Consider the following 57,671-nt stretch of genomic DNA (forward strand, 5'->3'; position numbering starts at 1 on the left):
CCCCTTCCTCCGCCGGAAAGGCCGGACCCGCCAGCCTCCATGCGTGGTCGCCCACATCGGCGGGCCAGGCGCGGAGGATCGCCTGGAAGGTCTCCCGGCTCCCGGCGTACAGGGCGCGCAGCGCCTCCTCGAAGCCCGGTTCGTCACCCGCCATGGCGGTCATGAAGCGGTGGGCGGCCTCCTGGGCCTCCCGGCGGCGCTCCTTCCCGCCGCTGGCCTGGCGGGCCTCCTCCACCAGCCTGCGCAGGGCCACGGAGGCCCCCCCGGGCTGGGCGTTCAGCCAGTCCCAGTGCCGGGGCAGCAGGGTGACTTCGCGGGCCACCACGCCGAGCTTCGGCCGCCCCCGGCCGCGGGGAGGGAGCGCCGCGGCCTCCTCGCGGCCCGCCCCGGGGGGCGACAGCCGGGCCACCACCGCCTCGGCGGTGCCGCGCAGGTCCAGGTCGACCACCCGGCCGGTCGCATCCTCGAAGGTCAGGAGGGGGGCCGTGGCCCCCTGGTCCAGGGCCGCCTTCACGGCCAAGGCCACTTCGGGAAGGGGCCCCGAGGCGAGCCGTCGAGTCCCCTGGAAGGCGGTGCAGAGCTTGACTGGATTTTCGGGCATGGCGTAGATCTCCGTCCGGAGGGACGAAGATAATTTACCCGGATGAATTTAGTGGGTCAATAATATCCGGGTAAAAAAGTGAAATCCGCCTCCGGGCGGCGCTCAGCCAACCTGGTCCACGCACCACTTCACGCCACCCCGGGCGGCCATGAAGAGGAACAGGAAGCAGAAGACGACCGCCGGCTCACCCTGGTTCACCGCGGGCCAGAAGGCGGCGCCGAGCTGGAACTTCCAGTGGAACTGGGTGTAGGCCACGGCCATCATGCCGCTGAGGACGAAGGCCGCCAGGCGCGTCTGGAAGCCCACCAGGATGGCCAGGCCGCCCACCAGCTCGAGGACGCCGCCGATCCAGATCTGCGAGCCCACCGGGGGCCGGAAGCCGCCCGCCACGCCGAAGAGCTTCTGGAACCCGTGGAAGACGAACAGCAGGCCCGCCACGATCCGCAGCAGGGCGTAGGTGTGATCGGCGTACTTCTCGAGCCACTTCATGCGGACCTCCGGGCAGGTTGTGGTGACATTTTGCCCAGAACCGCGCCGGAGGGAAGCGTCCAGGCGGCGGGCCTACCCATGCACCGGCGTGGCCGCGCCCGCGCCCACCACGGTGATCCAGGGGCGGACGGTCCAGCGGTGTACCAGGCCGTGGAGGACATAGGGATCCGCCGCCGCGAACCGCTGGGCCGCCGCCGGGGAATCGCCCTGGAACAGGAGGATCGACATGTCCACCGGGTCCGCCACGGCGCCGCCGAGCACCAGCTCGCCTCGGTGGTGGGCCTCCCAGGCCAGCGCGAGGTGCTCCTTCCGGAACTCTCCCCGGCGCTCCACATATTCCGGACCGACCTCATAAATCAGGAGGAAATGCATGGATATACCTCTGCAATGGGAAGGCGGCCCACAAGGACCGGCCTCCATGAGAGTAAAGATGGGGCGAAGTGGTTGACGGCGCCCCCGTCTTTTTCCAGGAGGGATGGGGCGCGTGGCGGCCTTGCGGCATCCTGAGCCGCCGCAAGGCCTGGGCCGGACCTCCGTAAACGATCCGCGGCCGCGGGCGTAACTCAGCATCAGCCAGGGGCCTGCCATGCATTCCATCTTCTTCGACCAAGGCCGGCGCCTGCGCAACGGGTGGTGGGCGCTCCTCTACCTGGCCATCCTGGTGACCTGCGCCAGCGCCTTCCAGGGGCTGGTGGCCCCGCTGCTGAAGCGGGCTGGGATCCGCGGCGGCGATTGGGTGGTGGGCCTCCTGTTCCTGTTCAGCCTGCTGGCGGCCTGGCTCTGCACCCGGCTCCGGGGTGAGTCCCTGGCCAGCACCGGCTGGCAGCTGAACGGCCGCTGGGTCCGGGAAGCCGCCTGGGGCACGCTGCTCGGGATCGGCGTCATGCTGCTGGCGGCGGGGCTGCTCTGGGCGGTGGGCGGAGTCACCTGGGAACTGGATCCCGGGCGCAGCTTCAGGAGCCTCGGGCTTGGCTTCGGGATGTTCGCGCTGGTGGCCCTGTGGGAGGAGAACCTGTTCCGGGGCTTCGTCTTCCAGCGGCTGGTGGCGGGCCTGGGAGCCTGGCCCGCCCAGGTGATCCTCGCGCTCTTCTTCGCCGGGGCCCACTGGGGCAACCCCGGCATGCACGGCGCCACCAAGGTCTGGGCCACCCTCGACATCGCCCTGGCCGCGGTGTTCCTGGGGCTGGCCTACCTCCGCACCCGCAGCCTGGCCCTGCCCATCGGCATCCACCTGGGGTGGAACTGGGCCCAGGGCCATGTCCTGGGCTTCGGGGTCAGCGGCACCTCGGTCGCGCACGGCTGGGTCCGTCCCGTGTTCCAGGGGAAACCGGAGTGGGTGAGCGGGGGCGCCTTCGGGCTGGAGGCCAGCGTCTTCGGGGTGGCCGCCGTGCTGGTGGGCATCCTCCTGCTGGGGTGGTGGCGGGGCTCGGCGCCGGCTTCTGCCGTGGCACCGGCCTCCCCGGGCCTCGGTTCCCTCTGAGCCCGGGCCGCAACCGGGACCGCGGCCGCCGGTCTCAGCCCTTGGGCCCCGGGCCCTTCCGGGCGGGCTTGCGCCGGCGCTCCGGCTTCTTCGGCCTGGCCGGTGGCTGGGTGGCGCTGTCGTAGAGGGTCTCCAGGCGGATGGCCTTGGCCGAGGTGTCCGCCGCCTTGTGGATCTCCTTCAGCACCGAGGCCACCAGATCCAGGTCCGCCGCATCGCCCTTCAGCAGCTCCTGGAAGGCCCTGGACTTCAGCTCCTCCAGCCGCTTCGACTGCCGCTTCCCCGCCGCCCAGTTCAGCAGCTTGGAGAACAGCTCATAGCCGAGCTTGAGTTCAGGGGTGGGGAGGGACATGGGTGCGGATCAGGCCGTCAGGGACCTCCGCCGGGCCAGCAGTCCGCGCAGCGCCAGCGCCTGGACCACGGTGACGGCGTTCGAGGTGGCCCAGTAGAGGCCCAGGGCGGAGGGCAGGGCGGCGACGGCGATCACCGAGATCACCACGGGAATCCCGATCATGAGCAGCATGGAGGCGTTGCCGGTGGCGCCGGGCATAAGGGCCGTGCCCAAAAGCATGAGGGCGCCGACGAGGATGGTCAGTGCGAGGTTGGGCCGCGCGAGGTTGGGGATCCACAGGAACCGGGAGCTGAACACCATGCGCTTGAGGACCTGGAAGATGCCCAGGCCGAAGAGCCCCTGGGAGCCCATGTTCAGCACGGACACCTTGTCCAGGAAGGTGATGCCGTGCTGGCGGTACAGCGCCATGGTCTGGGTGGCCAGCTCGGTCGGGTTGTCCTTGAGTTTCTCGCGCAGCTTCTCCAGCTCGGGCTTGATTCGCTCCATGGCCTCCTTGTTCTTCTGGGCCTTGTAGGCGGCCGTCAGCGACACGGGCATCAGCGCCGTGCGGGCCATCAGCGTGAGGGCGATGATCGCCGCCGCCTCCGAAAGCCCCAGGTGCGCTCCGAGAAAGCCAAGGGCGGTCTCAAGGAGGTGGGTCCACATGGTCCACAGTGGCATCGGGGCTCCTGGGTCAGGGTGGAAGGATGGTGACAGATCTGCCTAAAAGGGGTGGCCTTTACGTCGGGAACCTTGTCGCGGCCCTAGTCTCCGAACAGGTTCTGCACCTTGTCGTCCCAGACGAAGGTCTGCAGCTCCCAGTGGTCCGTGGCCTTGTAGAACACCACCGAGTAGCGGATGGCGGTGTTCTGCAGCTTCTCAACGGCGAGGAACCTCAGGAAGGAGGTCCCGGCCTTCTGCTGGGCGATGAACTCGTACCCGATGCTGGCGCCGAACCGCTCCTTCACCGCCGTGCGGCTGGTGATGGTCTGCATGGTGAGCGTGTCGATCTCGTTCAGCGAGACCTTCCAGTGCGGCTTGAGCAGATCCAGCCCGGCCTTGTAGTCCCCCGCCACGAACTGCTTGAGGCAGCTTTCCACCAGGGCCCTGGCGTCGGCTTCGGTCTTCAGGGGCCGGACCTCGGTCTTGTCGGCGGCCACCAGGGCGGCAGGGAGGAGGAGGCAGAGGGCGAGTCTGGTGGGCATGGTCATGGTCGTTTCCATGGAAAATCGCCTTAACGAAGGAAGCCAACCGGCCATGCCGGGGCCGAGGCGCTGAGCGGAGCCGAGGAAGCGAGAAGTTGAGTGAGAGCGGAGGGCATAGCAGGCGGAGTCTAACTTGAACGGAGGGTTAGGCCGATGCTCGGTTCATAGATAATTTTCGATTTCAGTTTTTTTCTTCAGATTTAAGGATAGAGGTGCTTTTGTTGAGGCTCTCAATATTAGTTCTTTACTAACCAGTAAATCAAGAGATGAGTCAAAGGTAACTGCATCTTTACAATAATGATTGCGGAGTGTTTCTTCACGGATAGTATTTTTGCCCCAATATCTATGCCGATGAAGGCAAAGCAATATTTGGCGCGCATCGGTATCAATATCAGAACGTCTTGTAAATCCAATAACAGAGTCATCAAGTGTTTCTAAAATATTTTCATAACTATCAATGCCAAAATAGTGACTATGCGTTTGTCGAATAGTCGCAACGTCGGAGGAACCGATCATAACCACCTCAAACCCATCTCTTGCAGGGAATGACTTTTCATTTTCAACATATGCTTGAATTGCTTTTTCGCTGGCACGATCAACAATATCCCAACTTACGAATGCGCCCTTATTCCAATCAAATATGATAATCCAATTGTTAAAACCTGTTTTTCGGGCGGATTCGACTGAAACAAGTTTTTTAATTATACCCTCGTTTACATATCCTTCTAAAATTTTGTTTCTATCCGAGTTTTTGATGATTTCTTCTGCTGATCGACGATATTGATCAATATCAAGTTTTTGAATCGGAGATGGTTCTCTATAACATTCGATTTCATAAAAAATATCTGAAAGTTTTTTAAAATACGCGAGGACATCCGAATGACCTTCGCATTCCTTCAAGTGGTATCCATAAATAACAGAAGTTCTTTCAATGCTTTCAGCCCAATAGTGTTGAATTCTGCTTCTAATTTGTAATTCAATTTTGTGCCCATGACGCTCAAGAATTAAGTGAAGGGACCGGTAACCACTATCGTCACGCCCCTTTTCTCGATAATCGACCTCTCTAATTAGTTTTAAATCTTTCTGTTGTGCTACTTTGTCTTGAAGGTATCTCAATAAAGAATCAACCGTATTGTTACCTTGAACTATAATTCTACATCCACCAATATCTTGCAATTGAGTCAATCTAACACTAAATCTATTAAGTTTCCTTATGATTTGTGGCTTTCTTTTAAGTCTTTGAGCGATATAATAATTTTCGCCGAATTTTGACAACCAATCTTGTAACTCAAGGGTGATTTCAGTCAACGGCTGGAGATGGTTACCGCGGTATAAATCGAAAATCGATTCGGCATCAAAAAGCTCCTCCTCGGAGGTATAGGAATCCTTTGCTAATGCAATTCCAGCTTTATCAACTTTTGTATTTGACAACTTCATGGCAGCCTCTGAATGAACGGCCTAACTTTTAATTAAATGACCTTCCTGCTGGGTGGATCCTTGATTCGGTATGAATCAAAGCCATCGGCCCGTACTCAGGTCGATGGATCGAATAGTGGCTTGGGCTTTCCTTAGTTTTGAAAACGCGAGCCCAGCATACCTGCGTCCCGGGTCATCTACGCCCGGAAATCCCTGAACGGTGCCGATTCAGCCCCTGAACGGTGCGGGCGGGTTGGCTTCCCAGCTCCCGCCCATCAGCGTCGTCCGCACGGGGACGCCGGGGGTCTTCACGCCGCGGTGGGCCATGCAGGTGTGGACGGCGACGAGCTGGACGCCCCAGGCGGCTTGGCGGAGGCGGAACTGGAGGGCGTCGGCGGTGGGCTGGGCTGTCATTCGTGGGAATCCACCAGGTCCGTGGAGAAGAACGAGGGCTTCACCAGGATGTGCAGGTGGTTCCCGCCATCGAAGGAGGCCTTGTAGAGGGGGGAGTCGACGGAGGGAACCGGCACGAGGCTCTCGACCCAGCCCTGGGCAGGCTGGGTGAAAAGGAACAGCCCGTTCTTCTGGGCGAAGGCCACTGCGACCCTCGACCCGTCGGGGGACAGGGCGACCGAGGGCGAATCGGAGATGCCCGTGGATGGAAACGATGTCAGGAGAACCGGCTGTTGCCAGGCGCCATTCACCTTCTGCATGGCCCAGAGGGCGTCGTTCGCGAGGTTGTTCACATCGGGAATCTTGTAGAAGACCCAGGCGGTGTTCGCGTCCGCCCACACGCCATCCTCGAAGTGGACACTGACGAACGTGCTCATGGTGTTGGGCAGGATCTGGCGGGTCCAGGTGCCATCTGCATTCCGGCTGTATTCCCGGCTGTCGGCCAGGGTGGTGAGCAGCACGTGAGGGGTACCCGAAGGATCGAGGAACAGGTGCCAGGTCCCCGCGAGGGTATTCGAAGGGTCGATGTCCTCCTGGACCCAGGCTCCGGCCACCTTGCGGGTGTAGCGCAGGCCCGCGGCCGTGTACAGGAGCGCCTGGGGACTGCCGGTCTGGTCCAGCCAGTAGGGGCCGGCGAAGGAGAGGGTGTCCGTCAAAGGCGCTTGGGCGATCACTTCGGTGATCCAGGCGCTCCCGTCAAACCAGGCGTGGTTCAGGGCCGTCGCCGACGCGGTCTGGATCGCGTAGAGGGCATGAGGCCGGGATTGGGCGTCCAGCCGCAGGGGATCCTTTAGGCCGTAGTACACGCTGGCAGGTGGCGCCCAGGCAGGCCAGGTGCCCCAGGGGGCGGGAAGGACTGTGAAGGGGGAACTCGTGCCGAGAGCCCAGAGTCCGTCGGGGGAGAGGGCGAAGCAGCCCACGGACAGGTCGGCTGTCTGCACGGTCGCCGTCAGGCTTGGTGCATTGGCAGGATTGGCGGGGGCGGCGTAGAGGGTCGGGCCGGTGGTCGCTTGCTGGCCGTCGGAGACGCTGATGGTGTAGAGGTAGTAGCCGAGGGGCAGGCTGGTGTCCTGGAACGAGGTGCTCGTACCGGGGAGAGTCGCCACGAGGACCGTGGGCCCATAGCCGCCGGAAGCCACCCGGGTGATCTGGATCTGGGTCGCGGTCCTGCTCTGGTTCACCCAGGTGAGCCCCACCGCGCCGGGAAGGGCCTGGCCGGCGAAGGCGGTCGGCGCCAGGGGCGGGGGGGCGGCCCGCAGGCTCGGTCCCCTCGTCGTACTGGAGGTGGTTCCGGACCAGGCGGTGACACGGTAAAGGTAGCCCTGGGATTCGGCCACGGCCTTGTCCACGAAGCTGGTGGCGGCCGGGTTCGGCAGGGAAAGACTGGCCCAGGCTCCGGTGGGAGCGCCGGCGGTGTCGCAGGTGGCGCGTTCCAGGACGTAGCGGTCCGTGAGCAGGGAGAGCGTCTCCCACGTGATGAGGATCCCTCCGTCCGCCAGGGAATAAGTGGCAGTCAGATAGGTCGGGGGGAGCAAGGGGGTCTTGATCTCAGCGACATTGGAATACGGCCCATTCACGCCCCCCGCGACGGTGTAGATCCGGAAGTCGAAGGTTGTCAGTTCCGGGGGCGTCGCCTTGAAGGTCAGGATCACCGTGGTCGCGCTGCTGAAGATTGGGCTCGAGTTGATCAGGGTATAGGTCCCCGAGCCAACCCTGAACTCCAGGTTGTAGCCGTCGATGTTGCCCGAGGCCTGGGTCCAGGTGAGCGTGATCTGAGTCTGGGCCGGGTCGTAGGTGGCGCTGAGCTGGGGAGCGACCGGGGCGGCGGGACTGGAGGAGCCACCGCCCCCGCCACAGCCGATCAGGAACAGGCAGAACGCCAGAGCGAAGCCCCAGGCTCGTTTCATGGGAGGACCTCGAAGGGAGAGACAGCGGGGTAAGCATACTCACCTCCCCGGTCTTCAGGGCCGGCCTGACCCTGAACGGTCGGTTTTCAGGCCCTGAACGGTGCGGGCGGATTGGCTTCCCAGCTCCCGCCCATCAGCGTGGTCCGCACGGGGACGCCGGGGGTCTTCACGCCGCGGTGGGCCATGCAGGTGTGGACGGCGACGAGCTGGACGCCCCAGGCGGCGGGGCGGAGGTGGGCTTGGAGGGCGTCGGCGATCTGCTGGGCCATGCGCTCCTGCACCTGCAGGCGCCAGGCGTAGGCCTGCACCACGCGCACGAGCTTGCTGAGGCCCACGGTGCCGCCCGCCCCAGGGAGGTAGCCGACGGTGGCGTGGCCTTCGAAGGGGGCCAGGTGGTGCTCGCAGGTGCTCACGAAGGGGATGCGCTCGAGGATGACGGGCACGGGGGCCAGGTCGCCGGGCAGGGGCTTCAGCTCGGCCCCCAGGTCCACCCCGTAGCCCGCCAGCCGCTCGGCCCAGAAGTCCGCCACCCGCGAGGGCGTGTCCTTCAACTCCGGCGCGTCCGGATCCTGCCCCAGCCCCCGCAGCAGCGCACGGACGGCGGCCTCGGAGGCGGCGCGGTCGAAGGACGGGGCGGGGGAATCAGCCATGGTCCGGTCAGTCTACGCCCGGGCGGCCCGGGAAGGTTTGGCATCGGCCTGAAATGCGGCCTGTGGGATCATGGGGGATTCGGGAGTTGGCGATGAGCGAGAAGGTCAGTTACGCGTCCAGCGGGGTGGACATCAACCGCCAGGACGAGGCCCTGAAGCGCATCAAGCCCCTGGTGAAAGCCACCAAGACCCCCGGCGTCCGCAGCGACATCGGCCTCTTCGGCGGCCTGTACGACGCCCGGTTCCCCGAAGCCAAGCCCATCCTCGTCAGCAGCATGGATGGCGTGGGCACCAAGATGAAGGTGGCCCGGCGGGCCGGCATCTGGGACACGGTGGGCCAGGATCTGGTGAACCACTGCATCAACGACATCCTCGTGCAGGGCGCCCGGCCGCTGTTCTTCCTGGACTACATCGCCGCCCAGCAGCTGGAGCCTGAGGTCATCGAGCAGATCGTCAAGGGCATGGCCACCGCCTGCCAGAACTCGGGCTCGGCCCTCATCGGCGGCGAGCTGGCGGAAATGCCCGGCGTCTATGCCGAGGGCGAGGTGGATGTGGCCGGCACCATCGTGGGCGTGGTCGATGAGGCCGACCTGCTGCCGCGGCTCGACGCCATGGCCGAGGGCGATGTGCTGATCGGCCTGCCCAGCTCGGGCCTCCACACCAACGGCTACTCCCTGGCCCGCAAGGTCTGCTTCGAGCTGGAGAAGCTCGAGGTGAACGACACCGTGCCCGGCACGGACCGGACGGTGGTCGAGGCCCTGCTGGCCATCCACCGCAGCTACCTGGCGCCGGTCATGCCCCTGGTGAAGGCCCACCAGGTGGTGGCCATGGCCCACATCACCGGCGGCGGCCTGACCGACAACCTCCCCCGCGTGCTGCCCAAGACGCTGGACGCCGAGATCGACACCGCCAGCTGGCAGATCCCGGCCCTGTTCCGCTTCCTCATGGAGAAGGGCGGCCTGGGCCTCGACGACGCCCGGCAGGCCCTGAACCTGGGCGTGGGCATGGTGCTGGTGGTGAAGCCCGAGCTGGCCGCCGAGGTCCTGGCCCGCCTGCACGAGGCGGAGGAACCGGCCTGGGTGCTGGGCCGCCTGGTGACGGGCGCCGGAAGCGTTCGCTACCGATAGATCGTCAATTACTGGCTGAGCCGGACCGGGGAACGCATATTGGGGCGTTGTCCGGGTTCCCGGCCGCCGCCCTTGTCCGCTGGGCTTGACCTCCGATGGGGGAGGCGCGTGATCCGCATGGCTTTCGGCCGTGCGGAGCCGCGGCCCGGGGGAGGAGGTCTCATGGAACGCTTCGGTGTGGAATGCGAACCCAGCGGACGGAAGCGTCTGGCCGTGCCCTTCCGCGGCGTGCGGCTCCTGCGCAACCCCATGTACACCAAGGGCACGGCCTTCTCCCAGGAGGAGCGCCTGGCCCTGGGGCTGGAGGGGCTGCTGCCCCACTCGGTGACGAGCATGGAGCAGCAGGCCCGGCGGGTGCACGCCAGCATCCAGCGCAAGCAGGATCCCCTGGAGAAGTACATCGGGCTGGCGGCCCTCCAGGACCGCAATGAGCACCTGTTCTACCGGGTGCTCATCGACCACATCGAGGAGTACCTTCCCATCGTCTACACCCCCACCGTGGGGCGGGCCTGCCAGGAGTTCAGCCACATCTTCCGCCGTGCGCGCGGCATCTGGATCACGCCCGAGCACCGCGGCCACATCGCGCAGGTGCTGAAGAACGCGGCCTTCGATGACATCCGGCTCATCGTGGTGACGGACAACGAGCGCATCCTCGGGCTGGGCGACCAGGGCGTGGGGGGCATGGGCATCCCCATCGGCAAGCTGGCCCTCTACACCGCGGCCGCGGGCATCCCGCCCTGGCAGACCCTGCCCGTGAGCCTGGATGTGGGCACGGACAACCTGGACCTGCTGGATGACGAGTTCTACCTGGGCTGGCGCTCCCGCCGCCTGCGGGGCCCCGAGTACGACGCCCTGGTGGACGAGTTCGTGCATGCGGTGCGCCAGACCTTCCCCAAGGCCCTGCTGCAGTGGGAGGACTTCAAGAAGTTCAACGCGTTCCACCTGCTGGACCGCTACCGGAAGGTGCTCACCAGCTTCAACGATGACATCCAGGGCACGGCGGCGGTGGGCGTGGCGGCCCTGATCGCCGGGGCGCGGGCCACGGGCACGCCCCTCCGGCGGCAGCGGGTCCTCTTCCTGGGATCCGGCGCGGCGGGCATCGGCATCTCCCGCCTGGTGCGGTCGACGCTGCGGCGCGAAGGCCTCGAAGGGGAGGACCTCATCCTGGCCATGGCCAACCTCGATGTGCAGGGGCTCCTGGTGGAGGACGATCCCGGCCTGGATCCGCTGCAGCGGGAGTTCGCCTGGCCGGTGGCGCTGGCCGAGCGCATGGGCCTGGGCCGCGGCCAGAAGCGGGACCTCCTCTCCGTGGTGAAGGCCTTCAAGCCCACCATGCTCATCGGCACCTCCGGCACCGCCGGCGCCTTCACCGAGGAGGCCATCCGCGCGATGGCCGCCCAGGTGGAGCGCCCCGTGGTGCTGCCCATGTCCAACCCCACCAGCAAGGCGGAGGCCAAGCCACGGGATGTGCTGGCCTGGACGGAGGGCCGGGCCCTGGTGGCCACGGGCAGCCCCTTCGAACCGGTGTCGTACGAAGGCCGGGAGTACCGCATCGGCCAGAGCAACAACGTCTTCGTCTTCCCGGGCGTGGGCCTGGGCGTGCTGGTGGCCGAGGCCTGTGAAGTCACCGACGGGATGTTCGCCGCCGCCGCCCGGCAGCTGGCGGAAGAGGTCCGGCCCGAAGACCTGTCGGTGGGGAGCCTCTTCCCCTCCGCCAGCCGGATCCGGGAGGTCACGGCCCACGTGGCCGCGGCCGTGGTGCGGGAAGCCCGGGAAATGGGCGTGGCGGTCCGTCCCCTGGCGGACGAGGACATCCCCGGCGCCATCGCGGCGGCCATGTGGAACCCCTGCTACCTGCCGGCGGATCCTGCGCCGGAGCCCGCCAACGAGCGGCACCAGGAGGTGACGCTGGCCTGAGCGCCGCTGGGCCGGTCCATCGGAGGGTGGTCAAGGCGGGCCATCGGTGGTCCACTGGCTCATCACCCAGCGGAGGATCGTCCTGACCAGCCCACCCGTGGCAGCCCGTCTCACCCGCCTCGGCCTGCTGGACCCTCTGCGCGGCATCCTGGCGGTGTGCGTCGCGGTGTACCACTTGGGCGTGTGGTTCAACATCTCGCAGTCGGGCGGGGGCGCGAACATCGCCATGGCGCGCCTGGGGAACTACAGCGTATCGGCCTTCTTCGTGCTGAGCGGCTTCGTGCTGTTCCGCACCACGCCCTGGAGCCGCGTGCGGAAGGAGGGGCCGGGCCGGTTCTACCTCCGCCGCTTCCTGCGGCTGGCGCCGGTGTTCTACCTCGTCTGCGCCCTGAATGTGGCCTTCCGCCTGGGTATGGGCCCCGAGGTCTCGCTCCGGTTCATCCTCGAGAACCTGACGCTGACCTTCGGCGCCATCCATCCCAACCACGCCCTGGTGACCGGCGGCTGGTATGTGGGGCTGGTGGCCCTGCTGTACTTCGCCTATCCCGCCCTGGCCTGGCTGCGCGAGCAGGGCGGGCTCTGGTTTCTCGGCGCGCTGGCCCTGGGCCTCTGGGCCTGGAGCCTGCCTTCGACCCTGCACGGCGTGATGGAGCAGCCCCTCTGGAACCGGTTCCATACCTACGTTCTGGCGCCCAACCAGCTGTTCCTCCTAGCCTGGGGCGCCCTGCTGGCGGGCCTGCACGCCGCCACGGGGAAGCGGCTGGAACCCAAGCTCGCACTGCTGCTGGCGCTGCCGCTGGTCTGGTTCCTGATCAAGCCCACGCCCCAGTTCTTCGATCACCTGGCGGCCCTCACGGGCTGGCACCGCTACGGCTACCTGCTGGCGGTGACGGGGCTGGTGGCGCTGGCTGCCTTCACGCGGGATGGCGAGCCGGGCTGGTTCGGAAGGCAGCTCACCCGCCTGGGAGCCTGGAGCTACGGCATCTACCTGCTGCACCCCTTCACCATGAAGCTGGTGGCCCCGCGGGCCTCCGGCCTCCTGGGCTTCAGTCTGGCCCTGGGCCTGGCCCTCGTGGCGGCCCGGGCGGTCCACCGCTGGATCGAGGAGCCCCTGGGTAGGCTGGGGCGGGGCGCGAAGGGCTGATCAGCTCCCGCCGATCCGCGCGTAGAAGCTGGTGCGGCGGAGGTTCTCCTCGACCTTGAAGGCCTGCTGCATGGGGGGGAAGGCGCGCTGCTCACAGTCCGTGCGCTCGCAGAGGCGGCAGGTGACACCCACGGGAACCGGCGGCTGGTCCAGGCGCAGGCCGTCGGCGTAGATGAGCTCCTTGGCGTGGCCCATCTCGCAGCCCAGGCCCAGGGCCTGCATGGCGTGCTGGCCGCGGTAGCCGCCGGTGTCCTTCTGGATGGTGCGGGCGATGCAGAAGTACTTGCGGCCGTCCGGCATCTCGCTGAGCTGGGTGCGGATGAGGCCCGGTGTGAGGAAGGCCGCGTGGGCGTTCCAGCGCGGGCAGGCGCCCGAGAACCGGGCGAAGCGGATGCCCGAGGCGGAGAAGCTCTTGGAGATGTTCCCGGCGATGTCGATGCGCAGGAAGTGGAAGGGCACGCCTTCGGAGCCGGGCCGCCGCAGGGTCGTGAGGCGGTGGCAGACCTGCTCGAAGCTGGTCTGGAACCGGCGGGCCAGGATCTCGATGTCGTAGCGCTCGGCCCGGGCGGCCCGCAGGAAGCGGTCGTAGGGCATGAGCACGGCGCCGGCGAAGTAGTTGGCCAGGGCCACCCGGGCCAGGGCGCGCGAGGCGGGCGTGCGCAGGAGCGGGTGGTCGGCCAGGTGGTCCAGCAGGTCGCCGTGGTCCAGCAGGGCCAGCTGGTGGGCGAGCTGGAAGGTGCGGCTCCGCTGGGGCAGCAGCTCCGACAGGCTGAGGATCCGGCGGTCGGGGTCGTAGCGGCGCAGCAGGCCGGGGCCCTCGGAGACGCGGTGGATGCGGATCTGGACGTCCCGCGCCTCGAAGGCCGCGGCGAGGGCCGGGTAGGGCTGGTCCGCGTCCAGGCCGGCGCTGGTCCAGAGCTCCTCCGCCACCGTCTCCAGCTCCGGGAAGTGGTTCATGGCCTGCTGGATGAAGTCGCCCACCTCCTCCGAGGGCAGCCGGGTGGCCTCGGGGTCGAAGCCCTGCCCGTCGCTGAGCTTGTCGGCCAGCGTGTCCAGGCTGTCCTGGCTGTGCTGGTAGGCGCGGTACAACTCGAAGACGCCCCGGGCCAGGGTGGGGCTGTTCTGCACCAGCTCCCGCACATCCTGGGCCTGGAGTCCCAGGGCCTCGAACAGGGGATCGCCGAAGGCCTCCATGAGGTCGTCGGACAGGCGCTGGTCCTCTTCCGGGGCCAGGGCCCGCAGGTCCAGGTGGAACTGCTGGGCCAGCCGGATGAGCAGGGGCGCGGTGAGGGGGCGCTTGTTCCCCTCGATGAGGTTCAGGTAGCTGGGGCTGATGCCCAGGGATTCCGCCAGCTGGACCTGGCTCAGGCCCTCCTGGCGGCGGAGGAGGCGGATCTTGGCGCCGAGGCGGGCGGCGGGCTTGCTGGGGGCGGCGGAGGGCATGGGGACCTCGTTTACATCAATTTACAAAATCAATGGAGAGAATTGACAGATATTTTCAATTCAACCCCTATCAAATCAGCTGTTCATTGACTCACCACAGAATAGGTCAATCTTTGACATCACGCCACCCCCAACCCCCCACCTGAGGTGCCCCATGACCCCCAAGTTCCCCATCCCCCCCATCGAGGACGACCTCCAGGCGCACCGCTGGGAGGGCATCACCCGGCCCTATGGCCCGGAGACGGTCAAGAAGCTCCGCGGCAGCCTCCGCATCGAGCACACCCTGGCCAAGCTGGGGGCCCGCAAGCTCTGGAGGCTGCTCCAGAACGAGGAGCCCACCCGAGCCCTGGGCGCCCTCAGCGGCGGCCAGGCGGTCCAGATGGCCAAGGCCGGCCTCAAGGCCATCTACTGCTCCGGCTGGCAGGTGGCGGCGGACGCCAACCTCTCGGGCCAGACCTACCCGGACCAGAGCCTCTACCCCGCCAACTCCGTTCCGGCCCTGGTGAAGCGCCTCAACGGGGCCCTCCAGCGGGCCGATCAGGTCGAGCACGGTGAGGGCGGCGTGAGCCGCGACTGGTTCCTGCCCATCGTGGCGGACGCCGAGGCCGGCTTCGGCGGCCCCCTCAACGCCTACGAGCTGATGAAGGGCATGATCGAGGCGGGCGCCTCGGGCGTCCACTTCGAGGACCAGCTCTCCAGCGAGAAGAAGTGCGGCCACCTCGGCGGCAAGGTCCTCATCCCCACGGGCCACTTCATCCGCACCCTGGTGGCGGCCCGCCTGGCGGCGGACGTCATGGACACGCCCACCCTCATCATCGCCCGCACGGACGCCGACTCGGCCCGCCTCATCACCTCCGACATCGACGAGCGCGACCGGCCCTTCCTCACGGGGGAGCGCACGCCCGAGGGCTTCCACCGCATCACCGGCGGCGTCCAGATGGCCATCGCCCGCGCCAAGGCCTACGCGCCCTATGCCGACCTGATCTGGTGCGAGACCTCCACGCCCGACCTGAAGGAGGCCCGCGAGTTCGCCGAGGGCGTCCACGCCGAGTTCCCCGGCAAGCTGCTGGCCTACAACTGCTCGCCGTCCTTCAACTGGAAGAAGAAGCTCTCCGACGAGGAGATCGCCACCTTCCAGCGGGAGCTGAACGCCCTGGGCTACAAGTTCCAGTTCATCACCCTGGCGGGCTTCCACAGCCTGAACTTCGGAATGTTCGAGCTGGCCCATGCCTACCGTACGGAGCACATGACCGCCTACGCCCGGCTGCAGGAGGCCGAGTTCGCCGCCGAGGCCCAGGGCTACACGGCCACCAAGCACCAGCGGGAGGTCGGCACCGGCTACTTCGACGAAGTCGCCCAGGCCGTCAGCGGTGGCCTGGCTTCCACCCTGGCCCTGGTGGGTTCCACCGAGGCCCAGCAGTTCCGCTGAAGCGCAGAGCCAGGCCTGGTACGCTAGGGCTTTCCGGACACGGCCCGGAAGACGTCCAGCACCAGGCTCTGGCCCGGCACCGTGTTGGGGTAGCGCACGGCCAGGGAGAGCCGCAGGCCCGACTCACCCACCAGGTCGAAGCGGAAGGGCCGGTCCTGTTGGGCCCAGCGATCGGGGGCGACCGTCCAGCGGAGGGTCGCCCTCGGTTCGCCCGGGAGGATCTCCAGGTCCTGTCCCTCCGCGGTCTCCGCCCGCCAGTGGCCCACGGGCAGGAGCAGCTCCACCCGCCAGCGGCCGTCCTGCTTCCGCGCCAGGGCCGTGAGCTGCTCCACGCGTCGGCCCGCCAGGGTGGTCTCCAGCCGCCTCGGACCGCCGCAGGCCGCCAGCCCCGCCAGCAGGAGCAGCGCGGGGACCTGGGTCCAGGGAGCCGACATGGTACCTCCGGGTGGGAGGAGGGACTACTTGGGGGCGGGGCCGCCCGTGGGTTTCTTCTCGGCCGGGGCCGGTCCGCCGGTCATGCCTTCCGGCGAAGCGGGGGCGGGGGCGGCACCCTTGGCCCGGGCCTCGGCATAGCGCTTCCCGGTGTGGTGGTAGGTGAGGTACTCGCCGAAGTAGACGGCCATGAGGTCGGAGCAGTCCTTGAAGTAGGCGAACCCGTGGTCGCCCCCTTCTTTCAGGTCCACGGCCACGCCAGGCAGGTCCTTCAAGGCCTGGGCGTTCTCGGCAGCGTCCTTGTCGTCCATGGAGGCCAGCACCAGGACGGAGGGACGGCTGCGGAGCACGGCGCCCTTCAGGCGGTCCCGGGCGCTGTCCCCGAAGGCACCCGTGCCGGCGGGGCTGAGGCTGAGGATGGCCACGGGCTTCACTTCCGGGGCGGCCAGGAGCACCGCGAAGGCTCCGACACTGGAGCCCGCCAGGCCGAGGCGGCGCCCATCCACGCCCGGCTGCTTGCGGAGCCAGGTGGCGGCCTGGGCCAGGTCGGCGGGGATCTTGTCGAAGCCCACGGCCTTGGCGGAGGCCGGGAAGTCGGTGGTGACGCGGACCTCGGCGCCCGCCTTCAGGGCGCTGTCGCCGTGGCCGCGGAGATCCAGGGCCAGCACGCCGATGCCCCGCGCCAGGAGCTTCTCGGTGAGCGGGGCCCAGCCGGCGCGGTTCGAGCCGAACTGGTGGGCGAGGATCACCACCGGCGATTTGGCCTTGGGCTTGGCCGTGGCGGGCAGGGTCAGCGTGCCCTTGAGGGCGAAGCCATCGGCGCTGGTGAGGGCCATCTCGGTGGTGGCCGGTGCAGCGGCCAAGGTGGGAATCAGGGGAGCGGCCACGATCAGGGCCGCCAGAGGAGCCAGCAGACGGAGTGCGCGCATGGTGACCTCGCAGAAGTGCCCTACTGTAGCACCCGAGTTCCTGGGTCTCTAAGAGTACCTAACAAAACCCCGACGAGGCCGCGAGAAAGCCAGGCGGGATGCGCCGAAAGGAAGGGCCCGCAGGGCGATGTGGTTCATCGTTCAAGGGCGCTGACGACGCGGGGCGCCCGCCTGGCTTTCTCCCTCCGGGCGAGGGGCGGCGGGCTTCTCGATGCTGCGTCAAACTCCTCGGCGGTGGGGTCCACCATCGCCTTCGTCGCTTTCCTTGCCTCGCTCGCCCGGCGCCTCTCCCGCGGCCCCGTGGGGGTTCTGTTAGGCACTCTAGGGTATAAAAGAAAGCTTCCGCTCTTTCGAGGTGCCCATGTCCGCCCAGACCCCCGATGCCATCCTGCAGGAAACCAAGCGCCGCATGCATGCGTCCGTGGAGGCGCTCAAGAAGGAGATGGCCACCATCCGCACGGGCCGGGCCAATGCCAGCCTGCTGGACAACGTGCATGTGGAGTACTACGGCTCCATGGTGCCCCTGAACCAGATGGGCACGGTGTCCGTGCCCGAAGCCGGCATGCTCGTGGTGACCCCCTTCGACAAGAGCGCCATCAAGGCCGTGGAGACGGCCATCCTCAAGTCCGACCTGGGCATCAACCCCGGCAACGACGGCAACGTGATCCGCCTGCCCATCCCCATGCTCACGGAAGAGCGCCGCAAGGAGCTGGTGAAGGTGCTCCACCGCCTGGGCGAGGAGATCAAGACCGGCGTGCGCAACATCCGCCGCGACGCCAACGAGGAAGTGAAGAAGCTCGAAAAGGCCAAGGAGGGCCACATCTCCGAGGACGCCGCCAAGAAGGCCCTGGACGACATCCAGAAGCTCACCGACGTCCACACCAAGGAGATCGATGAGGCCCTGAAGCACAAGGAAGTGGAGATCTTGAAAGTCTGAGGTGGTGATCGGTCTTCCCACCCTCGCCCTCCTCATGCTCGCCGCGCTGCTGGCGGGGTTCATCGATGCGGTGGTGGGCGGGGGCGGCTTGATCACGGTGCCGGCCCTCCTGATCGGGCTGCCGGCGGGCACGCCGCTGCCCACCCTGCTGGGCACCAACAAGGTGGTGGCGGTCACGGGCACGACCATGGCGGCGGGGAAGTTCCTGCGGTCCGGGGCCCTGGCCTGGCGGGAGATGGTGGTGCCGGTACTCGCCTCCGCCCTGGGGGCCTCGGGGGGCGTCTGGCTCACCTACCGGGTCCATGCGGACTTCCTGAAGCCGGTCATGCTGGGCCTGCTGGTGGCCATGCTGGCCTTCACCCTCCTGAAGCCGGAGCTGGGCAACCTGCACGCGCCCCGGTACGGTCTCCACCACCAGCGGGGCCTGGCGGCGCTCATCGCCCTGGCGCTGGGTTTCTATGATGGGTTCTTCGGCCCCGGCACGGGCTCGGTGCTGATCTTCCTGTTCGTGGCGGTCCTGGGGTTCGACTTCCTGCGGTCGTCCGCCCTGGCCAAGAGCGTGAACTGGGCTTCCAACATCACCGCCATGGGGCTCTTCGTCTGGCAGGGCAGCTGGCTCCCCTCCGTGGCCGTGGGGATGGCCGCCGCGAACGGGGTGGGGGGCTACCTGGGCGCCCACGTGGCCCTCAACAAGGGCAGCGGCTGGGTCCGGGGCGTCTTCATCGGGGTGGTGGGGGCTCTGATCCTGCGCTTGGGCTGGCAGGTGCTCCACGGCTGAAACGGGCATTCCAATTCCCTCGGCGGCCGCCTAGGCTAGTGCGATGCCCTCCCGTCCCCGTCCCTTCGCCTGGGACGTCCTCATTCGAACCCTGCGCTTCTTCTACCTGCTGTGGGGGGGGATGCTGCTCTCCACCCTGGCCTTCTACGGCCGGCTGAAGCTGCCCCCGGCGTTCTGGCACTGGCCGGACCTCTGCCGGGCCCTCATGGGGCCCTGGGGTCGGGCCCTGGCCCTGGGCTTCGGGCTGGTGATGTGCCTGGCGGCCCTCCTGGAGGTCTGGGAGCTGGTGGACCGGCTGCTGGTGCGCTTCATGGGGGAGTCCGAGCACTAGCCGGAACACTCTGCTTGGTGAATCGAGCTCTTTTGGCGATCCTGGAGCCTTGGGCTTGAACCCTTTCCGGGTTCGGGCCATTCAAGAAGCGTGTCTCGGAGGCGGGTCGATATGGCGCAGGTCGTTCGTGGAGTGATCGGGGCTGGACTGGTGCTGGGCGCGGCGGCCCTGCCGTTGGCGGCCCAGAGCATGGCCCTTCCGGCCGTGGATCCCGTGGGCATCGCCCGCAGCGGGGTGCAGGTGGCCTACGGCTACAGCCTGGAGGCGGCCACCACCAACCCGGCCCTCCTGGCCTCGCTGCGGGAGAAGAGCAGCTTCTACCTCGCCGCCGGGATGGAGTTCTCGGGCATCCAGCAGAGCCTGGAAGCAAACCAGCGGACCGTCTTCAGCTTCGACCGCAACCGCGCCATCGGCGGTTTCGGCCTGGCCACGCGGCTCTCGCCCAAGCTGACCCTCGGCTTGAAGCTGGACGAGCCCTTCCTCCGTCACGCGCGGCTCCTGGACGACGCCCCCAGCCGGTACCTCGGCGACGGCATCGACCTGTCCGCCCGCCGCCTGGAAGGGCAGGCGGCCTGGACCCTCAACCCGAACATGTCCATCGGCCTGGGGCTCGGCGTGGCCCGCCTCGGCTTCGAGTCCAGCAGCGTCATGCGCCTCGGCGTGCCCCTCGTCCCCTCGGACCCCGTGTCGGCGACGAACCCGGTGCAGGGCCTGGTGGAGCAGCGGGTGGCCCAGAGCGGGAACAAGGTGGTTCCGAGCTATTCGCTGGGTTTCCGCTGGGCCCTCAACCCGCGCTGGACCCTGGCCGCCGCGCACCAGTCCGGCCTCAAGGGTGACCTCGACCTCCACGCGGGCTACCGGGACGCGAGCCTGGGCCTCTACGCCAACGACGGTCTCAGCGCGGCGCCCATCGGTGTGGCGCCCCGGGCCGTCGAGCTGCTGGCGGCTTCGACGCCCGTGAAGGGCAGCTCGGGCACGCTGGAACTGCCCTCCCAGACGACGCTGGGCATCCGGCACCGCGCCCACCCGATGGTGACCTGGGAAGCGGATCTCCGCTGGACTTCCGCGGGCCTGCGGATGCCCGCCTTCGCCCAGGTGGCCACCCCCTCGGGTCCGGTGACTGCCCCGGCGGAGCTGCCCCAGGGCAAGAGCCACCTTGGTTTCGGCGCCTCTGTGGAAGTGGAGCTCGGAAAGTTCTGGACCCTGCGGAGCGGGCTGTTCCTCGACCAGCGCTCGGTGGATGAATCCACGGCCGAACCGCTGCTGGGCGGAGCCCGGACCGCGGCCTTCTCCATCGGCGCCGGGTACAAGGTCTGGGGCGGGGAGTTGAGCATCGGCTACCAGTTCCGCCAGAGCGAGGACCAGGACACGCGGCGGTTGACGGGCGACTGGGCCGCCTCGGGGTTCGAGCCCACGCCCATCAACCGTGTGCGCATGGAGGGCATGGGGCACATCATGGCCCTGGGCTTCCGGAAGTCCTTCTAGCCGTGCGCTACCTCGGCCCCCATGCCTGCGAAGAGGCCCTGGCCCGGGGCGAACTCCACACGGTCTGGATCGCGCCCGCGGCCTTCGGCAGGCTGGCGAAGTTCATCGCCGAAGCCCGCAGTGCAGGCGTGGTCCTCCACCGCGAGCCCATGGAGGGCCTGGACCGCCGGGCCCAGGGACAGCGGCATCAGGGCGTGCTGGGGGAGGGCGGAGCCTTCGCCTATGCGGACTTCGAGGAAGTCGCCGCCCGCATCCGGAGCCGGGGTGATGCGGCCCTGGTGCTGGCGCTGGACGGCGTCACCGATCCCCACAACCTGGGGGCCATCCTGCGCTCCGCCGCCGGCGCTGGCGTGGACGGCGTCATCCTTCCGGAACGGCGCTCCGCGGCCGTGAACGAGACCGTGATCCGCGCCAGCGCGGGCACCGCGGGCCGCGTGCCGGTGTGCCGGGTGGTGAACCTGGGCCGGGCCCTGGATGATCTGAAGGCCGCCGGCGCCTGGATCTACGGGCTGGCCGCGGGCGAGGGTAGCCGCGACTACCTGGCGGAGCCCTTCGATCGCGCCACGGTCCTGGTGATGGGAGCCGAGGGCGAGGGTCTGCATCTCAAGATCCGGGAGCGCTGCGATGGCCTGCTGTTCATCCCCATGCCCGGCGGCATCGAGAGCCTGAACGTCTCAGCGGCCGCGGCGGTGACGCTCTTCCGCGTCCTGGCCCGGCGGCAGGCGTGAGCGAGTCCGGAAGTTTCCCCTTGAGGCTCCTCTGGGTGCGTGATATCTTTCGAGTTCCCTGTCAGGAAAGCCCTGCCTCGCAGCGCCCCTGACACGGAGCCCCGACAGGGGTTCCGAGGGGAGTTTCCCGGGTCCACCGGGAAGCATTGACAAGCCCCGGGAGGGGCGACGGACAAGCATGCCGAGATGGCCGAGTGGTTAATGGCAGCAGACTGTAAATCTGCCACGCATCGCGTTACGGAGGTTCGAATCCTTCTCTCGGCACCAGTCCTCCGGAATCCCAGCTCTCTGCGGGATTCGGGAGCGCTGGATCCCGTACTCGGGTTTCCACCGCGGGAATAGCTCAGTTGGTAGAGCGTCAGCCTTCCAAGCTGAATGTCGCGGGTTCGAACCCCGTTTCCCGCTCCACCCTCCCCGTCCGCCGGTTTCCGGCTGACGGCAAGGCCCCCGCCGCGTTCCGCACCGGCGGGAAGGTACCAAGCCCACATAGCTCAGCGGTAGAGCACTTCCTTGGTAAGGAAGAGGTCACCGGTTCAAGCCCGGTTGTGGGCTCCACCTTCGCACTGTTCACCCCCCATTACTTCTCTCCCACCCCTCAGGAGGTATCCGTGGCCAAAGAGAAATTTGACCGTTCCAAGCCCCACGTCAACATCGGCACCATCGGCCACGTGGACCACGGCAAAACGACGCTGACCGCAGCCATCACCTTCATCCTCGCGAAGAAGTTCGGCGGCGAGACCAAGTCGTACGACCAGATCGACTCCGCGCCCGAAGAGAAGGCCCGCGGGATCACGATTAACACCGCCCACGTCGAGTACCAGACCGAGAAGCGCCACTACGCGCACGTCGACTGCCCTGGTCACGCCGACTACGTGAAGAACATGATCACCGGCGCGGCCCAGATGGACGGCGCCATCCTCGTGGTCGCCGCCACCGACGGCCCCATGCCCCAGACCCGTGAGCACATCCTGCTCGCCCGTCAGGTCGGCGTGCCCTACATCGTGGTCTTCATGAACAAGATCGACATCGCCGACCCCGAGCTCGCCGAGCTGGTCGAGATGGAGATCCGCGACCTCCTGTCCTCCTACCAGTACCCCGGCGACGAGATCCCCATCATCAAGGGTTCCGCCCGTCTGGCCCTGGATCACGCCGACACCCCCGATCACGCCGACTGCAAGTGCATCCTTGAGCTCATGGATGCCGTCGACGCCTACATCCCCGATCCCGTCCGCGCCATCGACAAGCCCTTCATCATGCCCGTCGAGGACGTGTTCACGATCACCGGCCGCGGCACCGTGGTGACCGGCCGCATCGAGCAGGGCATCGTCAAGGTCGGCGAGGAGATCGAGATCATCGGCCTCAAGGACACCGTCAAGAAGGTCGTGACCGGCGTCGAGATGTTCCGCAAGTCCCTGGATCAGGGCCAGGCTGGTGACAACGCCGGCATCCTGCTCCGCGGCGTGGAGCGCAAGGACGTGGAGCGCGGCCAGGTGCTCGCCAAGCCCGGCAGCATCACCCCCCACACCAAGTTCAACGCCCAGGTGTACGTGCTGACCAAGGAAGAGGGCGGCCGCCACACCCCGTTCTTCAACAAGTACCGTCCCCAGTTCTACTTCCGCACCACCGACGTGACCGGCTCCATCGAGCTCGAGGCCGGCCGCGAAATGGTGATGCCCGGCGACAACGTCACCCTGACGGTCGAGCTGATCCAGCCCATCGCCATGGACAAGGGCCTGAAGTTCGCCATCCGTGAGGGTGGACGCACCGTGGGCGCCGGCAACGTGGGCGAGATCCTGGCCTAAAGCCGCTCCGCCCGACCTAGGAGGTTCCCATGCGCGACATCGTTCACCTGCAGTGCCAAGACTGCAAGCGCAAGAACTACAGCACCACCAAGAACAAGAAGACCACCACAGGCAAGCTTGAGTTCAACAAGTTCTGCCGTTTCTGTGGCGGTTACCGGGTCCACCGCGAGGCGAAGTAGCCTCCGGTCCCGAGGGTTTCCGCCCGGCTCCCACCAGAAGCCGGGCGGTCCCACAGGGGAGTAGCTCAGCTGGTAGAGCAGCGGACTCCAAATCCGCAGGTCGCGGGTTCGAACCCTGTCTCCCCTGCCACCTTCCCGGCCCCGGCGCTTTCGCTCGGGGCCAGGTTTTTCTCACCGAATCCTTTCCGCGGGGTCCATCGTGATTGGCGCCATCAAGCAGCAGGCCAGGGATCTGTTCGCAGAACTCGACCGAGTGGACTGGCCCAGCAAGGAGAAAGTGCTGACCTCTACCTGGACGGTGGTGATCGTCTCTGTGTTCGTCGGCGTCTACCTGTGGGCCGTGGATTGGGTCTTCACCAAGGGCTTCGCGGCCCTGTGGTTGAAGACGCGCTGAAGCGGAGGCAGCCATGACCGATCTCGTGAGCACCCCTCAGGACACGGTGGTTCCGGCCCAGCCTCAGGGTCGCGAGCTCAAGTGGTTCATCATCCACACCTACTCGGGCTATGAAGCCAAGGTGATGGAGCATCTCCGCCAGCGCATCAAGATGGAAGAGCGCGACGAGAACTTCGGGGACATCCAGATCCCCGAGGAGACCTACGAGGAGATGAAGGTCGACGCGAAGTCGGGCAAGAAGGAGCGCGTCGTCAAGAAGCGCAAGTCCTTCCCCGGCTACCTGCTGGTGCAGATCCAGGTGGAGCGCAAGCCCGGCGGCTCCGTGGAGATGGCGGACGCCGACTGGCACTTGGTGCGGAACACGCCCAAGGTCACCAGCTTCGTGGGGGCCAACAAGAAGCGGCCCACGCCCCTGACGGACGAGGAAGTCCGCCAGATCATGCACCACACGGAAGAGACCCAGGAGAAGCCCAAGCCGAAGTACCACTTCGAGAAGGGCGAGAAGGTCCGCATCATCGACGGCCCCTTCGCCAACTTCGAGGGCGACGTGGAAGAGATCCACGAGGAGCGCTCCACGATCAAGGTCATGGTCACGGTCTTCGGGCGATCCACCCCCGTTGAGCTGGACTTCATCCAGGTCGAGAAGAGGTAGGGGAACGGCTTTCCCTCAATCCCCTGAAGACTTTTCCCGGCCTTTCAGATAAACTGTCCCGTCCCGGTCCGTCTGGACCGGGACGTTTTCAACCCGGCTGGGCGATCCGATGGATCCCCACCCACCAAGGCGGCCGTTGCCGGCAGATGCCGGAATCCACCGCGGGAGCAATCACATGGCGAAGAAGATCACCGGCTATATCAAGCTGCAGCTGCCCGCGGGCGAGGCCACCCCGGCTCCTCCCGTCGGTCCCGCGCTGGGCCAGCACGGCGTCAACATCATGGAATTCGTGAAGCAGTTCAACGCGAAGTCCGTGGGCTCCGTGGAGAAGGGCACCACCCTCCCCGTGGTCATCACCGTCTACGCCGACCGCAGCTTCAGCTTCATCCTGAAGACCCCGCCCGCCGCCGTGCTGATCATGAAGAAGCTCGGCCTGCCCAAGGGCAGCGCCACGCCCAACAAGGAGAAGGTCGGCAAGATCACCAAGGCGCAGCTCGCCGAGATCGCCAAGGTGAAGATGCCCGACCTCACCGCCGGCAGCCTCGAAGCCGCCGTGCGCTCCATCGCCGGCTCCGCCCGCTCCATGGGCGTCGAAGTCATCGACTGACGTTTTCCGCACGGGCCCCGGGCCCGTGCGAGTCTCTTTTTCAGCAGTTCGCTTTTGTTGGAAAGCCGCGCCGTGCGGCGATCCCGGCCACCGCGACCGTCATCGCGGGAGATTGTTCGAATGGAGCCAATATGGCAAAACCTGGAAAGAAGTACCGGGCTGCCGCGGCCAAGATCGAAGATCGCCCCTATGAGCTGAAGGATGCGCTCACTGTCGTGAAGGACGCGGCCTACGCCAAGTTCGACGAGACGGTTGAAGTGCACATGCGGCTCGGTGTGGATCCCCGCCATGCGGACCAGATGGTCCGCGGCACGATCGTCCTGCCCCACGGAACGGGCAAGACCATGCGTGTGGCTGTGATCGCGGGTGGCGAGAAGATCAAGGAAGCGGAAGCGGCGGGCGCCGAGATCGTGGGCGGGGACGAGCTGGTCGAGAAGATCGCCGGCGGTTTCCTCGACTTCGATGCCCTGGTCGCGACCCCCGACATGATGAAGGGCGTCGGTCGACTGGGTAAGGTGCTGGGCCCCCGCGGCCTGATGCCCAACCCCAAGACCGGCACCGTGACCTTCGATGTGGTCAAGGCCATCAAGGAGATCAAGGCCGGCAAGGTGGAGTACCGGGTCGACAAGACCGGCATCATCCACGCGCCCGTGGGCAAGCTCTCCTTCGGCGTCGAGAAGCTGGAAGAGAACGCCAAGGCGCTCATCGATGCCGTCCACAAGGCCAAGCCCGCTACGGCGAAGGGCAAGTATGTGAAGACGATGTACATCGCCTCCACGATGGGCCCCTCGGTCACCCTCAACACCACAAGCGTTGAGAAGTAGGAGGCCGACCATGGAAAAGAATCAGAAGATCGCCGAAGTCGCCGTGCTCAAGGAGACCTTCTCGTCCGCCACCTCGGCGGTCGTGATCGAGTTCAAGGGTCTCGTGGTCGGGAAGGACACCGCCTTCCGCAAGAGCATCCGCGAGAGCAAGGCCCAGTACCGTGTCAGCAAGAACACCCTGCTCCGTCTGGCCGTGAAGGACACCTCCTTCGCCGCCCTGGGGGACCACTTCAAGGGCGCCAGCGCCGTCGCCACCACCAAGGACGACGTCGTCGCCCTGGCCAAGGCCGTCAATGGCTTCCTGAAGGACAACCCGGCCGCCACCTTCAAGGCTGGCATCATGGACGGCAAGCAGATCGACGCCAAGCAGCTCCAGGTTCTTGCCGAACTGCCGAGCCGCGACGTGCTGATCGCCAAGCTGCTCTACCTCATGACCTATCCGATCTCCGGTCTGGCGGTCGCCCTCGAGGGCATCCGCAAGCAGAAGGCCGGCGAGTAAGACGCACCCTCAACCCCGAATCCAAAACCATTCATTTGCATGTAGGAGACCCATCATGGCTCTCACCGCTGATCAGCTCATCGCTGAAATCGAAACCATGACCGTGCTGGACCTGGCCAACCTGGTCAAGGCCCTCGAGGACCGCTTCGGCGTGTCCGCCGCCGCCATGGCCGCTCCCGCCGCCGGCGGCGCCGCCCCGGCTGCCGCTGCCGAAGAGCAGACCGAGTTCAATGTCATCCTGACGGACGCCGGCGCCAACAAGCTGAACGTCATCAAGGCCGTCCGCGAGATCGTCGCTGGCCTGGGCCTCAAGGAAGCCAAGGACCTCGTTGACGGCGCCCCCAAGCCCGTCAAGGAAGGCGTGGCCAAGGACGAGGCTGCCAAGATCAAGGAAAAGCTCGAAGCCGCTGGCGCCAAGGTCGAGATCAAGTAGTCGCCTTTCCAGCACTAACGCAAAGCGTAGGGTGCCTCGTGCACCTTGCGCTTTGCGGTTTTGTCTGGACATGGTACGATTATTCCTTCCGCCCGGTCCCTCGGGCGGTCCCGCCACCTTCAAAGGCCCCTGGTTGCGAAACGCCTTCCGCCGCAGCGCCAATCATCTTGCTGGGCCGCTCCCTCCACCGATGGGTGGCGGGATGGCCTTCGCTGCATGCATCCGCGTGACCTCCGCCAGCCACCCCTGATCCCTTCCCCGGGGCCGTGGCTCCGGGGGCATCGCCGTCTTTGCTCAAGGCCCGCAGCATCGTCACCATCGCGCCGCGTGCCGTTCATCGAAGGTTCCGCCAACTTCATCTGGAGCGAACCATGAGTGTTCAGCAGAACATCTACCGCCAGCGCCACAACTTCTCGAAGATCCGGTCTCTGGTCCCCATTCCGAACCTGATCGACATCCAGAAGCGGAGCTACGACGAGTTCCTCCAGATGAACCTGCTCCACAGCGAGCGGGAAGCCCGCGGCCTCAAGGCCGTGTTCGAGTCGATGTTCCCCGTGCACAACGGCAAGAACCCCGATGGCACCGACGCCACCCTCGAAGTCGAGTTCCTCGACTACACCGTGGGCCACTGGGCCTGCAAGTGCGAAAAGTTCCTCGGCCTGGAGCACCTCCGCACCGAGTGCAAGCAGTGCGGCCACAGCATCGTGTCGGACCACCCGAAGGATCCCACGGTCGACTGCCCCAAGTGCGGCACGCGCAACAAGAACGCCGCCACCATCTGTGACGTGTGCCAAGAGCCCGTCTCGATGAAGCAGAAGATGGGCATGGACGAGTGCGTCGAGCGCGGCGCCACCATGGCCGCCCCCCTGAAGATCCGCGTGCGCCTGAACCAGTTCGACAAGGACGACAAGGGCAACCGCCGCTTCAAGCAGAGCCAGGACTCGGAAGTCTACTTCGGCGACCTGCCGATCATGACCGACCGCGGCACGTTCATCATCAACGGCACCGAGCGCGTGATCGTGAGCCAGCTGCACCGCAGCCCCGGCGTCTTCTTCAGCATCGCCTCCGACAAGAGCCTCTACAGCTCGCAGATCATCCCCTATCGCGGCTCCTGGATCGAGTTCGAGCTCGACTCCAAGGGCCTGCTCTACGCGCGCATCGACCGCAAGCGCAAGTTCCTCGGCGCCACCTTCATGCGCGCCCTGGGCCTGTTCAACGAGGACCTCGCCTCCAACGAGGCCATGCTCCGCCACTTCTACGCGCCGGCCACCTTCTTCCTCAAGAAGGGCAAGCTGAGCGTGGCCGTGAGCGACCTCCTGGTGGGCCGCAAGCTCGGCGAGGCCGTGAAGCACCCCAAGACCAAGGAAGAGATCCTCGCCAAGGACAAGAAGATCACCCGCCGCGTCCTCGAGCAGATGGAGAAGGCCGGCATCAAGGATGTGCCCGTGGAGCGCGAGATGCTCGACGGCGCCGTGCTGCTGCAGGACATCGTGAACATGGGCACTGGCGAAGTGCTCATGGAGGCCAACGAGCCCTTCCTCCAGACCCACCTCGAGATGTTCCTGGCCAACGACGTGCAGTCCTTCGACGTCTGCTTCCCCGAGGCCGATCTCACGGGCAAGGTCTTCTCCGAGACCCTCACGAAGGACCACACCGAGGACAGCGAAGAGGCCGCCAAGGAACTCTTCAAGAAGATCCGGCCCGGCGAGCCTGCCACGCTGGAATCCAGCAAGAAGCTGCTCTTCGGCATGTTCTTCGACCCCCAGAAGTACGACCTCAGCAAGGTGGGCCGCCACAAGATCAACGCCAAGCTGGGCCTGAACACCGACCTGGACTTCCGCACCCTGGGCACGGACGACTTCGTCAAGACCGTCCACTACCTGCTGCGCCTCAAGAAGTACGACACCACCCGCCAGGACATCGGCGAGATCGCCCCCGTCCGCGCGGACGACATCGACCACCTGGGCAACCGCCGCGTGCGGTCCGTGGGTGAGCTCCTGGAGAACGGCTTCCGCGTAGGCCTCGTGCGCGTGCAGCGGGCCATCAAGGAGAAGTTCAGCATCGCGCAGGACCCCAACAGCCCCCTGCAGGCCCACGACCTCATCAACAGCAAGCCGGTCATCGCGGCCATGAAGGAGTTTTTCGGCAGCAGCCAGCTCTCCCAGTTCATGGACCAGACCAACCCGCTGTCCGAGATCACCCACAAGCGCCGCCTGTCGGCCCTCGGACCGGGCGGCCTCAGCCGCGACCGCGCGGGCTTCGAAGTCCGCGACGTGCACACCTCGCACTACGGCCGCATCTGCCCCATCGAGACGCCGGAAGGTCCGAACATCGGCCTCATCAGCTCGCTCTCCTGCTACGCCCGCATCAATGAGTTCGGCTTCATCGAGAGCCCCTACCTCAAGGTGGAGAACGGGCGCATCGTCCACTTCGCCAAGGTCACCAGCGTGGGCGACTCCAAGTTCGGCTACATGGAAGTGGTCCGCCTGGACGACCTGGAAGCCGAGAACAAGAAGCTGACCAAGGCCGGCAAGCGCGCCGCCAAGTTCGAGATGCACGCCTTCTACCTCTCCGCCTGGGAAGAGGACGAGCACGTCATCGCACAGGCCAACGTCCCCGTGGACGCCGACGGCGCCATCCTCGACGAGGACGTGACGGTCCGCGTCGCCGGTGAGACGAAGATCCTCACCCGCGACAAGGTCACGCTCATGGACGTGAGCCCCAAGCAGGTGGTCTCCGTGGCCGCCTCGCTCATTCCCTTCCTCGAGAACGACGACGCCAACCGCGCCCTCATGGGCGCCAACATGCAGCGCCAGGCCGTGCCCCTCATCCGCACCGAGGCCCCTATCGTGGGCACCGGCATGGAGTATGTGGCCGCCAAGGATTCCGGCGCCTGCGTGGTCTGCCGCCGCTCGGGCATCGTCGAGACCGTGGACGCCAACCGCATCGTGGTGCGCGTCGAGGATGACCCCGAGACCGAGGGCATCGAGTCCGGCGTGGACATCTACACCCTGGTGAAGTTCGCCCGCAGCAACCAGAACACCTGCCTCAACCAGACCCCCCTCGTGAAGAAGGGCGAGTACGTCACCGAGGGCCAGATCCTCGCCGACGGCCCCTGCACCGATCACGGCGAGCTGGCCCTGGGCCGCAACCTGGTCGTGGCCTACATGCCCTGGCGCGGCTACAACTTCGAGGACGCGATCCTGATCTCCGAGCGCGTGGTGAAGGAAGACCTCTACACCACCATCCACATCGAGGAGTTCGAGGTCCACGCCCGCGACACCAAGCTGGGCCCCGAAGAGATCACCCGCGACATCCCCCAGGTCCGCGAAGAGGCCCTCAAGAACCTCGACGACAGCGGCATCATCCGCACTGGCGCCACGGTCCGCCACGGCGACATCCTGGTGGGCAAGGTCACGCCCAAGGGCGAGACCATCCTCAGCCCCGAGGAGAAGCTGCTCCGCGCCATCTTCGGCGAGAAGGCCAGCGACGTGAAGGATGCCAGCCTGACCGTGCCCCCCGGCATCGAGGGCACCGTGGTGGACATCAAGGTGTTCACCCGCAAGGGCCAGGAGAAGGACCTCCGCACCCAGCAGATCGAGCGCGACCAGATCGCCAAGTGGGAGAAGGATCTCTCCGACGAGGAACGCATCATCCGCGCCGAGGCCAAGAAGAAGATCGTCTTCCTGCTGAAGGGCAAGGAGCTCTCCGAGACCCTCACGGACGAGAAGGGCCAGAAGGAGCTGCTTCCCAAGGGCAAGAAGCTTACCCAGAACATGCTCGAAGCCGTGCCCTATCACCGCTTCCGGCAGATCTCCGTGGCCGCCGGCAAGAACCGCATCGAGACCGAGGTCCTGGACATCCTCGACAAGACCGAGAGCCAGCTCAAGGTCCTGCGCAACATCCTCGACGAGCGCATGGAGCGCCTGCTCAAGGGCGACGAGCTGATGCCCGGCGTCCTCAAGACCGTGAAGTGCTACGTGGCCGTGAAGCGCAAGCTGCAGGTCGGTGACAAGATGGCCGGCCGCCACGGCAACAAGGGCGTGGTCAGCCGCATCCTCCCCGTGGAGGACATGCCCTACCTGCCCGATGGCCGCCCGGTGGACATCGTGCTGAACCCCCTCGGCGTGCCTTCCCGTATGAACATCGGCCAGGTGCTCGAGTGCCACCTCGGCTGGGCCGGCAAGACCCTCGGCGTCCACTTCTCCACGCCCGTCTTCGACGGCGCCCGGGAAGCCGACATCAAGGGCTTCCTCGTCCAGGCCTGGGAGAAGAACCACAAGCTGGGCCCCGACGTCACCGGCAAGACCATGCTGTTCGACGGCATGACCGGTGAGGCCTTCGAGCAGCCCGTGAACGTGGGCTGCGTCTACATGCTCAAGCTGCACCACCTGGTCGACAACAAAATCCACGCCCGGAGCATTGGGCCCTACAGCCTCATCACCCAGCAGCCTCTCGGCGGCAAGGCCCAGTTCGGCGGCCAGCGCTTCGGCGAGATGGAAGTGTGGGCGCTGGAAGCCTACGGCGCGGCCCACGTGCTGCAGGAACTCCTCACCTACAAGTCCGACGACATGCACGGCCGCACCCAGATCTACCAGGCCATCATCAAGGGCGAGACCATCAAGGATCCCGGCCTCCCCGAGAGCTTCAACGTCGTGAAGAAGGAACTCAACGCGCTGTGCATCGATGTCGAGATGCTCACCCGCGAAGAGCTGGATCCAGGCCTGACGGAGGAAGAACCCGCGGTCTTCACCATCGAAGGCTGATCTCCTTCCGCTTCCGTTTCCGACGAATCCTGAGAGGTCCCTATGTATCCTGAGCAGCAGAACATCAACGCCTACGAGTGCATCCGGGTGTCCCTGGCCAGCCCGGACAAGATGCGCTCCTGGTCCAAGGGCGAAGTCACCAAGCCCGAGACCATCAACTACCGCAGCCTGAAGCCCGAGCGCGACGGCCTCTTCTGCGCCCGCATCTTCGGGCCCGTGAACGACTGGGAATGCCTCTGCGGCAAGTACAAGCGGCAGAAGTTCAAGGGCGTCACCTGCGACAAGTGCGGCGTCGAAGTCACCAAGAAGTCCGTGCGCCGCGAGCGCATGGGCCACATCGCGCTGGCCAGCCCGGTCAGCCACGTGTGGTTCTTCAAGGGCGTGCCCAGCCGCATCGGCTACCTGCTGGACATCCCCCTCAAGGACCTGGAGCGCGTGCTCTACTTCGAGGCCTATGCCGTCACCGAGTCCGGCGGCACGACCCTGAAGGAAGGCGAGATCCTCAACGAGGACAAGTTCCGCGAGGCGCGCAGCCTCCACGGCGAGGGCTTCAAGGCCCAGATGGGCGCCGAAGCCATCAAGGAGCTGCTCAAGCAGGTGGACATCGAGGCGCTCACCATCGAGCTCCGCGACCTGATGAAGAAGGAAACCTCCAGCCAGAAGCGCAGCAAGGTCGCCAAGCGCCTCAAGGTGGCCGAATCCTTCCACCGCTCCGGCAACAAGCCCGAGTGGATGATCCTCGACGTGGTGCCCGTGCTGCCCCCCGAGCTGCGCCCCCTGGTGCCCCTCGACGGTGGCCGCTTCGCCACCTCCGACCTGAACGACCTCTACCGCCGCGTCATCAACCGCAACAACCGCCTCAAGAAGCTCCTGGAGCTCAAGGCCCCCGACGTCATCGTGCGCAATGAGAAGCGCATGCTGCAGGAGGCCGTGGATGCCCTCTTCGAGAACGGCAAGCGCGGCCGCCTCCTGCGCGGCGTCAGCAACCGCCCCCTGAAGTCCCTCAGCGACGCCCTCAAGGGCAAGCAGGGCCGGTTCCGCCAGAACCTGCTCGGCAAGCGCGTGGACTACTCGGGCCGCTCAGTCATCGTGGTGGGTCCCGACCTCAAGCTGCACCAGTGCGGCCTGCCCAAGAAGATGGCGCTCGAGCTCTTCAAGCCATTCATCTTCAACCGGCTCGAGCACAAGGGCTTCGCCGCCACCATCCGCCAGGCCAAGGAGATGGTCGAGGAGGGCCGCCCCGAGGTCTGGGACGTGCTGGAAGAGGTCATCAAGGACCACCCGGTCCTGCTGAACCGCGCCCCGACCCTGCACCGCCTCGGCATCCAGGCCTTCCAGCCTGTGCTGGTCGAAGGCAAGGCCATCCGCCTGCATCCCCTGGTCTGCACCGCCTTCAACGCCGACTTCGACGGTGACCAGATGGCCGTGCACGTGCCCCTCAGCCCCATGGCCCAGATCGAGGCCAAGGTGCTGATGATGTCCACCCAGAACATCCTCAACCCCGCCAACGGCCGCCCGAACGTGGTGCCCTCGCAGGACATCGTGCTCGGTGGCTACTACCTCACCAAAAAGCGCCTCAACCGCAAGGGCGAGGGTATGGTCTTCGGCAACGTCAACGACGTGGTCGCGGCCCATCAGGCCGGCGTGGTCGATACCCACGCCATCATCCAGATCCGCTACACCGGCGAGTGGGTCGACACCGAGGCCTGGCACGCGAAGGATCCCAAGAAGAACTCCGAGCAGGAAGTCTTCGAGGCCCCTGCCGAGACCGTGAAGAACCAGATCAAGACCACCACCGTGGGCCGCGTGCTCTTCAACCGCGCCCTGCCCGCCGAGCTGCCGTTCATCAACGGCCTGCTCAAGAAGGAGGGCCTGCTCTCCCTCGTGAACCGCGCCTACAAGCTGAACGGCCCCGAAGTGACCATCCGCATGCTGGATGCCATGAAGGACACCGGCTTCATGTGGGCCATGAAGGCCGGCGTTTCCGTGGGCATCGACGACCTGGTGGTGCCCGACACCAAGGGCAAGCTGCTCAAGAAGGCCACCGAGGATGTCCGCGCCATCGAGAAGGAGGCCTACGAGGGCCGCCTCGACTCGTCCACGCGCTACAACCGCATCCTGGAAGTCTGGGGCAAGACCAGCGACCAGGTGGCCAGCGACATGATGAAGGAACTGGAGAAGCGGAACGAGAACGACACGTTCCTCAACTCCATCTACATCCTGGCCGACTCCGGCGCCCGTGGTTCCAAGACGCAGATCCGCCAGGTCGCCGGCATGCGCGGCCTCATGGCCAAGCCCAGCGGCGACATCATCGAGACGCCCATCACCGCGAACTTCAAGGAAGGCCTCTCCGTTCTGCAGTACTTCATCTCGACCCACGGCGCCCGCAAGGGCCTCGCGGATACCGCGCTGAAGACGGCCGACTCCGGCTACCTCACCCGCAAGCTGGTGGACGTGGCCCAGGACGTCATCGTCAACGAGGACGACTGCGAGACCATGGGCGGCATCGAGGTTGAGGCCATCGTCAACAGCGACGGCACCATCCGCTCCCGCCTGCGCGACCGCATCATGGGCCGCGTCTGCCTCGAGGACATCGTGGATCCCTACGATCCGTCCATCGTGCGGGCTCCCGCCGGCACCCTCATCTCCGAGGAACTGGCGTTCAAGATCGAGACCAGCGGCATCGCCAAGGTCAAGATCCGCTCCGCCCTCACCTGCGAAGCGCGCCGCGGCATCTGCGCCAAGTGCTATGGCCTGAACCTCAGCACCGGCCGCCTGGTGGATCTGGGCGAGGCCGTGGGCGTCATCGCCGCCCAGTCCATCGGCGAACCCGGCACCCAGCTCACCATGCGTACCTTCCATGTGGGCGGCGCCGCGAGCCGCACCTCCGAGAAGAGCACCCACGAGGCCCAGATCGCCGGCATCGTCCGGTATGAAGGCCTCGAGGGCCGCACTGTGGTCAACCGCAAGGACGAGACCGTGGCGCTCACCCGCAACGGCTACCTCCTGGTGACCGACGCGGACGGCAACGAGCGTGAGCGCTACAAGATCACCTCCGGCGCCATCCTGCGGGTCAAGGACAAGGAAGCGGTCGAGCCCCGCACGGTGCTCGCCGAGTGGGACCCGTACAACGACGTGCTGCTCACCGAAGTGGGTGGCATCGCGGACTTCAAGGAATTCGAAGTCAACGTGTCCTACCAGGAAGAGAAGGATCCGATCTCCGGCAACTTCCGCAAGAAGGTCATCGATCCCACCGACGACAAGATCCACCCCCACATCAACGTCAAGGGGGACAACCACAAGGTGCTCAAGCGCTACAACATCCCCACCGGCGCCTACATCGAAGTGGAAGAGGGCCAGGAGCTGCTGCCCGGTGACGTCATCGCCAAGACCAGCCGCCAGCAGGCCAAGACCAGCGACATCACGGGCGGCCTGCCGCGCGTCACCGAGCTGTTCGAAGGCCGCAAGCCCAAGGAACCCGCCATCATCAGCGAAGTCTCCGGCATCGCGAAGTACGGCAACCGCGTCCGCGGCAACCAGAAAGTCATCGTCGAAGCCGAGACCGGGGAGAAGGGCGAATACCTCATCCCCCGCGGCAAGCACATCCAGGTGCAGGACGGCGATGAGATCCGCGCCGGCGAGAAGCTGACCGAAGGGGCCGTCAGCCCCCACGACCTGCTGAAGGTCCAGGGCGACCGCGCCCTCCAGGCCTTCCTCGTCAACGAGGTCCAGGAGGTCTACCGGGCCCAGGGCGTGGTCATCAACGACAAGCACATCGAAGTGATCATCCGCCAGATGATGCGCTGGGTCCTCATCACCGACGTGGGCGACACCCCGCTCATCGTCGAGGAGAAGGTCGACAAGCACCGCTTCAAGGAGATCAACGAGCAGGCCATCAAGGATGGCGGCCAGCCCGCCACCTGCGAGCCCCTGCTGCTCGGCATCACCAAGGCCGCGCTGACCTCCGAGAGCTTCATCTCCGCCGCCAGCTTCCAGGAGACCACCCGCGTCCTCACCGAGGCCGCGCTGGAAGGCCGCGTGGACTACCTCCGCGGCCTCAAGGAGAACGTCATCCTGGGCCGGCTCATCCCCGCCGGCACCGGCATGGTCCACTACCGCAACCTGGAGATCGAGGAGGGCGAGTACCCCGAGCCCACCCCGAACGAGTTCCAGGGCGGCGAGGACTTCGACGACGAATACGCCCGCATGGCCCAGCACGTCGAAGAGCTCCAGGGCATGACCGAGATCGACGGCGAAGACCTGTAGCCGGCGACGCACTCCCAAACGGCCCGCTTCGGCGGGCCGTTTCTCATGTCGCTGGAAGCGCTGTCATAGCCGGTTCTGAATCTCGGCCATGGGAATGGCAGTCCGTGGGAGTGTCCACGGGGCCCAAGTTCATTTGGGCTTAGAGGCAGCTGGGAAGAACAGCCCCACATTCTGGACCGAGTGCGGAACCACCCTTGCTTGTTGTGTCTCCCAGGGGTCATTCCAGTCGGATCGGTTTCTTACCGTTATTAGGGAATCATTCCAGAATGAGTACCCCGGGGAAACTGGAGCCGTGAAGATCGGCCGAGAATGCCGGGGGGCAGCGGTAGTGGGTATTGCTGAGTCATCTAACGGAATACCCGATTCAGCGGCTTCAACACCTTGCCTGGGTAGAGCCAGTCACAGATAATCTTTCTTGAAGAGAATGTTTTTAAATTCATGGGGTTTACTAGAAAGCGATATCGATGAGGTGAAGGATGAGTGGCCGTTCGGTGCTCTTGTGGGTGCTGGTCCTGTTCTCATTGCCACTTGGGGGTACCCAGGTAGGTGTTCCAGCCCCTGGGGTTAGAAATGAAATGCTCATCTCTAGGGTAATCCAAGGGAAAGTAAGGGAAGCAAAGGCAGGATGGTGGGGCTTCAATCCAGTCGATTCCACAAAGACGCTGCAGGATGCCATAAATTCAGGGGCCTCCAAGGTGATCGTAGAAAATTTCGATGTGCCATGGAACATAGGGCCAATTAAACTCGCGAGCAACCAACAGATCGTTTTCGAAAAGGATGTCATCGTCCAGGCAAAAAGAGGGGCGTTCCAGGGCCCCAACGATTGTTTGTTTACCGCCTGGGAAAGGGAGAACGTGACCCTGACTGGCCCTGGCGCCACTTTGCGCATGTGGCGGCAGGACTACGCGAGTGGTCCCTACAAGAGGGGCGAGTGGCGCCATATTCTAAACATTATCAGTTGTAAAAATGTGAATATTGCAGGCTTAACCTTGTCGAGCAGTGGCGGAGATGGCATCTACCTCGGAGGGTCTGAAAGGGGCGGGCCGAATCAAAATATTCATATATATTTTATAAATTGCAATGATAATTATAGACAGGGTGTAAGCGTAATTAGTGCAATGAATCTATTAATAGAAAATTGTGTTTTTCTTAATACGAATGGTACCGATCCAATGGGCGGAATTGATTTCGAACCCAACACTCCTTCGCAAGTTCTGGTGAACTGCATCGTCCGGAACTGCAGAAGTCAGAATAATGGAGGGCCGGGGTTTCTCTTCACCCTCGGTAACCTGGGTCGGGCCTCCACTCCTGTTTCAATTTGGCTAGAAAATTGTCAAACCATTGGGAATAAAAGAGATCTTAGCTTTTGGATCAAACCCGAAGACTCGGTCAAGGCTGACCTTAAGCTGGTTAACTGTAAGCTAGAAAAGATTCCAATAGAAACCTCAATTCCCAAAGTAATCGACATCAGGTTTGAAAATTGTGAAATCACGGGTGGGAAATCTAATACACTCGGATCCAAACCTATCATTTTTAACGGGTATCCGCGCCGATGATTGGATCGTGGCTAGAGCGCGAGGGCAAGGGTCGGGCAAATAAATGGGCCGACCAGAGATTTATGTGGGGATAATTCTGGTATTCATTGACTCAAGGGGTTCACCGGATGCCTGCACAATGGATAGTTGGGGACAGTGGTATGGACAATCTTGAAATAAGGAGGCGTAAGACCATATGAGTGATAATAAACCATCGGGTTCCCCACCAGAATTGCCCTTCGGGTTCAAGAGGTCCCTAATCGTCGGATTTTGCGCCAGTGTTATAGTCGCCCTTTCGAGCCTATTGGTGGTGAACAGGTACACTTCGGAAGGTCGTGTTCTCCCGGATTTGAAGCATCTGAGCAATCTTGGCGGCCTTGCCGCCGCGGGGGAAGCATTGGGCCTTGGTGCCCAAATTGGAGGGGGCGGCCAAGATGCCCTGTATGTGGATATCCTGAAAAGCCGATGGTTGGGAGATCAAGTCCTAGACGAGACCTATACATACAAAGTTCGTTCTTGGATGTTTGGTGAGCCAGAGACCCGTGCCACGACCTTGTTGGGGTACTTTAAAGAGAAAAACAAGGACAAAGGATTTAAGGCCCTGATGTCCGTTATAAATATTAAGAGAGATGTCAAAACGAATCTAGTCACCATCACCGTAGAAACCAGATCCCCTGAGCTGTCTCAGGCTGTGGTCAAGAAGGCCCTCACGCTTCTCGATCAATATCTCATCGAAAAAGTGCAAACCCAAGGCAAAGCCAAAGCCATCTATTTGGAACAAAGATTGAAAGAGGCGGCGATTGAATTTCAGAAAGCGGAGGATGGCCTCGCGCGCTTCCAGGCCAACAATCGGACCTATTCTTCGAGCTCAGATCCAGCCGTTCGACTTCGAGGCCAGCACTTAGAGAACGATCTTGAGCTTCATAAGCAACTGTTTTCGCAATTGACCTATCAACTCGAGCAGGCCCGTCTCGATGAAAAGAAAGATGTGCCGACTCTCAGCATCCTTGATTCCGGAACCCTCCCCATTCAAAAATCGGGCCCCTCAAGGGGGTTCTGGACAATGGTGACGTTCTTTATTGTCGGGGGGGCGCATTTCTGTTGGGGAAACCGGGTGCGTTTATCAAAGTATCTCAGTTCCGAGGACCCACTCTGAAAAGGGGTTGGGCTCTCGCGCTCATGTCCAATTGTCGAGTCGCCCACGGCCGAAACGGGGCTTCAACCGTGGGTTTGAGTGAGAAGGTGCCAATTGACGCAGACTGAACGGATCGTATCGGGGCCTCCCAAGCCGCTGATCACCCTCTTCGTGATCTTGGTGGGTGTCTCCCTGTTCCTGAATCCATGGAACTCGGCGATGGTTCAGGGGATCGATACGAACTTCGTTCCCAGGTATATCTCCCTGGCAATTGGGTGTCCCTTGGCGGCGCTCAAATTGCTCCAGCAGAAAAGAGTTCACTTATACATTGTATTTGCTCTCCTATTTCTGTTGTGGATCTTGTTCCGAAGCGTCGATGCGCGTATCCCCGAGGAGGCGATTTCCGCCTCCCGTTACTATCTGATTGGGATCGTCACATTCGGGGTTTTGACCTTAATCCCGCTGACCGAAAGCCAGATTTACTTCATGATTGGGGCCCAAATTGCCGGATGCGCCATCGCTGCCCAGATGATGCTCCAAGGCGGGATCGACCTGGATCCGGGAAGCAAGTTCCGCCTGACGGCGGGAGATGTCAACGGGAACTACGTCGCCTACTGTTGCGTGCATGCGGCCTCGCTCCTGGCCCTGGCCTTTCAGATCAGGCGTGAGCAATCCAGGGGTGGTGCCAGATCCCTTCTGGTCATGACTCTCTGCATGACCATCTTGATGGTCGGGGTGGTACTTCCCTTGACCCGTGGGGCGTTCATTGGCTTTGCGATTGTTCTATTCATGGTGGTTCACGGCTATTTCAAGCTCAAAGCAAGGCGCAGGGTCTACCTGGGTTATGCCATCATTCTGCTGTGTATCGTCGGGATTCTGGCCATGAGCCCTGCGCTGTTGGCGCGTTTTTCCGAGGGCTCCGGCGGAGACTACGGTTCTGACCGCCTGCTGCTATGGGGTGTAGCCTTCGGACTTTTCCAGGGTGCTCCTATAACAGGCATTGGAACGGGGCAGTACGCTTCCGCGGCTTTCGGAATTCCCACTCATAACGTCTTTCTTGCCTTCCTTACTGAACAGGGAATCATTGGGTTCATGCTGTTTATGGGCTTCCTCTATACCATTTTTCGCCGTGTCCGATCACAGTGCGAAGGATTCGGGCCTTGGTTCTTTTTCCTCCCCTGGTTTGTCATCGCCATGACCGGGGCTTGGGAAAGAAGCTATGCGGCCTATGCGGGCTTCGGGATTCTTGTGGCCATGGGGAACACCCTCTGCGCCAAGGGGGGAAAGAATAATGCAAACAGATGACCCCAAGGCTTTCCCAAGGGTTCTTGTCCTATCGGGGTTGCCCTTTTCCCAGGACAATGCCACTGGCATTACCTTGTCGAACATATTTTCCGATTGGCCCAGTGAGAATATGGCCTTGGCCTTCATTTCAGGAGAACTGGAGCCAAATTTCGGCTCCAAGGCCATGAAGCTGGGTGAGTGGCGTTGGTTCCTCCCCGGCTATCTGGCGCGAGGGGTCCTTCCGGACCGTTTTCTGAGGCTTTCCAGGGAGGTTCCAGGTGGCGCCCCGGCGGTGGAGGTCGGTGGGGGGACCAAAGCGCTCGCCTGGGCCCATCGGTTCGTCCGAACCGGGAACGAATTCGTTCCGGTGTTACGGCTCGGACCGCTGAAGCAGTTTATTGAGGCGTTCAATCCGGATGTGATCTACTCCATGCTGGGCTCAATGAAGCTCATAAGGTTTGTGAATAATATTGCTGACCGTTATAACCTTCCTGTCGTTCCTCATTTCATGGATGACTGGCCGACCTTTTTTTATTCCGACGGATTCCTTTGCGGCCTGCCCAGGAGAGCGTTGGCGCACTCCCTCGAATCGTTGTTCAAGCATGTCCATTCGGGCTTGTGCATCGGGGAAGATATGGCGGATGAATACCAGCAAAGGTACAGACGCCCGTTTTTGCCTTTGATGAATAGCATTCCCAATGAAAGGTTTGCTAGCCCCCCGGTCTTCCATTCATCGGAAACAGTCATCTTCTCCTACATTGGAGGGCTTCATCTGAACCGGTGGCAGTCACTTCTGGAGATTGCCAGCGTCATGGGCGAAGGGACCGAATTGAGAATCTTCGCTCCTGAGAAGGACCTCGCTCAATTCTCGGATTTGTTTGCTGGATTCCCTTTCATCAAGTTGGGTTCCTTGCGCTCAAGCGAGGTGGACGAGGAAATGCGGAGGGCGGATGTTTTGTTGCATGTGGAATCCTTCGATCCCGACGCTGCCTCATACACGCGCCTCTCAGTCTCGACGAAAATTTCTCAGTACATGTGTGTTGGGAAGCCCATCCTGGCCTACGGCCCCGGTAGCCTTTCCTCGATCAAGGTCATCGGGCGGGCTGGGGCCGGCGCCATCGTCGGCAGACGGGACTTGGGGCCGTTGAGAACCGAGATCCGGAATCTCGCCAGGGATGGAATCCTGAGGAAGGACCTCGGAAGCCATGGCTTCGAATATGCCAGGGGCCGATTCTCCCAGTCTGCTGCGACCAAGACCCTTCGAATGGCCCTGAGCAAAGCGGCCGCTCTCGGCCCCCGGGGTGGTGTCATCGACTAGCTTGTTCTGGATTCGCAGAGGGGGGGCGGCAAATGGATACGGCCTTCCTCGCGACCCAGGGCAGAATTCCAAGCCCGTAGACCAAGGTCATGCCTAGCGCGACGCCTTCGCTTCCCATGTACTTCGCCAAAAGAATTTTCACTAAGAGAACGATGGGAGTGAACACCGCAAAGGCGCGAATTTGCGAGCGTATTTGCCCGGCGCCGTTCAGAACCATGAAGAAGGGGGAGGCTGTTGCCAGGAGGGCTTGGCTGATCCCGCACAGCCCAAGGAGGCTTCGGGTCACCTGCAATTCCTTCCCGAGCCAGTGGGAGAACGCCCAGGGGCCGAGAAAGATCATCCCAAGGGTCCCGGACACGGCGAGGATCAATGAAAGCCGCGCAATCTTAAAGCATTGCCGGTGTACCCAGGCATATTCCCCCCTGGCAAGAGCCTCGCCATTGGCGGACCACATGGGAACAGAGAGCATGACCAGGACGGCACCCATGACCGAGGCGATCCGGGAAGCCACGGAAAAGGCGGCGACCTCCTGGATCCCGCAGATCCTCGACACGATCAGGTTGTCCAGGCTGAGCCCGAGCGAGGTCAAGAGGGTAAGAAAACAGAAGGCCGCCCCCGTGTACATCAGGGATTTGCCCACCGTCCTATCGATTGCGGAAATTACTGGAATGTATTTTCTAAGCGTGAAAGCAAAGCAATATAACCAATTTAAAATCATGAATATCAATGGTATAGCCGTCGCAATCAAAATAAACCACAATGGGGAAGCATGCCAATGGGCTGCACCTACGATTGCAATAAGATTTATAAAAACACCGGTGGACTGCCAGATGCTTGTTTTATAGCCCTCCTGAAAGGCCAGCTGGACCCTCTGGATGACCGAAAAGGGAATCTGGATGATCTGAGTTGATACCACGAGCGCGACAATCCATGGGACCACCCGAACACCGCGTTCACTGGAAGCGTTTAATATCTTGCTCCAAGGGATCCAGGGGAAGATGGCCCCGATGGCCACTAGCAAGCAAACCGAGATCAGAACGAGAATATAAAAAGTCGTGGAAATAAGAGTACGACATTCTTCAAGGTTGTCCCGGCCATAAGCGTTACTTAAACGGGTAAGCAACCCGAAACCCAGCCCAAGGTCGGCAAATGTGAATAGAACAAAGAAGGAGATAACCGTCATCCAGAGGCCATATATTTCAATCCCCAGCGATCGAATAAAGATTCCAATCGTCACGATGGGAAAGATCAGAGACAGGCCTCGGGCCAGAGCATAAGTGGCGCTGGTCAAGCGGGCCCTTCGTTCCCTCTCACGGGTGCGAGTGCCGTCCACGGTTAAAGAGGTGGCATCGACGGGGCCAGAGGGTTCGCCAAAAATGGACATGTAAGCTCTTTCGGCATTTGCTGGAATGGGCCCCGGACCTGCTCTCCGAAACTGGAGAAAGAGGCTTCAACTCGATCCCAGGATCAGGTCGGACAAGGGGCGGGAGTAGATCCGGTAATCAAAAGTCGTTTCGGCCATCCGTCTGGCGTTCACTCGCATCTGGTCCAACCCGGACTGTGTCATGCCCAAGGCTCTCCGAAATGTAGACACCAGTGCCTCCACATCGAAACCCTCGCAGACGATACCCTGGACCCCGTCGTGGATCACTTCCCCCAGGTCGCTGGTGATATTGCAGATGGGAGGTACTCCAAGGGCCATGCTTTCTACGACCTTGGTCGGGTACCCCGCCTGGGCGTATCTCAAGGGGGGGCGGAGGAGGACTGTGAAATCGAGCACTCTGACAAGAGCAAGAGCGTCTTCATGAGAAACCCTTCCATGGGCCTCGATGTTCAGGGGCAAGGCCGCTATCTGGCGGGCTCTGAGGGAAGGGTAGGCGAGGACCTCGTGGGGAGCGAGGCCGATCACATCCAGATGGATTAGATCGCCGGCGGGATCAAGCCGGAGCACTGCCTCCAGGATGACATCCAGGAGGTCCTTGTTCCCAGGGGACCCGGCATACCCGATGCGAAGGGGCCCCGGCTTCCCCATAGGTTCTCTGGGCACAAATTTTGCGATGTCCACGGTAGGGGGAACCCGCACGGTCCTGCACCCGCGTTGGTGGAAATAGTCCTCCAGAAACCGACTGATGACAATGGTGTTTCCAGTCCGGGGCGCCAGCCAGTTCATCGCAAGGCTGATATTCAGTCTGTAAAAGGAATACCGGCCCCCTGGCATGTTGGCCGGATCGTACCACTCCACCGCATCGAAGATGAGTGGGATATTTCGAGACCGACACCATGGGGTCAGACGCAGGAGGAAGGGGGAATATCCACTGTAAAGAATGACCGCCCTCGGGGCCGGGGAAAGGCCTTGAAGCCAGGTGAGGGTTCGAACGCCCATCCCTATGTAGGAGAGATGCTTTAACCAGATCGGGAGGTGTTCGGAGGTTCGTTCTCCCAGGGAATGGACCTGGAAGTCCTGATGAAGAAACTTTTCCAGGGCACCTGGCCCCGGCAATTGCCCTGCGCCGATGAGAACCTCAAAACCAACCTCTCGCAGGGACAAGGCGATCCCCAAGATGCGCTGGGCGGCCGCCCCTCCCTCTGGAAAGGGGGCAGGTCCCACGATCGCCACCCGGGGGTGCAGGGGCTCAACGCTGGCCAACGGGCTCGCCTCCCTGACTGGGAGACCCGAAAAGCTTCCTTAGGGCCTGCTCCTTTTCTCGGGCGGGAAGATGGCCCAGGCGGAGGGACTTGGGCAGGAGGTCTCGGAGGTACTGGTCCACCGTCTTGATGAAGCGTGCAGGAACACCAGCCACCACCGGGTTGTCGGGAATATCCTTGGTGACGATCGATCCAGCCCCGATGATGACTCGGTTCCCGATGCGGATCCCCGCCAAGATCATGGCCCTGAGCCCGGTATAGACATTATTTCCCACCGAGATGAGGGTTGTTATCTGTAGATCCAGGACATCCCTCCGGAGGGTCAGGGTGCCGCCATCGTGACCAATAGAAACAACACCATCAGTAATATAAACATTATTCCCAGTGTCAATAAGATGGGGCTCGGTGCTCCACATCCTTGGGCTTCCGCCATATATATGCACATTTCCCCCGAGCTTGACCCCCATCTTGCGAGAAACCCATACCGGGTTCAGTCGGAAGGCCATGAATTGGGCAGCTCTGACTACGACATGCAACAGCATCCTAACCATCCGTCTTTCCCTTAATGAAAGTTCCCATTGATGGCGGGTCCGGTTGAGGCGTTGAGGCCGTGGCCAGTCCAAGTCGAATCAGGCTCCGATCCTAGCACCACCCAGGGGTTGACATTGAGCACATCTTAAGCCCTGTTCTGGCGGGGAGAGCATCTGGCGCTGGGGAAGTGTGGTACCCTACGGCGCGAGGAATATCCAATATCCATGGAAAGCGCACAGGAGGCATTGTTGATCCGCTCGACTCCGGGCTCATGCCATTGGTCAGAAGGTGAATGGATGCCAGCGTTTTCTCTCGATCCTTCTCAATAAAAGGGTACATTTCCGGGTGCGGGCCCAAAGTATGGGGCCTAATCCCTTTTATTTCATCTAAGGTCCTGGATGTGGCCGGACCCTGGCCCCTATCCCTTATAAGGAAGCATTGATGTTTAAAAACAAGAAAATTCTCGTTACAGGGGGCACTGGCACCTTTGGCAATGCGGTCGTTCGCCGATTTTTGGGTACGGACATTGGTGAGATCCGGGTCTTCTCAAGAGACGAAAAAAAACAGGACGACATGAGAAAGGCTTTTGGTTGCGAAAAGTTGCGCTTTTATATTGGCGACGTTCGGGATGAATCAAGCCTCTTCTACGCAATGCAAGAGGTGGACTATGTCTTCCAGGCTGCGGCGCTCAAGCAGGTCCCATCCTGCGAGTTTTTCCCCCTGGAGGCTCTGCGTACCAACGCCCTGGGCACGGAGAATGTGGTCAACGCGGCGATCGCAGCGAGGGTCTCCAAGGTCATCGTGTTGAGCACTGACAAGGCGGTTTATCCAATAAACGCCATGGGAATCTCCAAGGCGATGATGGAGAAGTTGGCGGTGGCCAAATCGAGGGTGGCGGCACCCCGGACCACCATCTGTGTCACTCGCTATGGGAATGTCATGGCAAGCCGAGGTTCAGTCATTCCCTTGTTCATCAAACAGACCCAAGAGGGGAAAGACCTCACTATCACAGACCCGAACATGAGCCGATTCATGATGACCATCGAGAATGCGGTGGATCTGGTCCTCTACGCATTCGAGCACGGTAATCCCGGAGATACCTTCATTCAGAAGGCGCCTGCCGCCACGATTGGCATTCTTGCCGCTGCGGTGCAGAAGGTTCTAGGCAGCCAAGCTGCCCTCAAAGTGATTGGAACGCGTCACGGCGAGAAATTATTCGAGACACTTCTAACTCGGGAAGAAAAAGCCGTGGCAGAAGACATGGGCGGCTACTTCCGGGTTCCCGCAGATAATCGGGACTTGAATTATGGGAAGTATTTCACCGAAGGGGAGGAACGCGTGGGGAACCTGGTGGATTACAACTCGCACAACAGCGGTCTGCTCGACCTTGAAGGAATGTGCGACCTGCTGATGCGTCTAGAATGCGTTCAACAAGCGCTTCGAGGGCAGAAAGTGGAAATATAATCATAAGGATGGCCCAATATGAAATCGATTCTTGTGACCGGGTCGGGCGGTTTTGTCGGTCAAAATTTATGTGTGGTCCTAGGTAGGAGGGATGACACGAGGTTGCTGACCTTCGACCTTGCGGACGACCCGGGATGCCTTGAAGATCGAGTTCTTCAGGCGGATTTTATTTTTCACTTGGCTGGCGTCAACCGCCCGGTCAAGACCGAAGATTTCGAGCCAGGCAATGCCGGACTCACCGGCACGATCCTGGAGTTGCTCCGAAAAGCTGGGCGTGCCACGCCATTGCTGCTTTCATCATCCACCCAGGCAGCTTTGGAGAATCCATACGGACTCAGCAAACGGGCCGCGGAAAACTTGGTTTTCGCCTACGGACGAGATTGCGGAGCTGAGGTGTTCGTCTACCGCTTCCCCAACCTCTTTGGGAAATGGTGCCGTCCCAACTACAACAGCGCCGTGGCCACCTTCTGTCACAACATTGCTCGCGGGCTTCCTATCCATCTGAACGACCCCGCATCACCCATCCGATTGGTCTATATCGACGACCTTCTCTCAGAGGCTCTGAGAGCGTTAGAGGGGCGGCCGACCCGGAGTGGGGAGTTTTGTGAGGTTCCAATCTCCCACAAGGTCACCATTGGGCAAATCGCTGATCTTGTCTCGTCATTCCGGGAAAGCCGGGAAAATCTCTCATTCCCGGATTTGAGCGATCCATTCACCCTGAAACTCTATAGTACATATCTCAGCTATCTACCTGAGGGGGATTTTGGTTATCCCCTTAAGATGCATTGCGATCCCAGGGGTTCTTTCACAGAATTCCAGAGGACTCCCGACCGGGGCCAGATTTCGATAAACATTTCAAAGCCGGGTATTACCCGCGGCAATCATTGGCACCATACCAAGACTGAAAAATTCCTAGTGGTAAGCGGCCAGGGAGTGATTCGATTTAGGAGGCTGGGTACCTTAAAAGTCATCGAGTATCCAGTATGTGGAGATCGACTCGAGGTCATTGATATCCCGCCGGGCTACACTCATAACATCAGTAATATTGGGGATACGGAATTGGTCACCGTCATGTGGGCCAACGAACCCTATGATCCCTCCCGTCCAGACACCTGGTTTGAGGAAGTTTGAAATGAGAAAGCTTAAGGTCGCAACTGTAGTCGGTACACGGCCGGAAATCATCCGGTTATCCAGAGTCATGGCAAAACTTGATGGGACCATGGACCATGTCCTCATCCATACTGGGCAAAACTACGACTACGAGCTGAATGAAATTTTTTTTAATGACCTCGAAATTCGGGAACCAGATTATTTCTTAGGGGCTGCCGGAGCATCAACTTGCGAAACCATCGGGCAGACCATCATAAGAGTCGATGCCTTATTGAAGGAACTTGAGCCTGAGGCCCTGCTGGTGCTCGGGGACACCAATAGCTGCCTAGCAGCTCTCCCGGCCAAGAGGCGCAAAATACCCGTCTTCCACATGGAGGCAGGAAACCGCTGCTTTGATCAGCGGGTTCCCGAGGAGATTAACCGCAAGATTGTGGACCACATCAGCGATATCAATCTGACATATTCGGACATCGCAAGGGAGTATCTACTTCGGGAGGGAATCCCGCCGGACCGCGTGATCAAGACGGGATCCCCTATGTTCGAGGTGATTAATCATTACCTTCCCAAGATAGAAGCCTCCACGATTTTGGATAATTTGGGGTTGACCCCAGGCCATTTTTTTGTCGTCAGCGCTCATCGCGAAGAAAACATCGAACCCGAGCGATCGTTTGGTAAGCTCGTGAGCCTTTTGAATAGCCTGGCGGAGACCTATGGGCAGAGGATCATTGTCTCGACCCATCCCAGGACGCGAAAGCGCCTGGAAGGTATGGCTGTCACCTTTGCTCCAGAAATAGAATTTCTGAAACCTCTTGGGTTTACGGACTATGTTCGCCTTCAAATGGAGGCCCGGGCTGTCCTTTCCGACAGCGGGACTATAACTGAGGAATCTTCCATCCTTAATTTCCCGGCTTTGAACATCCGGGAGGCGCATGAACGGCCCGAGGGAATGGAGGAGGCTTCAGTGATGATGGTCGGTCTAGAGGTGGACCGGATTCATCAAGGGCTTGACCTTCTGGAAACCCAAAAGAGAGGAGTGGAAAGAACGCTCAATCGGGTGGCAGATTATTCCATGCCCAACGTTTCCGAGAAGGTTGCCAGAATCGTTTTAAGTTACTGTGATTATATTAATCGAAATGTATGGAAAAATATATAAATTTCGAAATACTTTAAGAATTATACGCCATTCAGGACGCTTCGCCCTCTGTTGGGAGCTTGCATGAATTTGTGGACACTGCGAGAGCTTCCCCTGAATATTTTCAAGTGGGCGGCCAGGGTTCCCCGATTGGCCGGACGGGTCCTTTTTGGGCAGAAATGGTCGCCCCCTGAGAGGAAAACGAGGGGCGCCATGAATTGGAAATTGGTTCGCGTTTCATTTTGCCTTGGTGCCCTCATTGCAGTGATCGATTGCCATGGGGACCTGACCAGTCAAAAGGCCCTGCGCGCACCTGAATTTATTATATCGCCCAAAATGGTTTCGCTCACCGCGGGGAGCCAACTTCATTTAAGTGCCAATTTGCATAATGCTCAGATTGATTGGAGCTCCAATTCAAGTTATGTCACCGTGGATGCCGATGGAAATATTTTCGCCACTCAAAATATGGCTGGGTGGTGGTCTCGTGCCGTAATTACAGCCAAACAAGCCGGTGGAGGCCAAGTTGCCTCGTGTAATGTAACAATTGTGGATTGGACCGCCAATCTTTCTAGCCTTGAAATTGTGGCGACGGCCGATGGGCCGACCTTGTGGCAGGTCCTGGGAGCAAATGGGAATAACCTTATCGGCTCCAATAATACAAGTCTTTTAATGGCCTCTGCGGACCTTCACCCACAAATGATTCTATCTCAATGGCCAGCTGCGCAAAGCCTGGTTCTTAAAGCCACTTCTTTTGGGTATATCCTACGCGGTACCTATGGGATATACAGTTCTAAAGATCTTATCTCTTGGACAACGGATCTTCAGCTACCGATGGGTTGCCTTACATCAGGCCTAGATACAAGTTACGACCCCAGCACCGGAAATACTTATGTGTTTACGGTAGAGTACTCTGTCAACGAGAATGATATCCATCGGGTTTGGAAGGGCACCTATTCCCCCAATGGGCAGGTTGCCTGGAAGCCGGTGCTAACTTTTGATTCGATAACAAATTGGAGAAAAGACCCATCCATTCTTGATTCTGCGCGCCATTGCCATGTTGTTTCTGTGGATCCATATACCGGTCATGTTTGGGTTGGCACTGGAGATTTTGATGTGCATTGCAGGATTTTTTGTTCGGTGGACCATGGTGAGACTTTCCAGCTTATTGGGATGGGAACTCAAGATTGGCGGACCATTTCAGTATGGTTTACGCCTAAATATGTGTACTGGAACATGGATTCGAATGCGCCTGAATCTATATGGAGAATTTCAAGATCCGTATTCGACAGCAACGGCGCATGGCCATCAATGACTCCAGAGATATCGACGGGATACACAAAACCGAATGTTGCCTATTATGTAACCCGCAGTACCAGCCAGCCAAGTTGGGTGGGTCAAATAATCACATTGAATACATCGCTTCCTTTGACGAATGATTTTATAGCAAGACCCATAACGGATCCAGCTTACGATTATAGAGAAAGGGTGATAACGCTTGAAAATGGCACCCAATGGTATACAATGTGGGTAAAAGATGATAATAATGAAAATGTTCTTTTGATGGGTGAAACACCAGAAGGACTCCGAAGAGACTACAACGGCAGGATATTCGGACTGAAGGAACGGCCGGACGGATCCTGTGATGTACAAGAACTTATTTCTTTTCCACCTGCAACTCCCTCAACAGACTATCGTTATGTTAATTGGACACCCGTTTGCCAGGATCTAGATGGGTACATATACTTCAATGGTCATAATACGGAGCATAATGTTTACAAAACAAAACTCCACTGGATTGACAATGTAAAATAAACTATCGTCCCTCACTGCCATTAGTGGGCGAGCGAGGACTTGCGCTCTAAACCGTCGCCGACTCGAGCCGAATGATGATGTATGGGTATCACCGGGACCTTTTACAATTTCAAGACTAGGCTCATGGGGCCTTCTGCAACAGGAATCAAAATAGATGCTTGCCAATAAAGGTAGGAATCATCCCCATGTCGTAATTTAATTTGTGATTGAATGCTGGCAAATTTAATGAGCATGAATAATCTAGGAGCAAACAATGAAAATTGCCATTATTGGGTTGGGATATGTGGGGCTTCCTTTGGCATTGGGTATGGCGCGGGCTTTTGAGGGAGCGGTTGGCTTTGATATCCATGAAGCGAAGATTCTTGCGTTGCGTGACGGGCATGACCCCACGGGGGAAATATCCAGCGAAGCCCTGCTGGACAGCTCTTTACATATGACCTCTGATATCGAGGATTTGCGATCATGCACTTTCTACATTGTGGCGGTACCCACTCCCATTGACGAGCATAAAGCCCCGGACCTGACTCCTGTGATTCGTGCCTCGGAAACCGTAGGCAAGGTGCTTAAGAAGGGCGACATCGTGGTGTATGAATCTACGGTCTATCCCGGTGTCACCGAAGGGGTCTGTGCAGACACCCTATTGCGCCTGTCGGGGCTGTCGCGGGGGGACTTCAGGCTGGGCTATTCACCGGAACGCATCAATCCAGGGGATAAGGAACATACGCTGGAGCGCATCGTGAAGGTGGTCTCAGCAGAAGATACCGAGACGCTTGCGACCGTGGCAGAGGTCTACGGCGCGGTCATCAAGGCCGGCGTCCATCAGGCTCCGTCCATTATGGTGGCTGAGGCCGCCAAGGTGATCGAGAACACCCAGAGGGACATCAACATTGCGCTCATGAATGAACTTTCCCTCATCTTCGACCGCATGGGCATTCGGACGGCCGATGTGCTGGCGGCGGCGCGCACCAAGTGGAACTTCCTGCCTTTCACGCCAGGCCTGGTGGGGGGGCACTGCATCGGCGTGGATCCCTACTATCTGACCACCAAGGCCCAGCTCTTGGGGTACCACCCGGAAGTCATTCTCGCTGGGCGCCGCATCAATGATGGCATGGGGGCCATGATCGCCCAGAAGCTGATCAAGCTCCTCGTCCATGCGGATATCCCACCCAAGTGCGCGAAAGTCGGGATCCTGGGGCTCACCTTCAAGGAGAACGTCACCGACCTTCGTAACAGTCGGGTGCCGGACATCATTCAGGAACTTCGGCAGTTCGGCATCGAGCCCCTAGTCCACGATGCAGTCGCTTCGGCCCACGAGGCGAAAGAGGAATACGGTCTGGAAGTGTCTGGATTGGATGCTTTCCAGGCCCTGGACGGCCTGATCCTGGCCGTAAGCCACCGGGCCTATCTGGAAGTGGGGCCCAAAGCCCTGGCTACTAGGCTTCGTCCTGGCGGGATCTTCCTGGATGTCAAATCCGCCTTTGCGCCTGGGGACTTCCCGCCGTGCACCACCTACTGGAGTTTGTGACCCATGCCCTACGATGATGTTCTGGGAGCGCTGCATGCCTCCCCCCGCACTTGGCTCGTGACGGGAGCGGCGGGATTCATTGGATCGAATCTGGTCGAAACCTTGCTTCGCCACGGCCAGATCGTGGTGGGTCTGGATAATTTCGCCACCGGCTTTCCACATAACCTCGAGGATATTCACGGCCAAGTGGGCGAGGAGGCGTGGTCCCGGTTTACTTTTCATAAGGACGATATCCGGGATCTGGAAGCCTGTCGCCGCGCCTGCAAAGGGTGCAACATCGTCCTCCAGCAGGCCGCCCTGGGGTCCGTGCCGAGGTCCATCGGCAATCCCATCGCAAGCCACCAGGCGAACGTGGATGGATTCCTCAACATGCTGGTGGCCGCCAAGGACGAAGGGGTGGACCGGTTCGTCTTTGCATCGTCCAGCTCGGTCTATGGCGACCACCCGGACTTGCCCAAGGTGGAGGAGCGGATCGGCAGGCCCCTCTCCCCGTATGCCCTGACCAAGGCCATTGGCGAGCAGTATGCGGCCGTATTTGCTCATACCTATGGCTTCAAAGCCGTCGGCCTTCGCTACTTCAATGTATTCGGCCGTCGGCAGAATCCGGACGGGGCCTATGCCGCGGTGATTCCCAAGTGGATCTCAACCCTGCTTCGCGGTGGTGATTGCCAGATCAATGGAGATGGGGAGACGAGTCGAGATTTCTGCTACATCGCCAATGTCGTGCAGGCCAATATCTTGGCCGGGACAGTTCAGGATGAAGCCGCGTTGAATCAGATATACAACGTGTCTTTTGGGGGGCGGACCACGTTGAAGAGTCTGTTCGCACTGATTCGGGATGGGCTGTTGCAAGCAGGGGAAGGGATTCAGGGCCAGGAACCGATATACGCCCCTTTCCGGGAAGGGGATGTCAGGCACTCTCAGGCTGATACCTCTAAAATTCGATCACTACTTGGTTATACACCCACCCACGATATTGCTTCCGGTCTGAGCGAGACACTGGCCTGGTACATTAATCGACTGGCCTAGGCCTCCCTAATATTTTCAAGTCGAGGGGATTGCTCGAAAAAGACCCGGAGTATTTTCAAAGCTTGGCAGCTCTCCATGCTCGGAAGTTGGCCGTATACGACTGAATTCCAGTTCTCGTCAATTATCAGAGGCGAGCTTCACGCCAAAATCACTTGTTAGGGTGCGGCTCATACCTTCATTTAGGCTGAATGGAGCATTGAATCCGGTATCGGTGATATGGCACGAGCTGAATTGGGTGCTCTCACAGAATTTTTTCACACGAATAGCGCTGACCGTGAATTTCCGGTTGATGATTTTAGCGATGATATCTATCAGGGTGGCTAAGATGATACCAACCGAATATGGCAACCGAAAACGGATCTTGTTCCTGCGGTTCATTGATAGGGAAACCAAATTGGTTAGCTCGTTCATATTCAAATCTGGCTTGTCGGCATAATTGAATATTTGGTGACCCGATAAAGATTCACAAAAACCTAAGAAGGCGGCCACATTACCGACATAGGCCATAGATTTCTTGTTTTGCCCATTGCCAATCATGATAAAGCGGCCTGTCGCAATCTGGTTGAGCAGATTATATACATTGCCTCGATTGGACTCTCCAAACACAACTGAAGGCCTGATGATGACTAGATTGCGGGTTTTGTCCGCAAGCAGCCAATCTTCATAGACCTGCTCTGCCTGCAATTTGCTTTTACCATAGTCGTTGAATGGATTTTTTTCACCATTCTCATCTGTATCTTGATTTGTAAAACCATAGACAGCTACGGAGCTTGTAAAGATGATTTTCTGAATGCATAATTTTGTAGCAGCTTCGCATACATTACGAGCGCCATCGACGTTGACTTCATAGTAAAGAGAGGTTGGACTCACGTTGTCGAGGTGTTCCGCTGCGAGATTCCAAATGACATCACAGCCTCGGAGTGCCTCGAGCAGAGCTGCCTCATTGCGCACGTCGGCCACAATGGTCAACTCCGGGTATCTTAGGCTCTTTATTTTATCGATAATACGAACATCACGCCCTGCCTCTAATAGAGTTGCTACCAACCGTGAGCCAATAAACCCAGAACCTCCGATTACGGCTACAGTCATATTATTGCCCTCCAGATCTCTTGGCTATATTTCTATAGATTAACAATGTTTTCGTTAACATACACTCGAAAGTGAACTCTCGATCAAAAAGCGCTTTCCCCTTCATGCCCATCCGGCTCCGCAGGTCGGGACTCTCTATTAACGCCCTCAGGGCACTTGTCCACCCCCTTATATCGCCGCGGGCCACGAGCCATCCAGTGTTGCCATCAAGCACCGCTTCTCGAACACCACCGACATTGGAGGCTACGACAGGCAATCCGGCGCGCATGGCCTCTAGAATACTGCGAGGGAATCCTTCCCACTTGGTTGGGAGTACAAAGATTTGGCAACGCGATAAAATTTCATCTATATCGTCACGAGTGCCCCAAAATCTAACTCGATTGGAAATGCCCAATTCGGCTACCCGTGCCTTGGCCTGCTCGATTCTGCTGCCATGACCGATCAAGTCCAGCGTCCATTCAAGATCCTTCAGGCCAGCCAGGGCCTCGAATAGTAGTGAGTGATCCTTGGGTTCGTCGAACCGGGCAGTCATTACGATTTTAGGCACTATCTTGGTCGGATCTGCAATCATCGAGGCATCGATCGTCGGCATACCATTGTGTACGGTGGTCACCTTACTCGGGTCGCAAACCGAATACTTGATAGCTAACTGCCGGTCGTTCTCTGACACAGTTAGGATGTGAGTAGCGAGAGGAGCCACCAATTTTTCGGCAGTCAAATAAATTGCTTTTGAAATAGCCGGAACTCCATCGGTAAAAGCCCAGCCATGGGCTGTAAACAGCACCGGAATATCATTCATTCGTGCAGCAATACGACCGACCCACCCTGCCTTAGATGAGTGGGTGGATATGATCTGAGGTCGAATGGCCTTGAATAGTTTATGCATTTCTATTACACACCTGATATCCCGTATCGGATCAATCTCTCTTTGCAAAGATTTCAAGGTGTGAACATTTATGCCACGTGTCATAAGTTGATGAGAAAACATGCCTTCATCGCCGACTACAACGTGAACCTCGTGTCCTTTGGAGTTCATATAAGTGGCCAAATCCCGAACATGGATTTGGGCACCACCAATCGGATCGGATTTCGTCACCACATAGGCGATTTTCATGATTACTCCCGTACACCATCCAGCCTTCCGCAGGGTAGCAGAATCAGGTCTTCCTAGCGACCTTGTTACACTAAATAGGCTATATCTATTTCAAGGTAAATGAACAAGAACGAATGAAAAAGATAATTAATTTAAAATGGATGCTCATAATTATTTAAAAGTAAAAAACACAATTTCAGTTTTCAGGTTGTGTAATGAGTGGCTATTGAGGTGAATTTGGTTAGATTGATAAATTCACGGTTAGCAACAGAGGTGCGAAACATACTTGTATTGACCATGCTTTTTATTGATCTGAAACATTAGAATTTATGATAAGTAGAAATTATGAGTACAAACCATGAAGGGGGCCTCGCCGAGGCCCCCTTCATGGCAAAGGCTAATAAGCTTACCGGTCACGCCGGGGGGGGCGGGGGCGGCGGGGGCGGTCGTCGCGGGCGGGGGCATCGCCTTCAGGCTCTTCTTCCATGCCTTCGGGCTTGGGGATGAGGGCCTTGCGGCTGAGCTTGATCTTGCCGCTCTTCTCGTCGATGCCGATGCACTTGACCATGACTTCCTGGCCTTCGGTCAGCTCATCGGCGGGCTCCTTCACGCGGTGGTGGGCGATCTCGCTGACGTGCAGCAGGCCGTCCAGGCCGGGGAGGATGGTGACGAAGGCGCCGAACTCGACCACCTTGGCGACCTTGCCCAGGTAGGTCTTGCCAACCTCGGCGGTCTGGATGAGGTCGCCGATCATCTTGAGGGCGATCTGCAGCTTCTCCTGGGTGGGGCCGGCGACCTGGCAGAGGCCGTCGTCGTCGATGTTCACCTCGCAGCCACTCACCTCGATGATGTTGCGGATGGTGGCGCCGCCCTTGCCGATGACGTCGCGGATCTTCTCCTTGGGGAGCTGGATGCTGTGCATCTGGGGGGCGTTGCTGGCGAACTCGGCGCGGGGGGCGGCGAGCACCTGGCCCATGAGGTCCAGCAGGTGCAGGCGGCCGGCCTTGGCCTGATCGAGCGCCTTGGTGAGGATCTCGGTGGTGATGCCGCCGATCTTGATGTCCATCTGGAGGGCGGTGATGCCCTTCTCGGTGCCGGCGACCTTGAAGTCCATGTCGCCGTAGTGGTCTTCCTGGCCGGCGATGTCGGACAGGACGACGTACTTGTCACCGTCGCTGACGAGGCCCATGGCCACGCCCGCCACCGGGGACTTGAGCTTGATGCCGGCGTCCATCAGGGCGAGGGTGCCGCCGCAGATGGTGGCCATGCTGGACGAGCCGTTGCTCTCGGTGATGTCAGAGACCACGCGCACGGTGTAGGGGTTCTCCTCGGGGGAGGGGAACACGGCGAAGAGGCTGCGCTCGGCCAGCATGCCATGGCCGATCTCGCGGCGGCCGGGCCCGCGGTTGGGCTTGCACTCGCCCACGCTGTAGCCGGGGAAGTTGTAGTGGAGGTAGAACTTCTTCTTGTACTCCTCCTCCAGCCCGTCGATGATCTGGGTGTTGTTGATGGTGCCCAGGGTGGTGGTGACGAGGGCCTGGGTCTCGCCGCGGGTGAAGAGGCAGCTGCCGTGAGCCGCGGGCAGGACGCCGATCTCGATGTTCAGGGGGCGGATCTGGTCGAACTTGCGGCCGTCCAGGCGCACGCCCTGCTTGAGGATGGCGTTGCGGAAGAGGGTCTCCTTCAGCTCGTCGAAGCAGGCGACCAGGTCCTTCTTCAGCTCGGGCTTCTCGGTGCAGAACTGGGCGACGGCTTCCTTCTTGAGGAGGTCGATGGCCTTGTAGCTCTCGATCTTCACCTTCATGGTCAGCGCCGCGAAGAGCTTCTCGGCGAAGGCGGCGGCGACTTCCTGGTAGAGGGCCTCGTTGCGCTCGGCCTTGGCGGCGGCGACCTTGGGCTTGCCCACCTTGGCCTGCAGATCCTTCTGCAGCTTCACGAGGGTCTTGATCTGCTCATGGCCGAAGGCGAGGGCCTTCACCATGTCGGCTTCGAGCACTTCCTTGGCGCCGCACTCCACCATCACCAGGGCGTCGGCGGTGCCGGCCACCAGCAGGTCGATGTCGCTCTCGGCGCGCTGCTCGACGGTGGGGTTCACCACCAGCTGGCCGTTGACGCGGCCCACACGGACGCCGCCCACGGGGTTCACGAAGGGGATCTCGCTGATGATGAGGGCCGCGGAGGCGCCCACCATGGCGAGGGTCTCCGGGGCGTGCTGGCCGTCGTAGCTGAGCACCTGGGCGGTGATCATGGTGTCGCCGTTGTAGCCCTCTTCGAACAGGGGCCGCAGGGGACGGTCGATGAGGCGGGAGGTCAGGGTTTCCTTGGTGGTGGGGCGGCCCTCGCGCTTGAACCAGCCACCAGGGATCTTGCCGGCGGCCAGGACGGGCTCGCGGTAGTCGACGGTGAGGGGGAAGAAGTCGATGCCTTCCCGGGGGGTGCCGTAGCACACGGCCACGAGCACCATGGTGTCGCCCTGGCGGACGACGACGGCGCCGTGGGCCTGCTTGGCGATACGGCCGGTCTCGATGCTGATGGGCGTGTCGCCCAGGTCCACCGAGACGGTCGTGGGGTTGAATTTCAATGCGTTCATGCGCGCTCCTGGGCCCTCGGGCCCACTGGGGCTCCCCTGAGCCCGGCTCTCGCGTCCGGGTCTCCTGCGATCGCTCCATGAAACCCGTCCGCCGAATCCTGAGCCAGGAGGGGGAGGTGGGCTTCCTGCAGAGGTCGCCGCCGAAGGGGAGCAGGTGAAAATCGGCTTGGCCAGGATACCACGGGCCCACTCTGGTCGTGGACAAGGCCTCCGACCGGGTTGGAAGCGGCTTACGGAGGGCCCTGGCGGGTGGAAGGGTGGCCGGTTGGGGAATGAGGCCTATTTTGGATGAACTGGTTCGAGGCGGTAGGATGGCAAGAGAGATGGCCTCCAGCCCTGGTTGTCATGTGTTGTTTGCCAGTTCTCGGAGATGCCAACGGAATACATGCCTGCGTGTGTTTTCTGCGTAAAAATCCATAAGGGATCAACCCATCCCGAGAAATTCCGATCCAACAGCTTGAACGCCCCTGCAGCATTCCCCGTCCGACAAGGCTTTCCATGTTTCAGGCCCCCCAAATCGCGGCGCTGACGGCCCTGGTCACGGGCGGGCTGGTGCTCTTCCTGGCCCGAACCCTCGGCCCCAAGGGATGGATGGACGTGCCCTCCGGTCGCAAGTCCCATGCCCATCCCGTTCCGAGAATCGGTGGGCTGGCCCTGCTGGTCGTCCTCCTGGTCGCCAAGGCGCTGGGGGTGCTCTATCTGGGGCTCTCCGCCCTGGAGTGGTCGGTGGTCGTGGGCCTGGCC

The 57,671-nt window shown here is 61.6% G+C and carries 50 protein-coding genes and 4 tRNA genes (2 of these 54 cut by a window edge); 35 read left to right on the forward strand and 19 right to left on the reverse strand.

The window, feature by feature from the left end; all coding sequences use genetic code 11:
- The 3 genes from MLE43_RS08975 to MLE43_RS08985 all read right to left on the reverse strand — a co-directional run.
- Positions 1–601, reverse strand: the 5' portion of a protein-coding gene (locus MLE43_RS08975) for a DUF2239 family protein (RefSeq protein ID WP_243303339.1). Its footprint begins 14 nt before the window's first position; the window shows 601 of its 615 coding nt (coding positions 1–601); it begins with the start codon at positions 599–601; its stop codon lies beyond the left edge, outside the window.
- A 102-nt stretch (positions 602–703) separates the two neighbouring features.
- Positions 704–1,090: a DoxX family protein gene (locus MLE43_RS08980; protein ID WP_243303341.1), complete on the reverse strand. Its 387-nt coding sequence runs from the start codon at positions 1,088–1,090 to the stop codon at positions 704–706.
- Between the two features lie 72 nt (positions 1,091–1,162).
- Positions 1,163–1,462, reverse strand: coding sequence for a YciI-like protein (locus tag MLE43_RS08985; RefSeq protein WP_243303343.1), 300 nt, complete (start codon positions 1,460–1,462; stop codon positions 1,163–1,165).
- A 214-nt stretch (positions 1,463–1,676) separates the two neighbouring features.
- On the opposite strand from MLE43_RS08985, the gene MLE43_RS08990 reads away from it, so the two are divergent.
- A complete protein-coding gene (locus MLE43_RS08990; RefSeq protein ID WP_243303344.1) occupies positions 1,677–2,570 on the forward strand; it encodes a CPBP family intramembrane glutamic endopeptidase in 894 nt (297 codons plus the stop codon).
- Between the two features lie 34 nt (positions 2,571–2,604).
- Here MLE43_RS08990 and MLE43_RS08995 read toward each other — a convergent pair whose 3' ends face one another.
- The 7 genes from MLE43_RS08995 to folE form a co-directional block, all read right to left on the reverse strand.
- Positions 2,605–2,922, reverse strand: coding sequence for a hypothetical protein (locus MLE43_RS08995; protein WP_243303345.1), 318 nt, complete (start codon positions 2,920–2,922; stop codon positions 2,605–2,607).
- 9 nt (positions 2,923–2,931) lie between these two features.
- Positions 2,932–3,582, reverse strand: a complete 651-nt coding sequence (locus MLE43_RS09000; protein WP_243303346.1) for a YidC/Oxa1 family membrane protein insertase — start codon at positions 3,580–3,582, stop codon at positions 2,932–2,934.
- Between the two features lie 83 nt (positions 3,583–3,665).
- Positions 3,666–4,112, reverse strand: coding sequence for a hypothetical protein (locus tag MLE43_RS09005; RefSeq protein ID WP_243303347.1), 447 nt, complete (start codon positions 4,110–4,112; stop codon positions 3,666–3,668).
- Positions 4,113–4,268: 156 nt separating this feature from the next.
- Entirely contained in the window at positions 4,269–5,543 is a 1,275-nt protein-coding gene (locus MLE43_RS09010; protein ID WP_243303349.1) for a RelA/SpoT domain-containing protein, read from the reverse strand.
- A gap of 207 nt (positions 5,544–5,750) precedes the next feature.
- Positions 5,751–5,936, reverse strand: a complete 186-nt coding sequence (locus tag MLE43_RS09015; RefSeq protein WP_243303351.1) for a tunnelling fold family protein — start codon at positions 5,934–5,936, stop codon at positions 5,751–5,753.
- Positions 5,933–7,882: a fibronectin type III domain-containing protein gene (locus MLE43_RS09020; RefSeq protein ID WP_243303352.1), complete on the reverse strand. Its 1,950-nt coding sequence runs from the start codon at positions 7,880–7,882 to the stop codon at positions 5,933–5,935. The genes MLE43_RS09015 and MLE43_RS09020 overlap by 4 nt, the downstream gene beginning before the upstream one ends.
- 86 nt (positions 7,883–7,968) lie before the next feature.
- The gene (gene folE, locus MLE43_RS09025; protein WP_243303353.1) at positions 7,969–8,532 is read right to left on the reverse strand and encodes a GTP cyclohydrolase I; all 564 of its coding nucleotides are present in this window, start codon (positions 8,530–8,532) and stop codon (positions 7,969–7,971) included.
- 92 nt (positions 8,533–8,624) lie between these two features.
- On the opposite strand from folE, the gene purM reads away from it, so the two are divergent.
- From purM to MLE43_RS09040, 3 genes are all read left to right on the forward strand, one after another.
- A complete protein-coding gene (purM, locus tag MLE43_RS09030) occupies positions 8,625–9,659 on the forward strand; it encodes a phosphoribosylformylglycinamidine cyclo-ligase (RefSeq protein ID WP_243303354.1) in 1,035 nt (344 codons plus the stop codon).
- 162 nt (positions 9,660–9,821) lie between these two features.
- On the forward strand, positions 9,822–11,576 hold the full coding sequence (locus tag MLE43_RS09035) for an NAD-dependent malic enzyme (RefSeq protein ID WP_243303355.1): 1,755 nt from the start codon (positions 9,822–9,824) through the stop codon (positions 11,574–11,576).
- Positions 11,577–11,622: 46 nt separating this feature from the next.
- A complete protein-coding gene (locus MLE43_RS09040; protein WP_243303356.1) occupies positions 11,623–12,720 on the forward strand; it encodes an acyltransferase family protein in 1,098 nt (365 codons plus the stop codon).
- Here MLE43_RS09040 and MLE43_RS09045 read toward each other — a convergent pair whose 3' ends face one another.
- Positions 12,721–14,163: a helix-turn-helix domain-containing protein gene (locus MLE43_RS09045; protein WP_243303357.1), complete on the reverse strand. Its 1,443-nt coding sequence runs from the start codon at positions 14,161–14,163 to the stop codon at positions 12,721–12,723.
- Between the two features lie 154 nt (positions 14,164–14,317).
- Here MLE43_RS09045 and aceA point away from each other — a divergent pair, with 154 nt between their 5' ends.
- Positions 14,318–15,592 carry an isocitrate lyase gene (aceA, locus tag MLE43_RS09050; RefSeq protein ID WP_243303358.1) on the forward strand — a complete coding sequence of 425 codons (1,275 nt, stop codon included), beginning with the start codon at positions 14,318–14,320 and terminating at the stop codon, positions 15,590–15,592.
- A 23-nt stretch (positions 15,593–15,615) separates the two neighbouring features.
- On the opposite strand, the gene MLE43_RS09055 is transcribed toward aceA, so the two are convergent.
- Both MLE43_RS09055 and MLE43_RS09060 read right to left on the reverse strand, forming a co-directional pair.
- Positions 15,616–16,026, reverse strand: a complete 411-nt coding sequence (locus tag MLE43_RS09055) for a hypothetical protein (RefSeq protein WP_243303359.1) — start codon at positions 16,024–16,026, stop codon at positions 15,616–15,618.
- Positions 16,027–16,050: 24 nt separating this feature from the next.
- On the reverse strand, positions 16,051–16,953 hold the full coding sequence (locus MLE43_RS09060; protein ID WP_243303361.1) for an alpha/beta hydrolase: 903 nt from the start codon (positions 16,951–16,953) through the stop codon (positions 16,051–16,053).
- A 361-nt stretch (positions 16,954–17,314) separates the two neighbouring features.
- On the opposite strand from MLE43_RS09060, the gene frr reads away from it, so the two are divergent.
- From frr to MLE43_RS09175, 23 genes are all read left to right on the forward strand, one after another.
- A complete protein-coding gene (gene frr / locus MLE43_RS09065; RefSeq protein ID WP_243303362.1) occupies positions 17,315–17,890 on the forward strand; it encodes a ribosome recycling factor in 576 nt (191 codons plus the stop codon).
- Between the two features lie 4 nt (positions 17,891–17,894).
- On the forward strand, positions 17,895–18,668 hold the full coding sequence (locus tag MLE43_RS09070) for a TSUP family transporter (protein WP_243303364.1): 774 nt from the start codon (positions 17,895–17,897) through the stop codon (positions 18,666–18,668).
- A gap of 43 nt (positions 18,669–18,711) precedes the next feature.
- Positions 18,712–18,999 carry a hypothetical protein gene (locus tag MLE43_RS09075; RefSeq protein ID WP_243303365.1) on the forward strand — a complete coding sequence of 96 codons (288 nt, stop codon included), beginning with the start codon at positions 18,712–18,714 and terminating at the stop codon, positions 18,997–18,999.
- 111 nt (positions 19,000–19,110) lie between these two features.
- Positions 19,111–20,484: an OmpP1/FadL family transporter gene (locus tag MLE43_RS09080; RefSeq protein WP_243303366.1), complete on the forward strand. Its 1,374-nt coding sequence runs from the start codon at positions 19,111–19,113 to the stop codon at positions 20,482–20,484.
- 2 nt (positions 20,485–20,486) lie between these two features.
- Positions 20,487–21,212 (forward strand): 23S rRNA (guanosine(2251)-2'-O)-methyltransferase RlmB, encoded by a 726-nt coding sequence (gene rlmB / locus MLE43_RS09085; protein WP_243303367.1) that lies wholly within the window; start codon positions 20,487–20,489, stop codon positions 21,210–21,212.
- Positions 21,213–21,392: 180 nt separating this feature from the next.
- Positions 21,393–21,479: transfer RNA gene (locus MLE43_RS09090), tRNA-Tyr, on the forward strand.
- 65 nt (positions 21,480–21,544) lie between these two features.
- A tRNA-Gly gene (locus MLE43_RS09095) sits at positions 21,545–21,620 on the forward strand.
- Positions 21,621–21,692: 72 nt separating this feature from the next.
- Positions 21,693–21,767 (forward strand) — tRNA-Thr (locus tag MLE43_RS09100).
- A gap of 53 nt (positions 21,768–21,820) precedes the next feature.
- Complete coding sequence (gene tuf / locus MLE43_RS09105) at positions 21,821–23,014, forward strand: elongation factor Tu (RefSeq protein WP_243303368.1); 1,194 nt, start codon at positions 21,821–21,823, stop codon at positions 23,012–23,014.
- 29 nt (positions 23,015–23,043) lie between these two features.
- Positions 23,044–23,193 (forward strand): 50S ribosomal protein L33, encoded by a 150-nt coding sequence (gene rpmG / locus MLE43_RS09110; protein WP_026853109.1) that lies wholly within the window; start codon positions 23,044–23,046, stop codon positions 23,191–23,193.
- 54 nt (positions 23,194–23,247) lie between these two features.
- A tRNA-Trp gene (locus MLE43_RS09115) sits at positions 23,248–23,323 on the forward strand.
- A gap of 69 nt (positions 23,324–23,392) precedes the next feature.
- Complete coding sequence (gene secE, locus MLE43_RS09120) at positions 23,393–23,587, forward strand: preprotein translocase subunit SecE (RefSeq protein ID WP_243303369.1); 195 nt, start codon at positions 23,393–23,395, stop codon at positions 23,585–23,587.
- A 13-nt stretch (positions 23,588–23,600) separates the two neighbouring features.
- Positions 23,601–24,239: a transcription termination/antitermination protein NusG gene (nusG, locus tag MLE43_RS09125; protein WP_243303370.1), complete on the forward strand. Its 639-nt coding sequence runs from the start codon at positions 23,601–23,603 to the stop codon at positions 24,237–24,239.
- Positions 24,240–24,414: 175 nt separating this feature from the next.
- Complete coding sequence (gene rplK / locus MLE43_RS09130) at positions 24,415–24,846, forward strand: 50S ribosomal protein L11 (RefSeq protein ID WP_243303371.1); 432 nt, start codon at positions 24,415–24,417, stop codon at positions 24,844–24,846.
- Between the two features lie 131 nt (positions 24,847–24,977).
- Complete coding sequence (rplA, locus tag MLE43_RS09135; protein WP_243303373.1) at positions 24,978–25,670, forward strand: 50S ribosomal protein L1; 693 nt, start codon at positions 24,978–24,980, stop codon at positions 25,668–25,670.
- A gap of 10 nt (positions 25,671–25,680) precedes the next feature.
- Positions 25,681–26,169, forward strand: a complete 489-nt coding sequence (gene rplJ, locus MLE43_RS09140; protein WP_243303374.1) for a 50S ribosomal protein L10 — start codon at positions 25,681–25,683, stop codon at positions 26,167–26,169.
- 55 nt (positions 26,170–26,224) lie between these two features.
- Positions 26,225–26,602: a 50S ribosomal protein L7/L12 gene (gene rplL, locus MLE43_RS09145; RefSeq protein ID WP_243303375.1), complete on the forward strand. Its 378-nt coding sequence runs from the start codon at positions 26,225–26,227 to the stop codon at positions 26,600–26,602.
- A 371-nt stretch (positions 26,603–26,973) separates the two neighbouring features.
- Entirely contained in the window at positions 26,974–31,368 is a 4,395-nt protein-coding gene (rpoB, locus tag MLE43_RS09150; RefSeq protein WP_243303376.1) for a DNA-directed RNA polymerase subunit beta, read from the forward strand.
- Positions 31,369–31,410: 42 nt separating this feature from the next.
- Entirely contained in the window at positions 31,411–35,634 is a 4,224-nt protein-coding gene (rpoC, locus tag MLE43_RS09155; protein WP_243303377.1) for a DNA-directed RNA polymerase subunit beta', read from the forward strand.
- Positions 35,635–36,110: 476 nt separating this feature from the next.
- Positions 36,111–37,190: a right-handed parallel beta-helix repeat-containing protein gene (locus tag MLE43_RS09160; RefSeq protein ID WP_243303378.1), complete on the forward strand. Its 1,080-nt coding sequence runs from the start codon at positions 36,111–36,113 to the stop codon at positions 37,188–37,190.
- A 289-nt stretch (positions 37,191–37,479) separates the two neighbouring features.
- On the forward strand, positions 37,480–38,325 hold the full coding sequence (locus MLE43_RS09165) for a GumC domain-containing protein (protein WP_243303379.1): 846 nt from the start codon (positions 37,480–37,482) through the stop codon (positions 38,323–38,325).
- A gap of 93 nt (positions 38,326–38,418) precedes the next feature.
- Entirely contained in the window at positions 38,419–39,609 is a 1,191-nt protein-coding gene (locus MLE43_RS09170) for an O-antigen ligase family protein (RefSeq protein ID WP_243303380.1), read from the forward strand.
- Positions 39,596–40,906 carry a glycosyltransferase family protein gene (locus MLE43_RS09175; RefSeq protein ID WP_243303382.1) on the forward strand — a complete coding sequence of 437 codons (1,311 nt, stop codon included), beginning with the start codon at positions 39,596–39,598 and terminating at the stop codon, positions 40,904–40,906. Before MLE43_RS09170 ends, MLE43_RS09175 begins: the two co-directional genes overlap by 14 nt.
- On the opposite strand, the gene MLE43_RS09180 is transcribed toward MLE43_RS09175, so the two are convergent.
- The 3 genes from MLE43_RS09180 to MLE43_RS09190 all read right to left on the reverse strand — a co-directional run bounded on the left by MLE43_RS09180 (position 40,896) and on the right by MLE43_RS09190 (position 44,094).
- Positions 40,896–42,197, reverse strand: a complete 1,302-nt coding sequence (locus MLE43_RS09180) for a lipopolysaccharide biosynthesis protein (RefSeq protein WP_243303384.1) — start codon at positions 42,195–42,197, stop codon at positions 40,896–40,898. The two genes, MLE43_RS09175 and MLE43_RS09180, sit on opposite strands and share 11 nt — an antisense overlap.
- 159 nt (positions 42,198–42,356) lie before the next feature.
- Complete coding sequence (locus tag MLE43_RS09185; protein WP_338029081.1) at positions 42,357–43,523, reverse strand: glycosyltransferase; 1,167 nt, start codon at positions 43,521–43,523, stop codon at positions 42,357–42,359.
- A gap of 16 nt (positions 43,524–43,539) precedes the next feature.
- Positions 43,540–44,094, reverse strand: coding sequence for an acyltransferase (locus tag MLE43_RS09190; protein ID WP_243303387.1), 555 nt, complete (start codon positions 44,092–44,094; stop codon positions 43,540–43,542).
- Positions 44,095–44,524: 430 nt separating this feature from the next.
- On the opposite strand from MLE43_RS09190, the gene MLE43_RS09195 reads away from it, so the two are divergent.
- From MLE43_RS09195 to MLE43_RS09220, 6 genes are all read left to right on the forward strand, one after another.
- Positions 44,525–45,547, forward strand: coding sequence for a polysaccharide biosynthesis protein (locus MLE43_RS09195; RefSeq protein WP_243303390.1), 1,023 nt, complete (start codon positions 44,525–44,527; stop codon positions 45,545–45,547).
- Between the two features lie 18 nt (positions 45,548–45,565).
- On the forward strand, positions 45,566–46,678 hold the full coding sequence (locus MLE43_RS09200) for a polysaccharide biosynthesis C-terminal domain-containing protein (protein WP_243303392.1): 1,113 nt from the start codon (positions 45,566–45,568) through the stop codon (positions 46,676–46,678).
- 1 nt (position 46,679) lies between these two features.
- Positions 46,680–47,810, forward strand: a complete 1,131-nt coding sequence (gene wecB / locus MLE43_RS09205; protein WP_243303394.1) for a non-hydrolyzing UDP-N-acetylglucosamine 2-epimerase — start codon at positions 46,680–46,682, stop codon at positions 47,808–47,810.
- 192 nt (positions 47,811–48,002) lie between these two features.
- Complete coding sequence (locus MLE43_RS09210; RefSeq protein WP_243303395.1) at positions 48,003–49,601, forward strand: hypothetical protein; 1,599 nt, start codon at positions 48,003–48,005, stop codon at positions 49,599–49,601.
- Between the two features lie 253 nt (positions 49,602–49,854).
- Entirely contained in the window at positions 49,855–51,126 is a 1,272-nt protein-coding gene (locus MLE43_RS09215) for a nucleotide sugar dehydrogenase (protein WP_243303396.1), read from the forward strand.
- 3 nt (positions 51,127–51,129) lie between these two features.
- Positions 51,130–52,155, forward strand: coding sequence for an NAD-dependent epimerase/dehydratase family protein (locus MLE43_RS09220; RefSeq protein ID WP_243303397.1), 1,026 nt, complete (start codon positions 51,130–51,132; stop codon positions 52,153–52,155).
- Between the two features lie 117 nt (positions 52,156–52,272).
- Here the strand turns inward: MLE43_RS09220 and MLE43_RS09225 are convergent, their stop codons facing one another.
- From MLE43_RS09225 to pnp, 3 genes are all read right to left on the reverse strand, one after another.
- The gene (locus tag MLE43_RS09225) at positions 52,273–53,244 is read right to left on the reverse strand and encodes an NAD-dependent epimerase/dehydratase family protein (RefSeq protein ID WP_243303398.1); all 972 of its coding nucleotides are present in this window, start codon (positions 53,242–53,244) and stop codon (positions 52,273–52,275) included.
- Between the two features lies 1 nt (position 53,245).
- Positions 53,246–54,358, reverse strand: coding sequence for a glycosyltransferase family 4 protein (locus tag MLE43_RS09230; protein ID WP_243303399.1), 1,113 nt, complete (start codon positions 54,356–54,358; stop codon positions 53,246–53,248).
- Between the two features lie 385 nt (positions 54,359–54,743).
- Positions 54,744–56,927 (reverse strand): polyribonucleotide nucleotidyltransferase, encoded by a 2,184-nt coding sequence (gene pnp / locus MLE43_RS09235; protein WP_243303400.1) that lies wholly within the window; start codon positions 56,925–56,927, stop codon positions 54,744–54,746.
- Between the two features lie 498 nt (positions 56,928–57,425).
- On the opposite strand from pnp, the gene MLE43_RS09240 reads away from it, so the two are divergent.
- Positions 57,426–57,671: the 5' portion of a glycosyltransferase family 4 protein gene (locus tag MLE43_RS09240; RefSeq protein WP_243303402.1), read on the forward strand. Its footprint extends 861 nt past the window's final position; only the first 246 of its 1,107 coding nucleotides appear in the window; it begins with the start codon at positions 57,426–57,428; its stop codon lies off the right edge, out of view.

This window comes from Geothrix oryzisoli (assembly GCF_022808865.1).
GTDB lineage: Bacteria > Acidobacteriota > Holophagae > Holophagales > Holophagaceae > Geothrix > Geothrix oryzisoli.

Bases quoted from the DNA above. Each gene is read 5' to 3' on its own strand.
- MLE43_RS08985 (WP_243303343.1), bottom strand. From the start codon at position 1,462: ATGCATTTCCTCCTGATTTATGAGGTCGGTCCGGAATATGTGGAGCGC.
- rpoC (WP_243303377.1), top strand. From the start codon at position 31,411: ATGTATCCTGAGCAGCAGAACATCAACGCCTACGAGTGCATCCGGGTG.
- MLE43_RS09045 (WP_243303357.1), bottom strand. From the start codon at position 14,163: ATGCCCTCCGCCGCCCCCAGCAAGCCCGCCGCCCGCCTCGGCGCCAAG.
- MLE43_RS09060 (WP_243303361.1), bottom strand. From the start codon at position 16,953: ATGCGCGCACTCCGTCTGCTGGCTCCTCTGGCGGCCCTGATCGTGGCC.
- MLE43_RS09080 (WP_243303366.1), top strand. From the start codon at position 19,111: ATGGCGCAGGTCGTTCGTGGAGTGATCGGGGCTGGACTGGTGCTGGGC.
- frr (WP_243303362.1), top strand. From the start codon at position 17,315: ATGTCCGCCCAGACCCCCGATGCCATCCTGCAGGAAACCAAGCGCCGC.
- wecB (WP_243303394.1), top strand. From the start codon at position 46,680: ATGAGAAAGCTTAAGGTCGCAACTGTAGTCGGTACACGGCCGGAAATC.
- MLE43_RS09175 (WP_243303382.1), top strand. From the start codon at position 39,596: ATGCAAACAGATGACCCCAAGGCTTTCCCAAGGGTTCTTGTCCTATCG.
- purM (WP_243303354.1), top strand. From the start codon at position 8,625: ATGAGCGAGAAGGTCAGTTACGCGTCCAGCGGGGTGGACATCAACCGC.
- rplK (WP_243303371.1), top strand. From the start codon at position 24,415: ATGGCGAAGAAGATCACCGGCTATATCAAGCTGCAGCTGCCCGCGGGC.
- MLE43_RS08980 (WP_243303341.1), bottom strand. From the start codon at position 1,090: ATGAAGTGGCTCGAGAAGTACGCCGATCACACCTACGCCCTGCTGCGG.
- MLE43_RS09075 (WP_243303365.1), top strand. From the start codon at position 18,712: ATGCCCTCCCGTCCCCGTCCCTTCGCCTGGGACGTCCTCATTCGAACC.
- MLE43_RS09195 (WP_243303390.1), top strand. From the start codon at position 44,525: ATGTTTAAAAACAAGAAAATTCTCGTTACAGGGGGCACTGGCACCTTT.
- MLE43_RS09035 (WP_243303355.1), top strand. From the start codon at position 9,822: ATGGAACGCTTCGGTGTGGAATGCGAACCCAGCGGACGGAAGCGTCTG.
- MLE43_RS09055 (WP_243303359.1), bottom strand. From the start codon at position 16,026: ATGTCGGCTCCCTGGACCCAGGTCCCCGCGCTGCTCCTGCTGGCGGGG.
- MLE43_RS09160 (WP_243303378.1), top strand. From the start codon at position 36,111: ATGAGTGGCCGTTCGGTGCTCTTGTGGGTGCTGGTCCTGTTCTCATTG.
- MLE43_RS09020 (WP_243303352.1), bottom strand. From the start codon at position 7,882: ATGAAACGAGCCTGGGGCTTCGCTCTGGCGTTCTGCCTGTTCCTGATC.
- MLE43_RS08995 (WP_243303345.1), bottom strand. From the start codon at position 2,922: ATGTCCCTCCCCACCCCTGAACTCAAGCTCGGCTATGAGCTGTTCTCC.
- MLE43_RS09015 (WP_243303351.1), bottom strand. From the start codon at position 5,936: ATGACAGCCCAGCCCACCGCCGACGCCCTCCAGTTCCGCCTCCGCCAA.
- MLE43_RS09005 (WP_243303347.1), bottom strand. From the start codon at position 4,112: ATGACCATGCCCACCAGACTCGCCCTCTGCCTCCTCCTCCCTGCCGCC.
- MLE43_RS09190 (WP_243303387.1), bottom strand. From the start codon at position 44,094: ATGCTGTTGCATGTCGTAGTCAGAGCTGCCCAATTCATGGCCTTCCGA.
- MLE43_RS09225 (WP_243303398.1), bottom strand. From the start codon at position 53,244: ATGACTGTAGCCGTAATCGGAGGTTCTGGGTTTATTGGCTCACGGTTG.
- MLE43_RS09000 (WP_243303346.1), bottom strand. From the start codon at position 3,582: ATGCCACTGTGGACCATGTGGACCCACCTCCTTGAGACCGCCCTTGGC.
- pnp (WP_243303400.1), bottom strand. From the start codon at position 56,927: ATGAACGCATTGAAATTCAACCCCACGACCGTCTCGGTGGACCTGGGC.
- folE (WP_243303353.1), bottom strand. From the start codon at position 8,532: ATGGCTGATTCCCCCGCCCCGTCCTTCGACCGCGCCGCCTCCGAGGCC.
- MLE43_RS09210 (WP_243303395.1), top strand. From the start codon at position 48,003: ATGAATTGGAAATTGGTTCGCGTTTCATTTTGCCTTGGTGCCCTCATT.
- aceA (WP_243303358.1), top strand. From the start codon at position 14,318: ATGACCCCCAAGTTCCCCATCCCCCCCATCGAGGACGACCTCCAGGCG.
- MLE43_RS09220 (WP_243303397.1), top strand. From the start codon at position 51,130: ATGCCCTACGATGATGTTCTGGGAGCGCTGCATGCCTCCCCCCGCACT.
- rplA (WP_243303373.1), top strand. From the start codon at position 24,978: ATGGCAAAACCTGGAAAGAAGTACCGGGCTGCCGCGGCCAAGATCGAA.
- rplL (WP_243303375.1), top strand. From the start codon at position 26,225: ATGGCTCTCACCGCTGATCAGCTCATCGCTGAAATCGAAACCATGACC.
- MLE43_RS09215 (WP_243303396.1), top strand. From the start codon at position 49,855: ATGAAAATTGCCATTATTGGGTTGGGATATGTGGGGCTTCCTTTGGCA.
- MLE43_RS09230 (WP_243303399.1), bottom strand. From the start codon at position 54,358: ATGAAAATCGCCTATGTGGTGACGAAATCCGATCCGATTGGTGGTGCC.
- rplJ (WP_243303374.1), top strand. From the start codon at position 25,681: ATGGAAAAGAATCAGAAGATCGCCGAAGTCGCCGTGCTCAAGGAGACC.
- MLE43_RS09010 (WP_243303349.1), bottom strand. From the start codon at position 5,543: ATGAAGTTGTCAAATACAAAAGTTGATAAAGCTGGAATTGCATTAGCA.
- MLE43_RS08990 (WP_243303344.1), top strand. From the start codon at position 1,677: ATGCATTCCATCTTCTTCGACCAAGGCCGGCGCCTGCGCAACGGGTGG.
- nusG (WP_243303370.1), top strand. From the start codon at position 23,601: ATGACCGATCTCGTGAGCACCCCTCAGGACACGGTGGTTCCGGCCCAG.
- MLE43_RS09200 (WP_243303392.1), top strand. From the start codon at position 45,566: ATGAAATCGATTCTTGTGACCGGGTCGGGCGGTTTTGTCGGTCAAAAT.
- rpoB (WP_243303376.1), top strand. From the start codon at position 26,974: ATGAGTGTTCAGCAGAACATCTACCGCCAGCGCCACAACTTCTCGAAG.
- rpmG (WP_026853109.1), top strand. From the start codon at position 23,044: ATGCGCGACATCGTTCACCTGCAGTGCCAAGACTGCAAGCGCAAGAAC.